The organism is Lederbergia graminis (assembly GCF_042655485.1).
Taxonomy (GTDB): domain Bacteria; phylum Bacillota; class Bacilli; order Bacillales; family Bacillaceae_C; genus Lederbergia; species Lederbergia graminis.
In genome coordinates, this window is sequence record NZ_JBHSMC010000021.1 from 1 (window position 1) to 57671 (window position 57671).

Consider the following 57671-nt stretch of genomic DNA (forward strand, 5'->3'; position numbering starts at 1 on the left):
ATTCACGATTGACAAAGGTCAAACGGAAATAACGAAAGTGATTGCTGGCAATGAATTAACAACTGGTTCTGTAGAATTAATTAAAATTGACAAAGACAATAATGAGATCTTGCTTGAAGGCGCAGAATTTGAACTTCAAGATGCCGAAGGTAATGTGCTGCAAAAGGATTTAGTAACAAATGCCGAAGGTAAACTTGTCGTAAACGACTTAAAACCAGGTGTTTACCAGTTTGTTGAAACGAAAGCTCCATTTGGTTACAACCTAGATGCAACACCAATCGTCTTTACGATTGAAAAAGGTCAAATCGAAATGGTAGTGAAGCAAGTAGAAAATGAATTAACGCAGGGATCAGTTGAACTGAAGAAGGTTGACAAGGACAATAATGAGATTGTTTTAGCCGGCGCAGTTTTTGAATTGCAATCAGCAGACGGCAAAACTATTGAAGAAGGATTATCAACAAACTCTGAAGGCAAGCTAATAGTTGAAAACTTGAAGCCAGGTACTTATCAATTTGTTGAGACAAAGGCACCAGAACATTACAAATTAGACGAAACACCAATCGTCTTTACGATTGAAAAAGGCCAAGAGATTACTCTTACTGTGAAAGCGGAGAATGAATTAATTACAGGTTCTGTTGAACTTACAAAACTAGACAACGATGATGATACGCCATTAGCTGGAGCTGTGTTTGAATTACGAGATGAAGCTGGGGAAATTATCCTTGAAGGTTTAGAAACAAATACAGAAGGCAAGCTTGTAGTTTCTAATCTAAAACCGGGTGATTACCAATTTATAGAAACAAAGGCACCGTTTGGCTATGACTTAGACCCAACGCCAATTAATTTTGTAATTGATAAAAGTCAGCTAGAATTTACGAAAGTCACTATTTATAATCAACTATCTACTGGTTCAGTTGAACTGGTTAAAGTAGATGCTGAGAATAAGAAACATAGACTTCAAGGTGCTGAGTTTAACCTTCTTGATGAGAAGGGGAATCTGCTCCTGGAAGGATTATTAACCGATATAACTGGTATATTATTTATTGGAGATTTGAAGCCAGGTAACTACCTATTTGTTGAAACAAAAGCACCAGAAGGTTTCAATCTGGACCCAACTCCAATTTCATTTACAATTGAAAAAGCGCAGAAAGACACGCTTGTAGTTGAGTTTGCGAACAAGGCAACGGAAATTGAACAGCCAGAAAAGCCAGAGCAGCCACAGGAACCCGAAACGCCTGAAATGCCAGGTGATGATGATCTTAGTAAACTTCCGCAAACAGGAGAACAGCATTTGATGTATATGATGATCATGGGCATCTTATTTTTAGCAACTAGTGGAGTATTACTGTTGGGTAGGAAAAGAAGAGTAGAACGATAGAGAGGTGGATGTCTTGTGAAAAATAAAAGGTTAATATTCGGTATTATATTTTTAGTAGCAGGACTAACATTAATCTCCGTTCCACTATATTACGAAATTCAGCATGATAAAGAGGTGAGGGCTTTAGAGGAAGCCCTCTCTCTTATTTCCAAAAGTAATGGAGATTCAGTAGACCTATCCGTTATTGAAAATCTTTCTTTTTCTGAGGAGGAAATAACGCAGATAATGGAGTTGGAAATTCCGTCTATTAATCTAAAACAAAAAATCTTAGGTGAAACAACTGAAGACAACTTAAAAGTAGCTTTAACGCAATTAAAAAAAGACCAGACTCCAGGAACTGGAAATTTCACAATTGCGGGCCATAGGGGATATCGTGGTGATAGGCACTTTAGCCGTTTGCCTCAAGTATCTATAGGAGATGAAGTTTTTCTTCATACAGGTAAGCAAACATTTATCTATCAAATTACAAAAACAAAAGTTATCGAGCCTACTTTTGTTGAAATATTAGATAATCATCAAGAGAAAAATGAAATCACTATGATTACATGTACTATATCAGGATTAGATAGAATTGCAGTTGTTGGTGAACTAATTGAAATAATAGATTAATAACAAAACATCTACTCACGTATTCTATTTGAGTAGATGTTTTGATTGTGTTTTAATAGTTATAGGGAAAATTTGGTTATCAATTACGATATTGATAATTCTAGTGTTTTGGTGGAGGGAAAGTTTCATGAAAACGATTCTTATAGACGATGAACCATTAGCACTCGCTTATTTAGAGAAACTTCTAGAGGGAATTCCAGGTATCACTATTGTTGGTAAGTATAGTAATCCAAGAAAAGCTTTAGAATCATTAAAGATGGTTACACCAAATCTTGTATTTCTAGATATCGAAATGCCTGAGACTAATGGCATAGAACTAGCAGAATATATCCAGGAAGAACTTTCAGATGTGAAGATTGTATTTATAACTGCATATGACGCATTTGCAGTGAAGGCATTTGAGCTTAATGCGGTAGATTATATTATGAAACCTGTAAAACGTGATCGTTTAATTGAAACTATCCGTCGTCTACCTAACATTGAAACGAAAATCACCGAACAATCGGATTCTATAATGGTTTGTTGTTTCCAACAATTGAGTTTTTGCATGAATAGAGATGATGAGTTACAACCTTTAGATGTTCATTGGAGGACGTTTAAGGCACGGGAACTGTTTGCATTTCTCATACAACATCGAAACCAACCTATACGGAAAGACATCATTCTAGATTTATTCTGGCCCGAAATGGATTGGAAGAAGGGGTTTTCACAGCTTTATGCAACGATTTATCAAATTCGTAAAACCTTACGGACCCTTAATATTAATATTACGATTTCTAGCGTAGAAAACAGTTATAAGCTAACTCTAAACGAAGTATTACTAGATGTAGATGTTTGGGAAAACGAATTAAATGAGTTATCCACTATATCAAATGAAACATTACCAAAATATCAAAAACTAATTGATCTTTATATTGGAGATTATTTAGCGCTAGATGATTATATATGGGCAGAAGGAGAGCGTGAAAGATTAAGGGGGATGTGGCTTCAATTAATGAAAAAAGTTACTGATTACTTAGTATTTAGAGGTAATTATTCTGGAGCAATCTCACTGTATCATCGAATCCAAGCCCTCCATCCTTATTATGAAGACAGCTATTTAATGTTAATGATATTATATGAATCGCTAGGTGATCGCCCTTCAATTGAACAACAATATAGTAATTATACCAAAATGTTCATGAATGAATATGGATTAAAGCCTACAGGCAAGATTAAAGATTGGTATGATAAATGGAAAATGGAAAATAAGTAAGAAGATGGACAATGATTTTATTTCATGTACATATTTTTATTGTAGAATGCTATAGCATTTTAAAAGATAGGCATTTTAATTGTAATAGTTGTTCCTTGATTAATTGTACTATCAATACGAATCTCATACAGAAATACTTTATAAATGATTATTGGTTTTACTTAAATTGATTTCTCCTATTTTTACCTGATCAGAAAGTAATAGCTGAATTAGGCTCATGGGAAAGACATTCCGAAGAAGAAATCCATAAAATTACAACTTTGAAAAAGTAAATTGAACAAGACAAACTGTAATATATTATTAAAAATCAAAACCACCAGTGTGAACTGGTGGTTTGCTCTGCAGCTGAAAGCCTCTATTACCGGCCACAGCCTATAAGGCTCATTGAAAGGGTTTCCCTTCTGCACCACATTCACATACCAATTCGAAAGAATTTCTTTATTTCTTCTGATTTTTCTCTCCGGTAATTGGATCAAATTCTTCGAACAACGTTAACTGATCATGCATATAGTCTTCTTATAGCTGATTTCTAAAATATTCTTGTATTTGTTTCTTATTTTTGCCCACTGTATCGACGTAGAAACCTCGAAATCAGAATTTCCGATTTCCATATCGATATTTCAAATTTGCACATCGATCAAATATCATCAGGCTACTTTTCCCTTTGAGGTAACCCATAAATTAAGATACACTTACTTAATTTGGGTGGGATACTAACTAACATGTGAATATGATCAGAACAGTTATTTGCTTCATGAATGATTACACCTTTTCTTTCATATAAATTGGTGGGTCAACACTATACTGTACATATTTTGTAAGGAATACATAACCTTTTACAGCGTCTAAAATTTTAGCGCTCAGTTTTAAAAAAGTGCGTGTTATTTGTCACTTGACCCGGAGCCTCTGGGGGCAAGAGAATGAGCCAGGCGAGGACAAATTGTAAAATGAATAGCGGCTTGTCTGATAAATCACCTTCAGATACAGTAGAAAACTTTTACAAACATGCTATTGAAGGAGAATATTCAAAAATGAATACCTTTCTCCCGAATTAATAACATGGGCTGAAAAGAAATGTGCAAGCTTACGTGAGCTTGGAGAAGAGGCTATTCAAATCAAACATTACATAAACTCAGGTAATCCAATTACTGTAAAAGAGATTCGTGAAATAAACTCAGCAAAGCGAAATCATAAATGCATACTATCGAGTTTTATTACAACCTCAGGCTATACAAACGATGCGTTAAAACAGGCAGATGTTTACAAGATGAATTGTTATGGATTGGATTGGGTGAAAAATAAAATTGTTAAGTGGCAAGAACAGGAACAGAGGAAATTCGTGTGAAACAGCAGTAAGAATTTTTTGCTATCAATGGTAGAAAGAAATGTGGTTTTTTACAAAAAACTAAAATTAACTGAATGACCTCTAGTATTATACTGGAGGTTTATACCACTTTTTCTAATTGAATAACCCAATTATAGAAATAAGACAAACTCTGAAATTCCCCAATCATATAGGAATCTCAGAGTCTGTCTATTCTATTTTAGTCGGGGTGTTACGTCAAAATGTTGGAAATCCCCAATAATACAAGATTAATCTAAATAACCATCTAGAAATTTACTTGCCTCACTATTAAACTTCCACATTATCCCGAATTTATCGATTAACATTCCAAAGCTTGCTGACCATGGTGTAGATGATATTGGCATGATGACAGTACCACCATCTGAAAGTCCATCAAAACATTTTTTATTCATTTCTGGATCAGCATCAATAATACTGATGAGGACGGTATTCCCATTTGTGATTTCGCCTGTTGTAGCTTGCATAAAAGGTGGCACGTCAGAAATCATTAAAATATTCCCTGAAAACTCAATACGAGATTCCATAATCATGTTTTGTTCCTCATCCTTTAATGGGGCATTTGGGTCTTGGCCAAAATCACCAAATCTCACCATTTTTACACTAGTTGCTGATAATGCCTTTTCATAAAAGGCCAACGCTTCTTCTGCTCCTCCATTAAATTGTAGATACGTTATTGCTTTCATAATCTATTCCTCCTTTTTATATTGGTAGTATAATAGGGCATAGGCGACATATGTATGTCGTATATAGGAGGGAAATATGAAAAAAATTGAGCGACTTATCTCGATAGTGATGATATTGTTACAAAAAGAAGTAGTTTCGGCATCAGAATTCAGCCGGCTTTTTCATGTAACGAAACGAACGATTCAACGTGATATGGAAACATTAAATTATGCAAACATCCCCATTTATGCGGAATATGGTTCTGAAGGTGGATATGCGCTAATGGAAGAGTATAAATTCGATAAACGATTACTAAATCACAAGGATATTGAAAATATACTTATCGCTTTAGGTGGCTTTGAGGAACTGATTACCAATCAAGAGATTCAAACGACTATGAAAAAAATCAAAGGAATGACCAGCGCAGATATTTCTCCAACACTTGATTTAACTTTCTATGATTGGCCGGGGAGAAGACAACTCAACGAAGAAGTTTTATTTATCAGGCAAGCAATTGAGAACAATTGGTTATTAAAATTGGAATATGTGGATCAAATAGGAAACAAAACATACAGACTAGTAGAACCCTATAAGGTTCATTTTAGGGAGATGCAATGGTATCTTTTTGCTTATAGTTTAGAACGGAAAGACTATCGAACATTTAAGGTGACGAGGATATTAAATATCCAAAAAGACGGTTATTTTGTTCCAAGGACGAATGAGGAATTTCAACACGAAAAACAATACAAAGAACAAGAAAAATTGGTTCATGTACATCTATCGATAGATGTTGCTGTAAGGGATCAATTTATCGAAAGGTACGGGAAAGATGCCGTTATAAAAGAAACTGCTAGAAGTTACCTGGCAACAATTGAATTGCCTGAGAATCAATATGCATATCAATTTTTAGCCGGATTTGGTAATAAAGTAAAGATTCTAAAACCAAAAAGTTTTATTGAAAAATATGTAAGCTTTTTGGAAGGAGCAGTGCAACTTTACAAATAAAGTGTTCATAGGTGTCACTTATACAAGCTATAGAGATTGTCCAAGGAATGAACGCATCTGGAAAGCGAAATGTACGTGATGACTCAGCTGTGGACTTTATCTCAAAGCATTGGTATGTCAACACTAAATCATACAACTTTTTTAAGGGATGAAATTCTATATTCTACTGGACTTAGATAGCCAAGTGAACTGTGCATATGGATATTGTTGTACCAATTTACATAATCAAAAAGTTCAAGAGATAGTTGTTCAATGGTTTGAAAATGTCTTCCGTTAATTAATTCAGTTTTCAATATCTTAAATGTAGCTTCTGCTACCGCGTTATCATAGGGATTACCTTTATTGCTTAGTTTAACTAAAAGTATATCAAAATAGCGTTTATCTTTATCTGGAATCATCCATTTCTAAATTTGATATACAAGTAAATAAGGGTATCGTCATCAAGTTCTTCTTTTCAGAATGAAAAGTGATCTATTATGCTACCTCATAATGAAAAAACCTATTCCTTCAAGAAATAGGTTTTTTCCATGTTCGTCGTGGCAACCGACGAAAAAAGTAAGAGTTCATACCCAAAGGAAAGAGGGATAACCCTTTTTCCCTACCTTTTTTATTATAATTGATTTTGTTCCTAAATATAACCCTTTTTGTGTTCTACTTTACCCCCTAAAAGCCAGAACTCGGCTTTTTATCATCGAATGTGTTCATTCCTCCAACTATGGGATGGACTAACTCTAGTCAAAATTCCTTGTTGACAGACTATACGTTATGTGTTTTAATTCAGGTGAATAAAAAAAAAAATATTCACCTGAAGGATTGAGGGTAATGGAAGTAAAGTCCAAGATTTACGAATGCGCCAAGGATTTGTTCAGTACAAAAGGATTTAAAGAAACTAAAATTAAAGAAATAGCCGAGCATGCTGGCATAGGTGTTGGAACCTTTTACAATTACTATACTTCAAAAGAAGAATTGTTTATTGAGATTTATAAGCAGGAGAATAAAAAACTCAAGAATCAGCTGACCGAATCGTTGGATTTGACTCAGGAACCGGTGCAGCTTATCAGCCAGCTACTTAAGGAGAATCAGGAGGCTATCCATGCTAATCCTATTTTAAAAGAATGGTATAACCAAGATTTTTATAAGGAACTTGAGAGACATTACAGAGATGAAGACAGTCAAAGCATGGATTCCGTTCGTAATTTTTATTTGAGTCTGATGCGGAACTGGAAGCAACAAGGACTAATCAGGGAGGATATCAGTGAGGAGCTGTTGCCCGTTTTCTTTGATTCATTGGTCTGTATCGATATGCATAAAGATGAAATTGGCATTGAGCATTTTCCAAAAGCGATGCAATATTTAATTGAGTTTATTATAAAAGGGCTCATCAAGGAGCAGTAAAACTAATGCCCTTTTTTTTACAGTGATATGAATGAATAAAAAAATATTCATTCTAGATACTCTACCTAATCTAAAGAAGGTATTGAAGTTGCAAAATATAAGGGTGAAAAATCAAAAGATGAGGAGTTACATTGAATGAGAAGAAAGAATGTTAGTGTCTTTATTAGTGTTTTTGTCGCAATGTTAGGCGTTATGATTCTCGCCCCAATCACTCCCTCATTGATCCGCGAATTGGGACTGCAAGAAATCCATTCGGGTATCTTGATTTCAAGTGGATCAATTATGACGGCAGTAATGGCACCAGTATGGGGAAGTATTAGTGACAGGAGAGGAAGGAAACGAGTTGTTGTCATCGGATTGATTGGCTTGGCCATCAGCACCGTATTATTGACTATCATATTCAATATCGGTCTTAATCACTGGATCAGCGGCGGATGGTTGCTGTTCTTGATGATTTTGACGCGAAGCATGGTTGGTATGTTCATCCCAGCTATTCTGTCTGCATCCCAAGCACTAATGGGAGATGGATTAGGAGATCAAGATCAAGGCAGCGGTATGGCAGTCATCAGTGCGGCCAATGGAATGGGACTTATTTTCGGTCCGGCCATAGCCGGCATCTTTAGTCTGGTGGGATTGTTATGGCCATTATATTTTGGCATCGTCATCACAGCTGCTGCTTTAATAGTCACTTTGTTCCTCATGCCTGCAAGCAAGCCGAATGTCCAGCAAAAGACGAAGCGGAAACTCCAACCGTTTCAACGTGGTTTGCAACTTTATTTACTCGTAGCTTTCGTTACCATGCTTGGGCTTTTTACGATACAGGTAATTGGCGGTTTTTATTTGCAGGATCAACTTGGACTTCCGTCTGATCAACTAGCGTGGGCGGTTTCCTTTGGTTTGATGCTGACAGGCTTGGCTATGCTAATCGCCCAGATCCTTCAGAGCAAGTGGCTACATTTGGAACCAAAGAAGATGATACTATCCGGTTCCTTGTTTGTGGTGGTAAGTATGGTGATATTCCTTCTTGCCAAGCAGCTGCCAGGTTACTACATTGCGTTTTTTCTTCTAGGAGCAGGTGCAGGCTTTACGATGACCGGCTTTATGGTGGGGGCGTCTGTCTCCGTCACACGTGAACAGCAAGGTAGTGTAGCTGGACTGGTGACTGCCGTGCAAGGAATTTCGGCGATCTTTGCACCGATTGTAAGCACCTCGCTCTATCATGTAGATCTACGAATCCCCATGGCAGGGATTGCCCTGCTAAGTACAACGATGGGATTGATAATGCTAAGTATATGGAGAAAAAGACAAAAAAATCATCAAAAAAACGGAGGGTTTTCTTTATGAAACGTACAGTGGAAATTGCATTAAGTGTACTTGGAATCATTACAAGTTTTGTCATGGTCGCAACAGGTGTCGTGTTTTTATACTTAACGAAAAGCGATAAATTTATGCAATATTTGGAAGAAGGATGGAGTGAAAGCGAGAATGCATATACGTTGGAACAGTTGGGGCAAGCCGGAACAATGTTTATTATACCCGGATTGATTGGGATTGCCCTCGGCGTATGGGCAGCATGGTTGCTAAGAGGTAACCGCAATTCGTTCATTGCAGGCTGGGGATTGATCATCGTATCTGTAGTGACTTGTTTCTTATCATTATTTGCAGGGATACCTGGTTTGTTCTATATTGCTGCGGGTATTATCGCATTGGTAAGAAAGCCACAACATAAGACGTTGAGATGAACCTGGTATGTAATAGACAGATTGAATAAGGAAGTGATCAAAAATGCAGAAGGATGAATGGGTTGACAATTTTGAAACCTATGCGACAAAGATAATAAATGATTTTCATCTGCCCGGTGTCGCCGTCGGGCTGGCGAGCCATGGGCAGGTTTATTATGAGAAGAGTTTTGGTTATCGTGATGTTGAACAACAGTTGCAAGTTACAAGCGACACTGTGTTTGCAATCGGATCGATTACGAAGACTTTCACATGTGCTGCGATTCTGCAATTGCAGGAGAGAGGAAAAATTCATGTGCATGATCCGATTAGTAACTATTTACCTGAATTTCGTCATAGTAAAGACAGCTTTGCCAATCGTGTGACTATACATCATTTGATGACCCACACCAGCGGGATTCCTGATCTTCAGACGTTCCCGATGGTGGTGTATGACAGCTTGACGGAAGATGATTTCAAGTATGATCCGACGATAAGTGGCGAAAAGAAATCGATTCAACCGCTTCGAACTACGGATGAATATCTGCAGTATCTTTCGCAATTAGATTTCCAATTGCTAAGTAATCCTGGTGAGCGATGGCATTATAGTAATGATGGATATGGTTTGCTAGGTATCATAATCGAGCGTGTAAGCGGGCAAACATATGAGAAGTATTTGCATGAAAACATACTCGAGCCTTCTCGAATGAAACACACTTCTTTTTTTCTAGATCAATATCGTGATGAGAATGTTACGAAACTTTATGTTTTGCGTGAAGAAGAAGGGAATTCCAGAGTCGTAGCCTCTCCCAACTGGTGGGATGCTCCAGTTATGCGATCTGCAGGCTTTCTGAAATCCACCATTTCTGACATGCTGAAATTTGCAGAAATCTTCCGTACGGACGGAATAGCGGTGGGAGGCGAGCGTATTTTGGCAACGGATAGTATAAAACAGATGGCAAGGGTTCATACTTGGAAAAATCCAATCATCAGACAAGGCTACGGGTATGGCTTATGTGTCTTCCCAAACTATCATGGAACAACATTGCTGGAGCATGCAGGAGGAATCAAGGGCGGAGGAGCCCAAATGTTTATATTGCCTGAAAAAGGGTTATCCGGAATTATCTTGACCAATATTCTCAGCACAGCACCAACTTCACTGATGAATGGCATGTTGAATGGTTTGGACAACAGACAAGTGGAGTCGTCTCATGTTACGTATGAAAATGCACCGGCAGAGGAAGAATTGGTGACAGTTTATATCGGTCGCTATCAATCTGAGCACATGAATTTATCCGTCTCCATTAAATTAATAGACCATCAGCTTCAGATCCAAGTGTTCGACTCTCTAATTCGGTTGAAGACAATTCAAAAAGACACCTTTTTATTAGAAGGCACACTGGATTGCATTCAATTTAAAAGAAATAAGGAGAATCAGATTATAGCATTGGATTATAAAGGAATCATACTGAAGTTTGTCCAAGGAGGGGCAGCATGACAAGGAAAACAAGTATTGCCCTCGCCGGTGAGAAGCAAAAATTGTTGCTGACGGCTTGCCTTAGTCACTTGTATGCTGGTGACTTACGGAATGAGTTGCTAACCAATGCCGCCTCGCTGGGTTTGACCGACGGCGGAATGCTAATGAACTAAATACAGTAATCCTTTCTGAAGTAGAGTGGTTTAAAGGAATGAACGAATCTGGAAAACGAAAAGTACGATTACTAACCTGTGTACTTTATCTCAAAGCATTGGAAAAAACACTTATAAGAGGATGACGGTACAATCAATCGTCAATATGATGAAATGGTCGTTTTAACAGAACGAAGGGAATATGTTCTGGCTGGTGATGTATTCCATTGTGTGTAGTAGATAATACACACAAAATAGCATCATTTGTTTATATACTTAAAGGATGAGGCATTCATAAGGAATAGCCTCTATTTTGTGCACAAACTTAAGAAATTTGTAAGGAATATGTAAGGGAAATGTATTTTTTACTGTTTATTATGAAGATAATGGAGGGAGGGGCATCGATTTAATGAAATGGAGGGATGTTTTATGAAATCTAGTACTAAAAGTGTACGAGAAGGACATCACACTGTGACACCATACATCATCATTAAGGATGCAGCACGAGCGATAACTTTTTACAAAGAAGCGTTTGGAGCAATTGAATTGATGCGCTTAACGAACGACAACGGTAAGGTTCAGCATGCAGAAATTAAGATTGGAGATTCGCCAATTATGATTGTGGACGAATTTCCGGAATACCCGCTCATGCGGAGCCCGCAGTCATTGGGAGGAGTTGGGATGCATCTTTTCCTATATGTCGACGACGTGGATGCTCTTTTTGCACAAGCTATTGATGCAGGAGCTAAGGAACTGGAGGCTGTCAAAAACCATTCGGAAGGTGATCGGCGTGGGGGAGTGATGGATCCATTTGGGCATATTTGGTGGATCGCTACACATATGAAGGATGTTCCACTAGAGGAAATACAATAGCACTTTGCATTAAATTTTCAAAGAAGAATATTCGAATTAAAATCTCATGGGGCTTTGCGATTCATGCAGCAGCTCTAGTAAGCGGGGAGTAACGGAATAACATATAAGGAGTGGATCCGTATGAACGACAAACAAGATGTCTTAGATAGAGGTCCTTTTTTTCATGGTACGAAGGCGGAACTGAAAATTGGAGATTTATTAGAACCACAACACTTATCCAATTACCAAGATAAAAAGTCCAACCATATTTATTTTACAGCAACTTTAGATGCTGCTAAATGGGGCGCTGAATTAGCCACATCTGAAAAAAAGGAAAGAATTTATGTGGTGGAACCATTAGATGAATTTGAAAATGATCCGAACGTAACGGACAAAAGATTTCCTGGAAATCCAACACGTTCCTATAGATCAAAGTCTCCTTTGAAAATAGTAGCTGAACTCGCTTCATGGGAAAGGCATTCCGATAAAGATATAGATCATATGCTAACATCTTTAAAAAATGCAAAAGAACAAGGGAAATTAGTCATCTATGATTAATTTTTTATAAGTCCTTTTTAACTTTATCGTATGGATTTTTAGTGAAGAACAGGCGAGAGGTTTTGTTCGTAATTGTACCTAGCATGAGATTTACATCGTTGCCTATTCTTTAAACAACGTACCAAAATGGTAAATCGTATTCTTTATTCATGTACCAAAATCTCAAAGGAGGAACAATGAACATGCCTACATCTAAACCGGAATTTATGATTACCCGCACCGTAAATGCCCGTCGCGAGCGTGTTTGGCACACCTGGACGGAGGAAAAAGAACTCGCTACGTGGTTGCCTTCAACACCATTAGAGACCATTTGGTTCGATGTTCGTGAAGGCGGCCGTTACCACTACACAATGGTTAACAACGAGACGGGCGAGGAGTTTCCAACTGGAGGCGAGTTTTTGGAGGTCGTACCATTCGAACGGCTCGTTTTTACTTGGGGCTACCCTGATGCTCCCGTCGAGGATTCACCTGTTGTGACGCTTACTCTTATTGAAAATGGCGACCGCACCGAGATGAATTTCCATCTAAGCGGATTTGCAGGTCACCCTGGCGATCAATACGTGTATGACGGCTGGTCCGACACACTGGATAATCTGGTGGAAAAATTTAAGTAAATGGTTTTTTTCGCTGAATATGAGATGATATCGTCATGTTTTGTGCAGATCTACTAATATCTAGGAGTTCTCTGTATCCATTTTTATAGGACTGTATCATTTGAAAATATACTTAGCCCTCACTCGTGTGGGGGCATTCTTTATATACATAGCCGATGTATAGGGAAAACTTTTTACAATACTTCTGCTGTAGATTCCCGTTTAAGTGTTCTTCATTTTCAGTATAATGGAATTATGACATATCGGATTGGACGTGAAATGATGCAAAAGAAGATATTGCTAGTGGAAGACGATAAAGAAATCAGTGCGTTAGTCACAAGTAACTTAGAACAGGAAAATTATACGGTCATTACTGCTTTTGATGGGGAGCAGGCACTGGAAATATTTGAAAACGAATCTATACATTTAATTTTGCTAGATATTATGCTACCGAAGCTTAATGGAATAGAATTTTTGAAAAAAGTGAGAGAAACAAGCTTAGTCCCAGTGGTGATCATTTCCGCCAAAGGGAGTGACATTGATAAAACATTAGGTCTAGGGTTTGGTGCAGATGATTATGTCAGTAAACCATTTTCGATGCTAGAGCTAACGGCAAGAGTAAATGCAGCAATTCGAAGAGCTACACAGTATGTTCCCACTAATAACAATCCTATTTCCAATTCCATTCATTATCGAGAACTCACACTAAATTTAGCTACTTTCACAGCAAGCGTGAATGAGAAACAAGTACAGCTAACTTCAAAAGAATTTCAGATCCTAAAGTTATTTATGACGAACCAAACGAGAGTTTTTACAAAAGAACAAATCTACCAATTTATTTGGGAAGATGATTTTTATGGCAATGAGAATGTGATAAATGTTCATATACGTAGGCTCCGTGAAAAAATTGAAGCAGACCCATCGAACCCAAGTTATATTCAAACGGTTTGGGGGATTGGCTATAAATTAGGAGAATAATAAATGAGTATCATACCGTATATTATCATTCTTGTATTATTCATTGTGATAGGCTGGCAATATAAATCAAAGCGAAGATTACAAAGTGAACTCCATAAAATACATGATAAATTAACTCATATAGTAGAAAATAAAAAGACGGAAAAGATATTTTTGCAAACAAACGAACAAACTGTGCAAAATCTGCTAATACAAATGAACAGGCTTCTTAGTTATAACCAAAGTGTGATGGCTGATTATGCAAGAACAAAAGATAGCATGAGAAAGATGCTTTCTAATATGTCACATGATTTAAAAACACCGATGACGGTTATTTTAGGCTATGTGGAGAGATTACAACAGAAAGAAACATTAACGAAAGAGGAACAGGATGAAACAGTATTACGTCTCCATCACAAAACGTTAAGTGTTATTAACTTAATCAATCAGTTCTTTGCTCTTGTTAAAATCGATTCGGGTGATGAGGAATTTCCAATTAGCCGAATATCAATTAATGAAATATGCCGCAAAAACATATTGGAGTTCTACCATATGTTGCAATCAACATCCATAAAGGTGGAGATAGATATACCAGAAGAGAATTTGTATATTCTTGGAAATGAGGACGCTTTAAACCGAATACTCCATAATCTAATATCTAATGCTATTCGTTATGGGAGTGACGGTGGTGTTTTAGGGTTAACGGTACGAGAAAATCAAGAAATGGTTTCCATTGATATTTGGGATCGAGGGAAAGGTATTAAAGAGGTGCACCTTGACCGGGTGTTTGAGAGGCTCTATACACTAGATGATGCGAGGAACCCGGAATTTCAGGGAAGTGGACTTGGGTTAAGTATTACGAAACGTCTAGTAGAGACAATGGACGGTGAGATTCATTTATATAGTAAGCCTTTTGAGAAAACCGTCTTCACTTGCACCTTTAAACAAATGACATATTAACGGAGGTTGTCCATTGGGATGCAACCTCTTTTTTATATCACTTTTCAGTTTAAACTTAAGGAATTTGTAAGGATTACGAAAGAAAAAACACAAGACTTTTTATTATGATAAAAGTACTGAAGGAGGTGCGCGTATGGAATATATTATTCAAACGAATAACTTAACGAAAAAAGTGAAAGGCAAAGAATTAGTATCCAATATTAATATTCATATAAAAAAAGGTGAGATTTATGGGTTTTTGGGCCAGAATGGAGCAGGTAAAACAACGATTTTAAAAATGCTCACAGGGCTAACCTCACCAACAACTGGGGAAATTTTATTGTTTCAAGATCGACTCACAAATAAATCAAGGTCAGCCTTAATTAGAGTCGGAAGTATCATTGAATATCCCGTATTTTTCGAGCATTTAACTGCAATGGAGAATTTGAAATTACATTGTGAGTATCTCGGTTATTATGATGAAAATGACATGAAACAAGCGCTACAATTAGTGAAACTACAAGATGCCGAAGGTGAAATCGTAAAAAACTTTTCACTTGGAATGAAGCAGCGACTTGGAATTGCGCGCGCGATTATTACAAAACCGGAAGTCATCATTTTAGATGAACCAACGAACGGGTTAGATCCTATTGGGATAAAAGATATACGGCAATTAATTCGTATGTTGAATAAGGAGTATGGAATAACCTTTCTTCTTTCTAGTCACATCTTAGGAGAGTTGGAACAGATTGTTGATCGAGTTGGGATCATTCATCATGGAAAATTATTGAAGGAAGTAACATTAGCTGAAATACGAAAAGAACGGTCTGATTATATCGAGATTGTGCCATCTGATATACGGAAGTCTGTTTATTTATTAGAAAATGAGCTTCATATTATGAATATGAAAATAATAGATGACCACAAAATTCGCATATATGATCTATCCTATACCCAAAGTGAGATAGCGAAAATGCTGATGATGCATGATGTAGGTATTGAAGAAATGCAGAAGCATTCTCATTCGTTGGAGGACTATTTTTATGAGCAAATTAATGGCGGTGGACAGCTTGACTAATTTAATAAAGCTAGAATGGAAAAAGTTAAATCAAAAATCAGTCATAGGGGAGTTAATGTTCTATCCACTTATATTAATGTTTTTACCTGTATTTTTTATAAAAGGGGTTAGTGCAGATTTCGGTAAAGACTATGCAACATTTATTGAATTGAACAATTTGCTGCAAATGGGATATACACTTTTTGGTGCCTCTTTAATTAATCATGTTTTCATTGAGGAATATAAAAACAAGACGATTTCACTATCGTTTCGATATCCCATTAGTCGCCAAAAACTATTTGCTGCAAAGATATTATTTATCAGTCTGTTTGTATTTCTGCTTACGATGTCTTCTTATTTATTAACAGGTGTCGTCACATTTGTAGTGGATCAGGTGCATCCAATCGTAAATGGTGATCCTTCGTCATCAGACTTGCTTAACTTTTTTATACAAATGTTTTTTCGTTCCTTTGTCATCACGTTGCTGAGTTTTATCCCACTTTTTTATTTTGGCATTTGGAAAAGAGCAACCATTCCAACTGTATTATGTGGAATTTTCGTCATGCAATCTCATCTTGTAAGTATCATTGATCTTAATTTCAATATCGTTCTTTCGATACTTACGATTCTAGGTGGAATTAGCATTTTCCTGTCTATAACAACCGCTGACAAATTTGGAGAGATGTAAATCTTTGAAAAGGAGAATGATCCATGAGTATTACGATCGTACTAAAAGGGATTTTAATATTTATGTTTGTCATGTTAGGAATTCAGAAAATAGTAGGTCATCCTATGCAAGTAGAGATCTTTAATAACCTGAAGCTACCCCAATGGTTTCGAATCGTTACAGGATGGGTGCAGTTAGTAGGGGTATTATTACTGGTTATCGGCTTTTGGATAAATTGGATGAATGTTTTTGCAGGGATTTGGTTAGGTATCACAATGTTTGGCGCCTTTTTATCCCATCTGCGAATAAAAGACCCAATCGGAAAATCCATGCCCGCCTTCGTTTTCTGTATTATTTCCTTTGTACTTGTGTTTGTGAGTTATTAGGAAATTTAATGAAGTGTATTGGTAAAGGGACACTTGCTTTAACGAATAGAAGTGTCCTTTTTTGTATTTTTAGTGATAATGGTTAGGGATTTCTTTAATAGAATCACTACTTACACTGTTTCACCTTCAATTATTTCATGGCTAATCTGGATTCTTTTCGGTATTTCGTTTCCTTCAATTTTATCAACTAAGGAGTTTACTAATTGAATTCCGATATCTTCTATAGAAAAACCAACTGTAGCTAATGAGGGAGTAACGTATTGAATCGTATCAATATTATCAAATCCCATTAGCCCCATTTCTGTAGGTATATGAATTCCCTTGTTTTTTGCATATTTTAGAATATCGAGAGCATAAATGTCACTAGAGCAAAGAAATGCAACTTTTTCATTACCTAGGTTGCTTATGTTATCAATCGTGTCAATGTAATTCATATCTGTAATAACTATAGATTCCATATTTTTATGCAACTTCATCGCTTTATTAAAACCTTTTAACCTCTGTTCAGGACCATATATATTATTAGAGGGATTGGATTCTCTTAATGCAGGTGTTATATATATCAATTTTTCATAGTTTTTAGAAGCTAGATATTGTACGGCATCTATAATTGCTTTTTCATCATTAATCCAAATAAATGGAAACTCATCTGATATTTTATTACCAAACGTAACAATAGGTACTTTTAGATTTCTTAAATATTTTTCAAACTCTTGTCCTTTATTTACGGACATTAAAATGATTCCATCGACTTTTCGATCTACTAAATACCGAATATATTCTTTTTCTAGCTCAGGTTTTTTATGTGTAAGTGTTAAATAAACAAAATAGCCAAGTTCTCTCGCTCTCGTTTCAATCGCATTGGCAATTTGCGAAAATATACGATTATTTATATCAAATACAACAATGGCAATGGTCATTGTTTTTTTTGTAACTAAACTTTTAGCAATAAAATTGGGTCTATATCCGACTTCTTCGGCCACTTTTAATATTTTCCTTTTCGTTTCAGGACTAATACCTGGGCGGTTATTTAACGCACGATCGACAGTACCTCTAGATACTCCGCAAAGACGCGCTATTTCTTTCGTATTAACCATTTATAATCATCCTTTTAAATTTACAGATAAGTTTACTAATTCTATTTACTTTGATTATTTATGATGATATTATAAAATCATTAAAATATCAACACAAAAACGTGCACGTGCACGGATATGGGCAATTTTATTGAGTTTGTATCTAATTTGGTGTTTTTTCATATTTTTTTGCTTTAAGTTGTGCACGTGCACGATAAATTTTATGGAATCAAAAATTGTGTTGATAAAGACAGTGAAAGGAGGAGGTACTTTAATTTCTGTTTTTTTTATGAATAAAATTGTGCACGTGCACGTTACGGAGAGATTAAGTAATAATCATTAGAAATACGTTCTTAAAGGATGAGGAAGCTTGGTTAAAATAACAGAGGGTTTAGGAGAAAACAAACCATTTTCACATAATGAATTATTTGAATCCGGTTACATTCGGCAGTATGGAAAAGATGCAACAGCTACAGCATTTCTTTTAGGTGGAATTGGTACGGGTAATGTATCTCTAGGTAGTAGAGGAGAGTTTAGAGATTGGGAGATATTTAACCATCCAGGGAAAGGCGCCACATTACCTAATACGTATTTTTCTATTTGGGCACAAGCTGAGGGGAAAGAACCCGTTGCAAGAATACTAGAATCAAAAATAAATCCACCACATACACATGCTCATGGTTATTCGCCAGGAACAGCAGCGGGCTTACCTCGATTGGAAAATTCTAAACTAGTAGGTAAATATCCGTTTGTTCGTGTTGTATTTGAAGATAACAGTTTACCGGTGGATGTGGAATTAGAAGCATTTACACCTTTTATTCCATTAAATCCAATGGATTCTGGAATACCTGGGGCTTACTTGACCTACAAAGTAAAAAATACATCTAACGTACCTGTAGAGGTTACGATTGCTGGATCTATCATAAATCCAATCGGGGCTACCTTTGATCAGAAAGGGAATTTACAAACACAAAAATGCTCGCAGAATTGGAACCAATTTATTGAGGAAGAGGATTTTTCAGGCTTGTTTTTGCGGTCTTATAAATTTCCAGAAGTGCACAGAGAATTTGGAAATATTGCCTTAACTACTACGAATAAAAAGACAACATATAAAAGGTCATGGCTACGCGGACCTTGGTTTGATCACTTACATGAATTTTGGGATGACTTTTCAAAGAATGGTTTATTTACCGATTTAGAGTATACATCGCCAAGTAAAGACGGGAGTACTGATACTGGAACACTAGGCGTTCGTGAATCTATTTTACCAGGAGAGATAAAAGAATTTAGTTTCTTTTTAACTTGGTATTTTCCAAATCGTTTAAATGGTTGGAGTGATGCTTTCTCAGTAAAGGAAAAAGGACGTGAAACGGTAGAGAATTACTACACCAATCATTTTGATAGTGCTTGGTCCGTTGCAGAATATATGGTGAAGAACCGTAAGCGATTAATACAACAATCACGCACTTTTGAAGATGCATTGTTTAGTAGCTCTCTTCCTAGTTATGTCATTGATGCGATTGCAAGTAATATTACAGTACTTAGAAGTACCACTTGTTTTTGGTTGAAGGATGGTCGTTTTCTTGGCTATGAGGGATGTCATGATGATTGGGGATGCTGTGACGGAAATTGTACACATGTATGGAATTATGCGCAAACACTAGCATTCTTGTTTCCGACTTTAGAACAGAACATGAGAGAAACAGAGTTTTTGGAAGAGGTCGATCAGGATGGAAAGATGAATTTCCGTGCAGTGCAAATGTTTGATTGCGAATGGACATTTGGAGAAAATCCTGCGGAAGCCGCTGCTGATGGTCAAATGGGTGCAATTATGCGTGTGTATCGCGAATGGAAGCTTTCCGGAGACGATACATTTTTAAAAAAGTTATGGCCAGCAATGAAAAATGCACTTAAGTATGCATTGCTTCAATGGGATACGGATGAAGATTTAGTACTAGATGGCAAACAACATAATACGTACGATATCGAATTTTACGGCCCAAACCCACTAACTGGTGTTTTCTTCTTAGGTGCTTTACGAGTTGCGGAGGAAGTAGCTTCCTACTTTGGCGAATCAGATAACGCTAGTATGTACAGGGAAGTTTTTGAAAAAAGTTCAAAACGACTCGATGAGTTACTGTGGAATGGGGAGTATTACATTCAATTATTAGACGATGTGAATCAACATAAATATCAGCATGGAACAGGGTGTCTCTCGGATCAATTGCTTGGACAGCAATTAGCTCACCTATTTGATTTGGGGTATTTATTACCAGAGGATCATGTGAAAAAGGCTGTCTATTCCATTTATAAACATAATTTTAAAACTGATTTCAGTAATCACGCGAACCCTCAAAGAACTTATGTATTAAATGATGAAAAAGGTCTTCTCCTTTGCTCATGGCCAAATGGTGGTCGTCCAACATTTCCATTTGTTTATTCTGATGAAGTATGGACGGGAATTGAATATCAGGTTGCTACCCACCTAATATATGAAGGTTTTATCACAGAGGGCTTGTCGATTGTAAAAGCTATACGTGAACGCCATGACGGAATTCGTAGGAACCCTTGGAATGAAGTGGAATGTGGTCATCATTACGCACGTTCCATGGCAAGTTGGGGATTATTAATCGCTTTAAGTGGTTTTACTTTTGATATGACGAAAAATGAGCTTAGTTTTAAACCACGGATTAATGAGGAGGATTTCTCCACATTTTGGAGTACAGGGAAGGCTTGGGGGACATTCCAACAAAAGAAAAATACAGATACAGGTGAATGGGAAGTAAGTATTGATGTTCTTTATGGTGATGCTACAGGGTTAACAGTACATGCTTGCGATAAAAATTGGGAAGTAGTTTCTGCAGCTCGTTAGTTTTGCGGAATATTAAAATAAGGGGGATTATATATGCATAAAAAAATAAGTATTTTACTATTATTCACAGTTCTAATGTTGATGATGGCTGCCTGTTCGGATAAAAAAGAGAATACAAACTCGCAAGGAGAAAATAATGGTGATGATAAGGGAGGAATAGAGGGAATTAGCTATGTATATGACTCTAGTACTTCCGGTGAAATTACCTTTTGGACATATGACCCTTTATTTGCGGATGTCATCGTAGAATTTAATAAGGTATATCCAAATATAAAAGTGAATTTCACTCCATTTGAATATGGGGAGCACCATAGCCAGTTACAAACAACACTAAATGCAGGAAGTGGTGCACCTGATGTAGCACAGGTTTCAGCTGGTGAAATACCAAGGTATGAATCGGAAGGGCTTTTAGAGGATTTATTACAGCCACCTTTTGATGCAGGAAGATATAAAGAATATCAAGCAGAGTACAATTGGGAACGTTACATGTCTTTGGATGGTAAACGACTTTTAGGTATTCCATGGGATGTGCATCCAGGAGTATTTTTCTATCGACCTGATCTATATGAACAAGTGGGACTACCAACAGATCCTGAGGATTTAGGAGAGTTTTTGCAAGAACCTGAAAACGTTTTAGAGGCAGCGAAGTTATTAGCTGCAAATGATTTATATATGTATGAATGGAGAGATTCCCCAGCTGTTCATTATGGAGATGCATTAGGGTATTTTGATTCTAATCTAAACTATACACGTAACAATGAACGTATGATTGAAATGATAGATATCGTAAAGCAGGGGGTTCAATTGGGCTGGGCTCCGCAGATGGGTCTTTTTAGCGATGAAGGAAAACAACTTATCAAACAAGGGAAGGTGGCATCTTTCCCATTAGGAATAAGTGGGGCTAGACATATGGAAAATATGCTCCCAGATCAAGCAGGGAAGTGGAGAGTTACTAAAATGCCATTAGATTTAAATGTGGAATTAGGAGGTTCTACTTTCGTTATTCCAGCTCAAGGTAAGAATAAGGAAGCTGCATGGGCATTTGCAGAATGGATTGCGACATCTGAAGAAGCATGGAAAATATATGCAGAGTACGCAGTTCAGCCTGGATTTACACATATTGGACAGTTGCCGTGGTATCAAGAACATACAAATGATTTTTTAGGTGGACAGGAAGACTTTAAGCTTTATACAACCATTCCTGAGAATATACCAAAGCGAAAAATGACGATTTTAGACGGGCAAGCATGGCCAGTATTTATAGATTCCATTAACGAAGCGATAGACAAAAATATTGATTCTAGAAGTGTTTTACAGCAGATAGAGGATGATACATTAAAAAAACTTGCGCCAGATATCCAAAAACTGAAAGAGGAATTTGGTATTGACTAAGCTTAGATGGAGCTAGCCTGTTAAAGGGGTTAGCTCTTTCAAGAAGATTGTTAATTATTTCCTGGAGGGAATTCTAAATGAAACAAACAAAGGTCATTATTATCAGTGGATTTCTTGGAGCAGGGAAAACTAGTTTAATGGTTTCTGCAGCTGATCAATTGCGCGCAAAAGGATGGAAGGTTGCATGTATTACAAATGATCAAGGCGAGCAACTAGTGGATACAAAAATAGTGTATTCAAATGGCTTTCCAATCCAACAAGTACAAGGTGGTTGCTTTTGTTGTAAGTTTGATAACTTAGTAGACACAATAAATCACATTGTAAACCATAATGAAACAGATGTTATTTTTGCAGAAGCAGTGGGCAGTTGTACAGATATAATGGCAACTGTCAACAAACCTTTAGAGGCGTTTCATGGAGAATTACTTGATATACAGCCACTTACAGTTGTAGTAGATCCGCAACGATTTCGAGATATAAAAAAAGAGAACTCCATATATACGACTGAAATAGCATATTTGTTTGAAAAGCAAATAGAGGAGGCACAGTATTTACTTTTAAATAAGGCTGATGTAAATGAAAAAATGGAGATAGAAGAAATAAAAAATCAATTAGATAATATAATACCCTTTGCCAAAATATTCCCTACATCCGCTGTTAATGCGATGGGTGTGAACGAATGGTTGGACAATATTTTTGATAGTAACGATTTGAATGCCACTGTTCTTGATATTGATTATGATGTTTACGCTAAAGCAGAAGAACAACTAGGATGGTTGAATTCAAGTATTAGTGTATCTGGTTTACAAATTGATGTACTTGAATTTGCAAATGAATTATTGAATAAGTGGCTAGAAAAATTGGAGCAACGAGGTGCGGTTGTTGCACATCTGAAAATATGGGTAGAGGATGAGAATAGACATCTGAAGCTGAGTTCTGTTAGAAATAATGAGATTTATCCGTTAAATGATATAAAACATGGAATTTGGTTAAGTGATAAAGTTGATATTTGGATTAATGCCAGAATCAATATTGATTATCAAATGTTGAAAATCATACTAGAAGAAATAAAGCTGGAGTATAAGACACTAGACATTATAGTAAATCAATTGGATAACTTTGCTCCTAGTAGACCAGTACCGACACATAGGTTTGTATAAATGAAGGGAAAGGAAACTACTATATTGAATAGAAATAAGTTGCTTTTAGTAGGTATAGTAATCACTATCACATTTGTAACTGTAGGCATTTTACTTATACTAACCAACAAGAAGGTACAGACAGGAGGGGAGGATGGAAATCTAGTCACAACATCCTATACGAACCCTGTCTACTACCATGATGCAGCGGATCCATCGAGTGTATTAAAAGATGAGGATGGCTACTATTACATTGTGACAACACAGTCCAATTATACAGGTACAGTTAAGAGGCTACCGATTATTCGTTCTCTTGATTTGGTCAACTGGGAATTGGTCGGTGAGGTGTTTTCCAATACTAATCTACCAGACTGGACAAGTAAAACGAATATACACTTGTGGGCACCTGATTTAGTAAAGCATGAGGGGAAATATTATGTTTACTACTCGGCAAATGTGAATGATTCTGAAATCGAGATGGCAATTGGTGTGGCGGTTGCAGATTCCATCACAGGTCCCTATGTTGATAAAGGAGAACCGATCGTTACGGGTCCTCGCTTTACAACAATCGATCCATATATTTTTAAAGATGATGACGGAAAGAGATATATGTACTGGGGTTCAGGTCATGAACCACTAAAAGTGCAAGAGCTTTCAAATGATGGTATGTCTTTAGTGGGAGAAAGGAAACAAGTTCTTCGCCCTGATCCCCGTAGAGATTATGAAACTCTCATTGAGGCTCCATGGGTCATGAAACGAGGAGAATATTATTACTTGTTTTATTCTGGAAATCACGGGAAGAACTATGCAGCAATGGTCGCTAGATCAACATCTCCTTTTGGCCCTTTCGAAAAATATTGGGAAAAGGATGCATCTAAGAGACCTATCATTGAAATAAATGAACGGTATTATGAGCCCGGACATAATTCCGTCGTTACAGACGAGGCAGGGCAAGATTGGATAGTGTATCATGCGTATGATAATAATGCGCCTTATATGAATAGAATGATGATGATAGATAAGTTGGAGTGGATAGATAACTGGCCAGTAAGCAACGGGCCAACTTTCACATTGGTGGAGGATGGGCCAGTAACGAAGAAACCTATGAATCTAGAAAAAGAAGAATAGGCTATCGTATTCGTACATGTTAGGGGAAATTGGGGGAGTAAAATGGTTCGTTCAAAATGGATGATATTAGCCTGCAGTGTAGCAATAGTTTTTGTAGTAATGATAATGGTAATTTGGGGTGAAAGCATGCTTAAAAAAACTGATTTGATAGATAAAGATAATGAAAAACAAGTGGTGAATGTTAATCCTAATACATCCGAAGATGATAAAGGAAAAGCGGAGAAGGAAGCAGTAGAACTTCCACCAGTGCCTGACGGTATGCAACGAACAGCATATCAAAATCCTATTTTAAAGCGTGATGCTCCTGATCCTTCTGGTATTGTGAATGGTAACGATGGTTATTATTATATGATTACAACACAATCTCGCTATTATAGTTCGTTAAAAAAACTACCCATACTGCGCTCACAAAATTTAGTGGATTGGGAATATGCAGGTGAGGTGTTACCAGAAATTCCGAGCTGGCTCCATACTGACGAACTTAACGTATGGGCACCGGATTTTGTAGAACACGATGGGAAATATTATGTGTATTATTCAGGGAAATCACGACCGAATGATCGAAATGAGGATTTCGGCATTGGGGTAGCTGTAGCTGACCACCCGTTAGGTCCTTATGTTGATAAAGGTGAACCAATAGTAATCGGGCCTTCTTTCGCAACGATTGATCCGTTTATCTTTAAGGATGATGATGGTACACGGTATATGTATTGGGGATCAGCGGAGGAGCCAATTTTAGTGCAAAAACTATCGGAGGACGGTATGTCATTAGAAGGAGAGCCAGTAGAAGTGCTCGATGTAGAACGCTATAAACCGTATGAACGCTTATTAGAAGCGCCATGGGTAGTGAAACGTAATGATGCTTATTATTTGTTTGTTTCAGGCGATAATTGTTGTGGGGCGCATGCGAATTATGCTGTAATTGTAGCGAAATCCGATTCACCACTAGGCCCGTTCAAAAAGTACTGGGAAATCGATGAGGATTACACACCGCTATTAGAGGAAAATGAAGATTTTAACGCGCCGGGACATAACTCAATCATAACGGACGAATCCGGACAAGAATGGATACTATATCATGCGTTTGATAGAAATAACCCACATTTAGGTAGAACTCTAATGATAGATAAAGTGGAATGGGTAGATGGTTGGCCAGTAGTTAATAAAGGAAATGGTCCAACTGCCAATTTACAACAAGATGGTCCAATAACGAAATTACCGAAATCGACAGCTGAATAATGTAACACTCGGATATTGATCATGAGGGGGGAAACAATTGGTTTCAATCCGAGATGTTGCAAATTTAGCTGGAGTATCTATTGCCACTGTCTCACGAGTAATGAATAAAAGAGAGTATGTCAGTAAAAATACTGAAAAGAAAATCATACGTGCAATAGAGGAGCTAAACTACGTACCAAACCCGCTTGCAAGAGGCTTGGTCGGGAAAAAAATGTCCTCTATTGCGATGATAGTTCCTGATATTATGAACCCGTTTTATCCTGAGCTTGTTAGAGCAGTAGAGGATACATGCCATAAACAAGGCTATACTGTTATTTTATGTAATACAGATGATAAAAAGTATAAAGAGAAGTCTTATTTAAAGGTGCTTAAAGGTAGAGGGATAGATGGATTTATTGTAGCTTCCAGTATGCTAGATAAAGAGAATATTGCTACTTTAGAGAAGGAAAATACTCCGTGCGTATTCCTTGAACGATTACCATGCGATAAGCCAAGGAGTTTGATACAAGTTGATAACTTTAATGGTTCCATTCTTGCTGTTCAACATTTACTAGATGTGGGTTGTAATCGAATTGCTCATATTTATGGTCCACAAGAAGTACCGACATACCAAGAAAGAATGAATGGGTATGAAGAAGTTGTAAAATCCCTTCCTTGGTACACATCGAGTTATATGATTGCTGGAGACTCCCAAATGGAAGGCGGGTTTAAAGCAGTAGAAAAAATATTAGATAGGCATCCAGATATAGATGGTATTTTTGCAGGTAACGACTTGATGGCAATTGGTGCATTAAAAGCGCTTCAAAGGAGAAGTATCCGTGTTCCAGAGGATGTTGCGATATGTGGTTTTGATGGTATTGCGGTTACTATAATGACGGAACCGGAATTAACAACAGTAGCTCAACCTATTTATGAAATGGGAGAATTAGCTGCTTCAACTCTAATCGGAAAAATAAATGGTGATATAACAGATGAAGACAGCCTATATGTATTAGGAGTAGAACTAATTCATAGAAACTCTACTATGAAAATGAGAAAGACATAAATAATCGATTAAGATTAAGTTTAATCACAAATTAATGAGAACCAAATATACATGAGTTGTAAAGGGAGATAGATTTAAAATAAAACTCAAGTCAAAATCTGGTGACCTTGATTATAAAGAAAAGAAAATTTGTATGAGTTAAAGGTTCATAAGGAAGAGGATGAAATGTCTAGGTTAATGTCCCTAGAACTATTAACAGATAAGTAAAAAATTAATTCCAATGTATGAATAGGTAATTTTAGGACTTGTTATAACCTCCTAAATACGGAATTAACAGGAGCTGGTGAATAAGATTATTTTGTAACAGGGCAAATTACTCCTGAATGGACACTAAGCAGTCTTTGAATTAAGGTTGTTGGCGATGGAGCTAACTATGAACTAGAGATAGTAGATGTTGTAGCGTGGAATTTATATTAATTAAGTTTTGACTTATAATTCTTTCACTAAATTCTAGAAACTTCGACAAATAACCATAACACCTCCTGTATAATCATGCTTGTTTGCATGCAACGATACAGGAGCTTTTTCTTGTTTCTAGTATAATGACTCTCTTTTCCGCAAGTATTAGATCTTTCTCCGTAATACCTGGTTCGAATCTCCGCAAAAGTAACGTAATTCAACCGATTACTTAATTCATTTGGATGATAAACACATTAAGACAACATAGTATGTCCTTATGCAGGAATATGGAACTACAAAAGAGAAATAAAGATAATGATGAAATGATATTTATGGAAAATGATAATGGGATGAGGGATATACCCTAATGCCCACTAAACGGAGGTTACCATGCGTAAGGTCATTGTTGTAGATGATGAACCTAGACATAGGAAAGGTTTAGCCAATTTGTTGAGAATGTTAAGGCCGAGTTATGAGATTTTTGAAGCGAGAAATGGTGAAGAAGCATTAGGCATAATAGAGGTACAACAGGTGAGCATCGTTATTACGGATATTCGAATGCCGGTTATGGATGGTTTGAAGCTTTTGCAAAAGATTGGGAATGAGAAAAATTTAAAAGTAGTAATTCTAAGTGCTTATGGTTATTTTGATTATGCCCAACAGGCAATCAAACTAGGTGCATGTGATTATATTTTGAAGCCTGTCGATGAAGATAAAATGGTAGAAGTATTACATCGGGTAGAGGAAAAAATGGAAAAGGAAGAAATGGAAAGAGAGTTAAAAAACCGAGAATATTTATTAAGGCAGTTATTAAAGGGGGTATTGACGGTTACAGAACAATCGGCACTAAAAAGTATATATAAGGATAACGCTCAGCCAGGGATACTCCTTCTTTTTGAATTTATACAGCTGGATAGTGAAGGTATGAAAATAGAGATAGAAGTATATTTGCAGAAATTTGGAGCAACCATGTCCTTCTTTTTAGATGAAACTAGCAATATTTTAGTAGTAATTATAAGTAAGGTAGAATCGAATATTTTAACCGATGCTGCATTTGTTGACATGTTACATCAACTGATAACGAAATGTGACATAACAATTAGTACTAGCAAATATTATCGTAATATTCAAAATAACATCCAACGAGCATTCGAACAAGCGCATACTGCATTACAGTATAAATTTTACCTCGGTACTGGAAAAGTGTTTTTTTATAATGAAAATAGTTGGTTTGAAGATAGATTAGTAATCCATTCACATAAAGAAGATGAACTAGTGAGAGCCTTACAAAATATAGATAAAAAAGGTGCTGTCTATATTGTAAATGAAATATTTCAAAATCTAATAAAGGGAACTTACTATCAACCAGAAATTTTAATTGAAAATACCATGCGTACAGTTATTAATGTCATTTCTAGGTTTGAAAATATTATAACGGAGAGTCAATATTATCAGCTTGTCACCTTTGTGCAAACAGATATGCGTTCCAGTGACCATATTACGCTTCTTCAGAACAACGTGCATAAAGTTTTAATGAACACGATGGAACTTTTAGAAGAACGATTTAATAAGAAAACAGAAATCCTGATGAAGGAATGTAAAGCATATATCGACCAAAATTATATGGAGGACCTTAGTCTAGAAGCGGTAGCTAACAAATTTTATTATAATTCATCATATTTCAGTCAATTTTTTAAAAAATACTATGGAATGACTTTTTCTAAATACTTGTTGAACAAGAGAATGAGTGTTGCTAAGAACTTACTGCTAGAAACGAATAAGAAAGTGTATAAAATTGCGCAGCAAAGCGGATATAAAGATTCGAAGTACTTCAATCGAATATTTAAAAAAGAAGTAGGGTTGAGCCCGGAGCAATATCGGAAACTCCATATTCATTCAAATAGAGGGAAAATATAATGAAAAAAGGCATTGGTATTCGAAGTAAGCTGTTGATTTCCTATCTAATCATCAGTTTTTTTCCAATTTTAATTCTTGCTACCCAATATTACGATACTAGTAAAGAAGAGCTATCCAATTTAGCTAGGAAAAATGTGTATGAAATCATCAAGAAAAATAATGATTTGATTGATTCTGTTTTAGGCGGTGTAGAAGACAGTACATTATCGATAACAGTTGATGATGATTTATTCAAAATATTTAATAATCTTAATCCAGAAAATAATATCCAACTATTAATAGCGGATCGAGATCTTAGAAAAATAAGTAGTCAATATGTATTAAAGTGGTCAGGTGTTGATTCTGTCCAATATGTAACTAGTTATTTTACATTTGGGGATAATACGCCATTGATAAGATTCAGAGATACCGATTATTACAATTCAGCTTTAGAGGGAAAAGGGAAACTACAGTGGATACCTACTTATAATATTAAAGAATTGCTAAATGATGAGAATCTATTTGAAGATGACTATATTTTTTCTGCAGCTAGATTGTTAAATATCTCCTATGTGAGAAATGGTGTAATTTCCAATCTCCCTATGAGTGTTGAACGGCCAGTGTTGTTTATTCATTTTAAAGCAGATTTTTATGACCAATATATTAAAGATAGTATCCCAATCAAAGGCTCCGACTATATGGTTATCACGAAAGAAGGGCAAGTTATTAGTCATAAAAATCAGTCGCTAATTGGTACGAATTATGATGCAGACTGGGTTGAAAGCATCGTGGAGGAGCAGAGTGGTACAAAGCTTGTAAAAATAAATGGTAAGAACACAATTATCTGTTTTGATACATCTGACGTCACAGGCTGGATTTCAATTGGGATGATTACAGAAGGTGATTTAGTCGATGAGATTGTACATTCAATCAAATTCAATATGTTCACTTTTGCAATTATTCTTGTGTTCATCTCTCTATTATTAGCTTTTATTTTTTCCGGTAGAATTACAAAGCCAATTAAGAAGCTGCTGTTTGCGATTAGGAAAATGGGACAGGGTTCATTTGATACAAAGGTGGAAGTTACGAATAATGATGAGTTTGGTCACCTTATCCGAAACTTCAATACGATGAATGAACAAATTCGATTGCTTATTCAAGAAAATTATGAAGTTAAATTAAAAGAAAAAGAAACAGAAATTATGGCATTGAATGTCCAATTGAATCCCCATTTCTTGTACAACACATTAAATACAATGAACTGGATTGCGATTGAAAACGGCCAAAAAGAACTTAGTAAAATGCTCATTAGTATATCAAAAATGCTTCATTATACAACCAACATAACAAGTGAAACTGGATTGGTGAAAGAAGAACTAGAATGGCTAAAAAGTTATACACACATCATGTCGAGTCGTTTTGAAGGCGTGTTTACCGTTGAATTTGACATCGATCCAAGTTTGGTTGATTGGAAAATTCCAAGACTCATGCTTCAACCTTTTATAGAAAATGCAATTATTCATGGATTTGAATTAATCGAGGAAGGTGGTTTTATCCGCATTACTGGTATTGTAGAATCTGACACGATTATATTCTGTATAGAGGATAACGGAAAAGGGATGGATAAAAGGAAAATAAAGGAAGTCATCGAGGGAAGTAGCGACTCTGTTGGAATTTACAACGTCGATAAACGAATTAAGTTACTGTATGGAGAAAACTATGGAGTAAAGCTGGACTCCGTACAAGGTAGTTGGACGAAGGTGGAGATTATTTTACCCAAAAATAGTCCACCAATACAAAAACATTAGAATACTCGTACTATTCGTCGGTTGATACACTAGTATTATCCTAGACTTTAAAATTAAGGGGGAAAGAAAGATGAAATTGAAAGTGCTTACAAGTATTGTGGCGGTTGTATTTCTCTTAGCAGCTTGTAACTCGAACACTAGTGGTGATACCGACGATTCAGGCGCAGTAAGAATAAGTGCGACTGCGTGGGGAGATCCGAAACAGCAAAAGGTTTTTGAAAAGTCGATTGAAAAGTTTAATAAAGATCGTAAAGGTGAAATTAACGTTGATTTACAAGTAATTCCAGCAGATTATGATACAAAATTGACCACGATGGTTGCTGGGAATGAAACACCGGATGTTGCACAAATGGAATCTGCAACTCTAGCATATCCGCTTGCAGAGGAAGGGAAATTTCTAGATTTAAATACGTTTCTAGAAAAAGACCCAGAATTATCGATTGATGACCTTGCTCCACAATTTGGCTATTACTCCGACGATGGAGAATTAATTGGCGTATGTCCTGAGCGAGAAACATTCATGTTGTTTTACAACGAGGATATGTTTGAAGAAGCAGGGGCTGAACTACCCCCAGTGAATGCTGCAGACGCATGGGATTGGAATGAGTTTGTAGAAGTAGCGAAAAAATTAACGATTGATCAAAATGGGAACAATGCATTGTCGCCAAACTTTAACCCAAAAAACATTAAGCAATTTGGTATTGATTTCGGAAAATGGTGGGGGAACTGGGGGAACTTCATCTATTCCAATGGTGGAGATTTTATTTCGGACGATGGAGAGAAATTTGGTTTAACGGAACCAAAAGCAGTAGAAGCACTGCAAAAATTAGCAGATTTGATTAATGTTCATCATGTCGCACCATCACCGATTCAATCGAAATCTCTTCCTGGTGGCGCAACTTCCTTACAAACAAAGAAAGTGGCAATGATGATTGATGGTCAGTGGTTGAATTATAACTTAGGAAATTCTGGTGTTAAATATAATGTTGGTGTATTGCCGAAGATGGATAAGCCAGTAACGATGGTAGTTTGTGGAATGTTCTCTATTTTCTCCAATACGGATCATCCAGAGGAATCTTGGGATACATTGAAAGCACTTATTAATCCAGAGTCTGCTTTCGATATGATCAACGAAGGGCTATGGTTACCAACGTTAAAAGATTGGTACACAGATCCTGATATAGTTTCTAGATGGACCAATAATAAATTTCATCCTTCTGGTTTCAGTGGAGCGATTGATGCAATTCTGAATTACTCGGTACCATCCCCAACTGGTTATGTGAGGAATTTTAATAAAATACTAGAGTTTGTCGATCCGGCACTTGACCAAGTGTGGCTTGGAGAGAAAACCGCAGAGGATGCGTTGAAGGAAATCGAGAAAGACGTTGAAAAAGTATTAGAGGGTAGAAGAGATATTAAGTAAATATAAATACTATTTTAAACAGGCATTAGTTATTAATGCCTGTTTAAAATAAGGGAGGATATTATGAAGGCTGAACTTACAGTGAAAGATCCGAAACCAGTCAAAAAAAGATATGTATGGAAAAATACAGCCCAAGTGAATGGGCTACTTTTTGCCATGCCTGCCATCCTTGGTTTTTTAATATTTGTGTTTGGTCCTATGATCGCGAGTTTGATTTATAGTTTAACAGATTATAGTGTTTTTAGTGATAATACGTCCTTTGTAGGATTGAATAACTATATTAATATGTTTTCTGGTGAGGATCCATTTTTTTATAAATCTATTAGTGTAACATTTTATTACGTCTTTTTATCCGTCCCGCTTGGAATCATCTTTGCCTTTTTATTAGCGATTTTATTGAATACGGATATTAAAGGAAAGGCAATTTTTCGAACTATCTTTTACTTGCCTTCCATCGTTCCAGTAGTTGCTTCCGCGATGATTTGGTTGTGGTTGTTTAATCCGGATTTAGGGCTAATCAATAATATGCTTACCTCAGTAGGATTACCGACGAGTTTATGGTTATTTTCGGAGGGAACCGTTATTCCATCTATTGTCATCATGGGACTTTGGGGCGTAGGTGGGAATATGATCATTTTCTTAGCAGGTTTAAATGGTATTCCGGATCATTATTATGAGGCGATTGAGGTAGATGGAGGAAATACGCTGCATAAGTTTTGGCATATTACGATTCCAATGATGACTCCGACTATTTTTTTTACAACGGTTATGGGGTTCATCAGCGGGTTTCAAGTATTTACGGAGGCCTATATTTTAACAGGAGGCGGGCCAAACAATTCAAGTTTGTTCTATGTTTTCTATATATGGAGAGAAGCATTTAGTAATTCTAATATGGGATATGCATCTGCTCTAGCATGGGTATTATTTATCATCATTATGTTCTTTACAGCGTTTATTTTTAAATCATCGAAATGGGTGTACTATGAAGGGGGGAAACAATAGCAAATGAAGACAAAGCGAAGGATAAAATTAGCTATTGTATACGTAATCGTGATACTCCTGTCTGCGAGCTTCCTGTTACCATTGTTATGGATGGTTCGCAGTTCCTTTATGGAATTAACTCAAATATTTGAACTTCCTCCTAGAATAATTCCAGAACCATTTCAGTTTCAAAATTATGCAGATGCGATGTCTTTTGCACCATTTGATAGATACTTTATTAATACATTTACGATTGTGATTTTAAATATAATTGGAGTTTTATTAACGAGTTCGCTCGCTGCATTTAGTTTCTCAAGAATTAAATGGAAGGGAAGGGACATCATCTTTGGCATCCTGCTAACGGCGATGATGTTACCTGGCGCGGTGATGATTATTCCGACTTTTCTAGGTTGGCAGGCGTTAGGATTCTATAACACATATGCACCATTGATTGTACCAGCATTTTTCGGTGGTGGTGCCTTTAATATCTTTTTGCTACGTCAGTTTTTTATGACGATTCCACAAGAATTGGATGAGGCTGCAAGAGTAGATGGTGCTAGTTATCTTAAAATCTACCTACACATTATTTTGCCATTAAGTCGCTCTGCACTTATCGTAGTTGGACTTTTCTCATTCCTAGCTTCATGGAACGACTTTTTCGGGCCACTTATTTATTTGAATGATGAAAACCTTTATACACTTGCATTGGGTTTGCAACATTTCCAAGGGTCCTACAATGCGGAATGGAGCTTACTAATGGCAGCCTCAGCAGTTGTAATTCTACCATGTATTATTGTTTTCATGGTTTGTCAGAAATACTTTATAAAGGGAATTACATTGACTGGTTTGAAAGGTTAAAATTAATGGGTCATTGGGATGGAACCGTGCGCGATTTATAAATCAAATGTCCCTGTATTAATATAAAAAATATAAAATTGGTGGTGTGTTTGTGATGACAATGGAAAGTAATTCTCAATCGCTCGCTAGTTGGCCCGTTTTAAAATGTTATGATCAAGAGTATATTCGGAAAATTGCAATGCCGATAGGTGGGATTGGTACGGGAACTGTTTCGCTTGGTGGACGTGGGAACTTGCAAGACTTTGAAGTTTTTAGTCACCCCGCTAAAGGCTTTACACCGAATAACACATTTTTCGCTTTGTATACGAAGCAGGAAAATAAGGAGCCAGTAACGAGGGTGTTGGAAGGAGTTATTGATCCTCTGGATTATGAAGGTGGATATGGTTGTCAAGTTCGCAACCATGGACTTCCTAGATTTCGTAACTGTTCCTTCTCTGCTGCATATCCATTTGGGCAAGTGAAATTATCTGATGAAGATATGCCTGTCGATGTTCGCATCGGAGTGTTTAATCCTCTAATTCCAGGAGATGCGGATGCTAGTGGCATTCCTGTAGCAATTATGAAATTCGAGTTAACGAATAATACGGATGAGCATGTATCCGCTTCGATTGCTGGTTGTATGGAAAATTTTATCGGAATAAATGAGCTAAACGGTAAGCGGAATACGTTTAAACAAGAAAAAGATGGTTTGAAAGGGATATATTTGTGTGCTGACGATATGGATCCGTTGGCGGAGCAATTTGGAACAATGTCTTTAACTACAACTGCACAAGATGTTACGTATAGTAATGCATGGAAAGGTTGGAATATAAAACATAGCTGGGGAGAAAAGTTGGTGAATTTTTGGAATGATTTTAGCTTGGATGGAAGGCTGGAAGCACATAATGATATAAATGCCCATGCCCCTGTTGCTTCCCTTACGGCAGGGGTTGAACTTGCACCACATGCAACGAAAGTGGTGACATTCCTAATAACATGGCATTTTTCTAATCGCAAATCGTGGGATATTTTAATAAAACCAAAAGTGGAACGGCCAGATACTGCTTGTTGTGGTGGAGGAGTTTGTACATGTGAGTCTGTGCAGCATGTTGGAAATTATTACTGTACGCAATATAAAGATGCATGGGATGTTGCAGTAAAAACAATTGCTAGATTAGAAGAATTAGAGAAAAAAACAATGCAATTTGTTCATAGTTTTATTGAAAGCGATTTACCAATGATCGTCAAAGAAGCAGCATTAAATAACATAACTACATTACGCTCACAAACTTGTTTTCGAACAGAAGATGGCCGATTGTATGGCTGGGAAGGTTGTGGGGATACGCACGGAAGCTGCCAAGGTTCTTGTTCCCATGTATGGAATTATGAGTTAGTGACAAGTTTTCTATTTGGTGATTTAGCTCGTGGAATGCGAGAAGTAGAGTTTCAATATGCAGTTAATGATCAAGGATTATTGAATCATCGGATAAATTTGCCATTAGATCGTGCGCAGACATTTGGTGTTACTGCGGCAGATGGTCAATTAGGTACGATGATGCGCTTATATCGTGATTGGAAATTATCTGGGGATCAAGTGATGTTAGAAAGATTGTGGCCAAATGCTCGGAAAGCTCTTGAGTTTTGTTGGATTCAAGGAGGCTGGGATGCCGATCAAGATGGTGTCATGGAAGGGCAGCAACATGTCACATATGATATTGAATTTTATGGACCCAATCCACTAGTTTCTGGTTGGTACCTTGGAGCATTACGTGCCATAGAAGAGTTAGCCACACAAATGGGAGAAATTCAATTTTCAAAAAAGTGCCGTCATTTGTTTGAACAAGGAAGTAAATGGGTGGATGAGCACCTTTTTAATGGTGAGTATTATGAGCAGGACGTACGACCATTTGATCCAGAGAAAATTGCACCTGGATTAACAACTGGGGAGGGAGCGGTCAATTGTGAAAATCCTGAAGTGCAGCTTGGAAAAGGTTGTTTAGCAGATCAGTTAGTTGGACAATTGATGTCTCATGTTTGTGGATTAGGTTATCTTTTAGACAAAAGTCATGTGGAACAGACATTGGAGAGCATCATGAAATATAATGATAAATCCAATATGTACGGTCATTTTAATCACATGCGGTCGTTTGTAATGAATGAAGAACCCGGACTCATCGCCTGCACGTATCCTCTTGGAGGACAACCTGAATATTCATTCCCATATTTTAGTGAAGTGTGGAATGGTTTGGAATATGTAGTGGCGAATCATTTATTTTACGAGGGAAAAATAGAGGAAGGTATTAAAATCATTAAAAATATTCGTACAAGATATGATGGGAGAAAGCGAAATCCATTTAACGAACCAGAATGTGGTCATCATTACGTTCGATCGATGGCAAGCTGGGGAGCGGTACTTGCACTAACAGGATTTCAATATTCAGCAATTGATCAATCGATTACTTTTAAAAATAAAGATACTAATGTGTTCTGGTCAAACGGCTATGCATGGGGGACATGCACGCTAACATCGGATGATAAATGGATGGAAGTGGAACTGAAAGTATTATCAGGTTCATTAACAATTAGAAAAATAAGCTTGATAGATTTTGGAACAGTAGAATGGAAAGATGCAGTTACGGTTGGTGCAGGTGAGCAGATTTTTAAGAGGATAAGGAATGATATTTATGCTTAAAGGGATACCAGCTATTTTATCACCTGACTTATTTAAAGTATTATTAGAAATGGGGCATGGAGATGAGATTGTTTTAGGAGATGGTAACTTTCCGGCGGCCAGTTGCGCCCAGCGATTATTACGTTGTGATGGGCATAACATTCCAGAACTACTTGAGGCAATTTTACGATTCTTCCCACTCGATACACATGTTGCCCATTGCGCCAGCTTAATGGAAAATGATTCTGATGATTTAAATGACTTACCATCCATATGGGAAGATTACAGGACAATCATACAAACGGAAAACCAAAATGTTGTGGAATTTGAATATGTAGATAGAAAGGCATTTTACGAAAGAGCTAAAAACGCCTATGCAGTTGTTACTACAAGCGAAAAAGCATTGTATGCGAATGTTATTTTGAGAAAAGGTATTGTGGAAAATTAATATAATTAAGGCAATTATGAGTCGCGGGGTTAGTAAACCATTTCACTCTAGGAATTCTTCATGGAGTCTACAATTTATGAATATTACAAGCGTGTCAGTATGGTGCAACTTCCTTATTTGCAGTTGATAATCTAAATCAACAGTACATTTATTGTCTGTTGATAATGATAGAAACAATAGACGGTTCTGTGGTCTCTTAATAAACCTATAAGGGATTTTGAGGACATAGCATTCTAGGAAGCTATGTCCTTTTTGACAGTTTTATTGGTAGTGGTTAAGCTAGTCACATCATGTATAGGTATCATTTCCCATTTGACGTATATTGGAGCTTTCTAATGGCTGATGGGCTAGAGAGGTTCGGCTTATCATAAATAAAGGAGCACATTTTGGTCGGATTAATAAGGCTCTTCCATCCTCGAATCATTTTACCTTTGGAGGAACATTAATCTGTTGTGCTATATTATGGAGTAGTAATTCTTTGTTACCTCAAATTACTTTTTTAGAATAGTCCAATTTGTGTCTCTAGGAGGCTAGCTTTATGAAGATAAACATATTTGTTGTGGAAGATGATGATGCTATGTTTGCAGCGTTGAAGAAAGGCCTAGAAGCTTGGTCATTCCGGGTCACGAGGCCAGATGATTTTGAAGGTGTGATGCATTCATTTCTTGAACAACAGCCTCAGCTCGTCATCATGGATGTCACACTCCCGAAATTTGACGGTTTTCATTGGTGTCGCGAGATTCGCGCTGTATCCAAAGTACCCATTGTTTTCCTTTCCTCTCGTGATCACCCAATGGATATGGTCATGGCGCTGAACATGGGGGCGGATGACTTCATCCAGAAGCCGTTTCATACAGACGTGCTTTATGCAAAAATTCAAGCCCTTCTCCGGAGGACATATGCTTATGGCGAAGAGCAATCCGATATTCTTGAATGGAATGGCGCTTTGATTGATTTGAACCGAGGTGTAATTCGAAACGCTGGGAAAGAAGTGGATTTAACAAAAAATGAATTTTTTATACTAATCACGCTCGTGAAATCGAACAATGTCATTATCTCGCGCCACGACTTGATACGAAGGCTGTGGGAGGACGAGCAGTTCGTGAACGACAATACCCTTACGGCGAATATAACCCGTTTGCGGCAAAAGCTGGAGACCATCGATTTGGCAGACGCTATTGTGACAAAAAAAGGGATGGGTTATATGGCCATCACTTTATAGAGATTATGAACTTCAACTGATAGGGGGAAACCGTGCCATGTTTATCCATTACGTTGATGCAAGGAAAAGCTGGATTTTACTGTTTGCGGGCTTGCTAGGCTTAGCCAATGCACTGATCCTGCTTGATCAAGGCATCCAGGTCTCATCTACTTCTATCCTTTATTTTAACGCCTCGTTTATTCTGTCCTTTCTCCTGTTTTTTATATGGCGCTTCAAAAGAGAGACAAAATATGTCGCAGCATTGGCTGCTCTACAGGAAGACAAGGTTTTAGACTGGATCGAGACAATTCCTGAACCTGATAACGGGCTAGATCAGTTGACCAACGAAATCATACGGGAGGCTACCATTCAGTTCAAACAACAGCTTTCTAACTATAAAGAAAATCAACTGATTGAGAATGAATTCACGGCCTCATGGATCCATGAGGTGAAGACTCCTCTCACCGTTATGAAGCTAATGCTGGAATCCCTGCCAAGTGATCCGGAAATACGTAAAATTGAAGCGGAATGGTTGCGGGTGTATTTGTTAGTGGACCGTCAGTTGCATATGACACGTCTGCCCGCAATCGAATCAGATTATGTTCTTGAATTGGCTTCCATACAGCGCCTTGCCGCGGAAGAAGTGCGGGAGCTGGCACCATGGTGTATGGAAAAAAATCTGGCGGTCTTAATCGAAGGAACAGATGTAAAGGCTATTACAGACCAAAAATGGTGCCGCTTCATCCTTCGGCAACTGTTGACGAATGCCGTGAAATATAGTCCTGCGAATACGGCAATTATGATTGTGACGGATGTAACAGAGACAGGTCAAGTCTTTTTAGATGTAATCGATGAAGGACCGGGAATACAGTCGCACGAATTGCCGCGTATCTTTGACAAAGGCTTCACGGGTGAAAATGGCAGGATTCAAAACGCTGCGACTGGACTAGGGCTCTATCTTGCAAAAACCGTTGCAGATAAATTAGGAATTACTATCAAAGCGCTGCCGGGTAAAATGAAAGGTACAGTGATGCGAATAACTTTTGTCAATCCCAACGCATTCGAAGCTGTCCGAAGAGAGGCGGGCATGTAATATCTTGCTATGAAGCAGTCAGGATTGCGCCTGGCTGTTTTTGTTACTTAGGAAACTATAAAATTCTTTGACTTGTGGATAACTATTAGATTTTGTTTATCTACGTCTAGCTCCAGCGTCAAGCCCCTCGAGGTCAAATAACCTTCAACCAATGAAGTCAAAATTCGGACTTCCTTGGTTGAAGAACATTTGCTTGTCGTGGCTGTTCAAGGCGCTTGCGCTTTTGTTCTGTGGAATAGTGAACCTCACAATATTGTCACGTTGGCTTGCCAGATTGTCATGTAAAACGTACGACAAGCGAAAAATCCAACCGTATAATTTAGCTATCATCAAGCAACAATTATAATTTGGAGGTACGTTATGGATCAGTTGAATGTAGGAGAAACTGTTTTACATGCAAGAAATGTCCACAAAACATATGGTACCAGAGGAAATACACAGCATGTATTAAAAGGAATAGATTTACGCGTCACCCGCAGTGAATTTGTCGGTATTATGGGCCCTTCAGGCTCAGGAAAGACGACATTGCTTAACGTCTTAGCCACGATTGATTATACAACGGACGGAACGATTTTAATCGATGACAAAGATATCTCTAAGCTGAGTAATACGGAGCTTTCTGCCTTTCGTCGCAATAAGCTGGGATTCATCTTCCAGGATTACAATTTACTGGATACGTTGACAGTGAAGGAAAATATACTACTGCCCATCTCTCTTAGCAAAATGAGCAAGCGGAAAGTGGAAAGCGAGTTCACAGCCATCGCAGATGTGTTTGATATTAAAGCACTGGCTCACAAATATCCACATGAATTATCAGGAGGCCAGAAACAACGGACAGCTGCCGGGCGTGCTCTGATTCACCAGCCTTCGATTGTGTTTGCGGACGAACCAACCGGTGCATTGGATTCCAAATCCGCTTCCTCGTTATTGGACGTGATGGAGAAGGTAAATCAGCAGCGAGGCGTCACCGTTGTCATGGTGACCCATGATCCAGTAGCATCCAGCTATTGCAGCCGTGTTGTGTTTCTAAGAGACGGGAAGATTTATTCCGAACTGTACCGCGGCGATAAAACAAGACATGCCTTCTTTAATGAAATTTTGGACGTGCAAGCTGTACTGGGGGGCGACCATATTGACAGTGTTTGAATTAGCACTTCGCAGCATGCGACAAAATGTGAAGCACTATTATTTGTACTTCTTTGCGCTAATCTTTAGTATGAGCCTGTATTTTGTCTTCACCTCACTCCAGCACGATCAGGCTGTCCAGAATATGACAAATACGAGCGTTGTCTTCTTTCAAATTGCGGGAGTCATGCTGATTGTGATTGTTGGAATCTTTACCGTCTCAGCAAACAGTATTTTCCTGCGTCGGCGCAGTCGAGAAATCGGACTATATCAGCTGATTGGTCTTTCCAAAGGCTGGGTAGCCCGATATCTAATAATCGAGAATATACTGCTTGGCTTAGGTGCACTACTTGCTGCGATCATTTGCGGCGCGTTGATTTCAAGGCTGTTCGTCCTGATTTTGCTGAATCTGCTCGGCTTAGAAGGGATTGTCGGCATAAGCTTCTCCGTAACAGCGGCATTTAAAACGGTGATGGTCTATCTTCTCATCATCGTCATCACTTCCATTCAGATGATGCTGACGGTTTATCGCAGCACCCTTCTGGATCTGTTTCAAGCAGACAAGCGACCTGACCTCGCTAAGCCGCCAAAAGCGGTGGCATCTGCTATTTTCGCCCTGCTCGGTTTGGCGCTGATTGGATACGGATATGAATTATCGGGTCATATCGATAAAGAGTTATTCCCCAACGCACTATTGATGCTCGGATCTATCGTTACAGGGACTTACTTATTGTTTCGCGTTACGATCAGATGGTGCTTTTACTGGTTCCGTAGACGTAAAGATGGACACCTAGGCTTAAAAAACAGCCTATCGATAGCTCCGCTTATGCACTATACGAAAGCAAATGCCAACTCACTTGCCTTGATTACGTTGTTGTCGGCCATGACCATCACGCTGATTTCCATGGCTTACTCCTTCTACTACTCCGTAGAGCATGAGACCCGCCGTGATCTCCCTTATGATTTTATGTTTAAAAACGATCAGCAGGAGGCGCTGTCGTTCCAGATGGAGCTGGAGAAGGAAGGCATCGATGTTAATCACCATGTCGTTGAAGCAGTTCTGACGATGGGCATCATCCTTGATCCGAATGACGAATCCTACAACTTTGAAGAAAGTTTGTTATGGCTTCCAGCTGAACAGCTTAAACAAACAGGTGCAGACCTCAACGTACCGCCAGATGGTGAAGCTATTTTGTACGATGCTGGGGCCTCACTTGCCGGGGACTTAGATGAGCAGTCGAAGCGATATCCAACCGAAATAGAGCTGGATCAGCATGGACAGACCGTTATGTATACATTGAGGACATTGATGGAAAGGAACATCATGAATTTAAATGCACCCGGCAGTCAGTTGCTAGTGTCAGAAGCGATGATGGACAAAATCTCAGAACAAATGGCCGGTACGCCTGATTATGAAAAAATTCACTTTGATACGTATCAAGTTCCGGACAAGGAAGAGCTCGCCATAGCTTCCTCAATATACGAAAAATACGACAATGATGAACCATTAAAGTATGATTACTATACACAGTACAAAAAGGTGCTGGAGATGACAGGCCTGCTTATTTTCATCGCAGCTTTCCTTGGACTTGTCTTTTTGATTTCAACCGGCAGCATCTTGTACTTCAAGCAAATGACCGAAGCTGAGCAGGAAAAGCAGAGCTTTAAGACGTTGCGTCAGCTCGGATTTGACGTGAATATGATCATGAAAGGCATTATACGAAAGCAGGCCATCGTGTTCCTTCTCCCTCTATCGATCGGTATGCTGCATTCGATCTTTGCTATCAAGGCGGCTTCATTTATGATCCGGTCGGACACCACGTTTCCGGCATCCATCGCCATGGCGATTTACACGGTTATCTATCTTGTATTCGCTCTGTTTACCATAGGCTACTACCGCAACATTGTAAAAAACGCTATGTCATAACCATCCCTTAAAAGGGGATAAGCTATATGGGGTACCGTCAACATTTCGGATATTTTGTATACTAAGCATACTTCTAACCTGAAAAATCGATTCCTTATCGTAAATGGAATCGGTTTTTTTGTTTTACAATTGCACTCGTGATATAGAGATTGCTTAATAAAATATATTTCCGCTTACTTATTCAATAAAATCTCTGTTTCAGAGATAAGATCTTGAAGCATATCAAGTCCTTGTCTTGTGCTTTCTATATCTGGAGAAAGCAATGTGATCAGTTTATCTATTCTTTTCTTGTAGTCCTGAGGCTTTCTATCAAAACTTTCAATCATTCGAACTGCTTTTTTCTCGTTGATGCAATAATCTTCATTTAGAGCAAATAACACTTGATTCAGGCATGAGATGGTTCGATAACAATGACCTGTAACGTATGAAATATCATCTTTATCTACATTACCTCTAGCAAACATGAACGAAAAGGAAGCTTCGAACATAAAGTAGCCAATCATTGCATCTTTTAAAGGTTTTGGATAAGGAATGGTTTTAGATTTTAGTTTGGCAATTCGCTTCGTTTTGTCATCCAATATTTTGCAGATGGAGATTTCACCCATATACATAGCATTTAGATAAGCATGTGGGTGTCCAGCATGGTAATGAGTAGAAATTTTACCTAATAAGCATTCATCCATAACTTGTTCCACTCGATTGATATCACGAAATATGAAATCAACGTGATAACCTTGAACAATAAGCCAGCCACCACCATTAACCCAAGCACCCCATTCGCCTAGTGATGTAATTAAATTATCTCTATGTTCATCATCCAGTTTGGTAGCAACCTTGCTAACATCGTTGACATTAAAACCTGCTGATTCGTCATAGTATATTCCAATGTCAATATCAGAAGTAGCGTGATTGTTCCCTCTAGCTCTTGATCCACCTAAAACTATCCCTACAATGCCAGGTATATCGTTCAGTTCCTTCACTATATCATTTAAAATATTTTGTACAGTCATATATTTTCCAACTCCTATAAATTAAATATGATGTATACGTTACTTATCCATTGCTTCGTCCTCCATTTCATTCAATCCCGCACTGTTGATTTCTTATTTTATATTATAAAATTTAATTCCTCATTCATAAAGTCGATTGCGGTGATAGCGGAGGTGATGTATTCGAAACTATTTTTAGTAGGAGAATCTGAAGGAATTCAAGTTCAATATGAAACTTCTATAATACACAAGGTTATTCCATTTCTTTGATAGATGTTACAATTGTAAAAAACGGGGGAATCTTATGAAAAAATGGATCGTTACTTCTAGCATCATTATAGGAGCAATCGTATTTTCTGCAGCTGCAGTATTTATAACATTTATAGTATTAGAAGATAAAGAACAACCAAAAGAGAGTAAAGAAATGGCGCAAGTAGAGGCCAGAGAAGAATTTAAAGAACAAACAAAGTATATGGGTGGAGAGGTTACATTATCTATTTCGGAAGTTTCAGATAAGAATTCGATTATGGAAGATATGCATAAAATGACTCATCAAAAGGTTAAGTCAGATGAAAAATGGGGAGCGATTGAGATGAGTCAAGCCAATATTGATAAATTGATCGAGATCCTTAAATTAAAACAATTTGAAGGTGTAGATAGATTAAAGGAAATAGCGATGGAATGGAAAGCAGGGGATTTTAGCAAGGTCGTGAACCATCATAATCATATTTGGAGAACGCAGGGAGGAACGATCGGAGTAGCCTATGGGATCATGTCTCCAGAAGAGGAAGAAGAGTTTGTTAAAAATAATTTTAGAGAACAAGAGTAGTTCATACGACCATACATAATAACAGGCGCAGGGGAACTCCATGCGCCTGATCTTCCTATTACTGAATAATCCCTTTTCTTCTTAACATATATTTTAGAAGTATAATAATCTCCTTTAGTGCAAAGAACAACCAAATTAGTTTTCTTACAAATAAAACAAGAGAATACTGGAGAGAATTAATGTACGTTTTAAAGGTGTAGATGGATAAAGGAAAAGAATACCGTAAGAGCGCCCAGTCTTTTATGGATGGGCGCTTTTTTGTAAAAGTTAATTATTGATAATTTGAATCATTTCCACCTGAATGGTATTGTTCGGTATTTGTTCCACTTTGTACATTACTAGCTGATTGTAGATTGTCTTGGTTAATACTATTTTGTAAATTGCTAGCCAATTGTTGAATGCCTTGGTTAAAGCTATTTTGTCCATTACTAGCTGATTGTTGATTATTTTGGTTATTCATACTTTGTAGGTTTGTTGCTAATTGTTGCATATCTTGGCTGTTTGTTATGTCTTTTATAGGTTGCATAAATTGCTTAACTTGTGAATTATTCATTGCATTTGAAATGTTTTGTTGCCAACGTTGGAATGATCCGTTTTGAATTCCTTTTGAAATACCATAAACAACTGCCCCTGTTGCTCCTACAGCAAGTAAAGAAGACATTACGCCTCTACCTTTATTCATCCATATCAACACCTTTGTATTATTTTAGCCACATAGATATCTTTAATAAATTCAATATATTTATACTGAAATATTTTCCCAACAAACGAGTATTCTTATAAGTTTAGGGTAACCTATTCACGAAAATGATATCAGTGAAGGGAGGACTCTGAATTGAAGAAAAAATATATTTTTGGACTACTATCAACGATTCTTTCTATGGGTTTATTATTTGGATGTGATGGTGTAGATGAAGATGAACCAGATCCATCAGAAGAACCATCAGAGCAGCGAGAGGATAACAGCCAGTAAAAGCGGAAGATGTAAAAAAAAGCCAATGGAGCGGACTTGTTCCATTGGTTTTAGCGTTGATTTCCTTTACTGGTGCTACTTTTTACTAAATTATCCCTTTTCTTTTTAAAATATATTTTACAAGGAAAATAATCCCCTTTATTGCTAGGAAAGCAGCGAAGAACAATAAAAACCCCCATAGGCTAATGACGGCATCCGCAAAATCCATTTCGCCTCTTCCTGTGATTTTTTGTTGTATCTCCACTGCGAAAACAAGAATAAACATCACGGTAAATGTATAGATGAAAGAAATGGCAGTAATGCTTAGTTTTGCAAGTTTAGTAAAGATTAAATGGGTGATGAGAAAGAACGTAATTCCTACTATACCGAACACCCATAAATGCAAGTCTTTGTCTGTTAGATTAAGGCCAGTTTGTTTAGCCATTGCGTTTAAAAGGTCATGAATACCATTTACTATGTCTGCTATGATTAATATGAATTCCTTCAAAGTTGCACCCTCTATTCCCTAAAATACTCTCGTTATTATATATGAATCTATTGATTAACTCTAGGATGTAGTTAATGGAAGAAATTAATTTTTGATATTTCGAAATAGAGTAGATAGAGCTTACGTATGCGGTATGTATAATATAGGAGTTTTTTCTTATAAAATGTGAAAAGACACCCATGAAGGTGCCTTTTAATCTATGTATTCAACTGTATCCTCTAAAACTTCAATTGATTCTATTAACCATTCATCGTTTACGTTCACTAGTGAATATTCATGTACAGCTACGTTATTTCTGTACGAGTGACCTTCTTCCACACGAGTGGCTCTACTTCTTATTTTTAATTGGACTACTCCATACGTATCAGAAACTTCTACAAACTTCGGTTCCTCTAAAATATCGATGTCTATGTTGAAATTTTTAAATCTCTCTTGAATCTCACTCTTTGTTTTTTCGTAATCTTCATCGGATACAAATATTGTGTGCATGTATGGTTCTACGTGCTTATCCCTCTCATACAACTGGTTAAAACTGATCACGTCAAGCATTTTTCTACGTATTTCGAGTTCTTCCTCAGAAGGTGGGTCGTTTTCTACCAATTGTTCTTCTTCCTCAGAAGCTGATTCATTCTCTACTTCTGGTTTTTCTTCAGTTTCCACTTCTGAATTTACACTCTCGTTTACTTCTGAATCCTTTGGAGTTTCATCTGCTTTCTCTTACGTCATCTGATTTAGAGCAACCTACCAACAAAATTAATGTTAAAATACATAACCCTATCCATTTGTACGCCTTCATTAGTCTCCTCCAGCAACATCTAGTAATAATATTTTCTGAAAATACTAATCTTTATTTTATCCTATATAGGTAAATTTATCTAGCGAGGGACATGGGGTCAGGAGGGACATGGGGTCAGGAACGGTGTCCCCGTTTAACAGAGTGAGAGGGACATGGGGTCAGAAACGGTGTCCCCGTTTTACAGAGTGAGAGGGACATGGGGTCAGGAACGGTGTCCCCGTTTAACAGAGTGAGAGGGACATGGGGTCAGAAACATTGTCCCGGTTTAACAGCGGGACGAGGAAACTGACCCCATGTCCCAGAAAATTTTGACATATAAATTATTCCTTTCATTATTTAATACACTGTGTTATTATCTTTTTAACACAGTGTGCTATTTGGTTTTAAAAGGAGTGACTATTTATTGTTTGAAACGATTGAAGCGATGATGCCCTCATCAACATTGGACATATCTGCTGTTTTAATGATCATTTTCGTTTGTGCATTAATTGATATATTAAGTCCTGGTGTTCTTGCTGTTACCGGCTATTTATTACTTACACAACCAAAACAGTTATCATCTCGGCTCATTGTATTCTTGCTTGTTATTCAGTTAGGTTATTTCATCATTGGTTTATTACTGTACTTTGGTGGAGATAGACTATTGAAGTTGATTGAAGATCTTTCTGAATTTGATTTTATCAATTGGTTTTATACTGTAGCTGGAACACTTCTTGTTTTAGTTAGTTTTATAAAACCTAAAGAGAGCACAAAAGAACGTCTCACGTCATGGATTCCAAGACAAACATCCATTAAAGGGATAGTTATTTTAGGGGTTATTGTGTTTCTTGTTGAATTTGTAACGGCATTGCCTTACTTCTATTCGATTTTTTTGTTGAATCATGTAGCGGTTCATTCACTTTCTTCTATATTTGTAATAATTGGATACAATCTTGTGATGGTACTTCCTTCCTTATTATTGTTAGGAATTAATAAAGTGTTTAAAGATCGACTGCAGCTTTTTCTAAATAAAATAAAGTCAAAGCTTAATGAAGCACCAATTTCTTCCCTATTAGTAGCTATTGGCCTAGTTGGTGCCGTCTTTTTCAATATTGGTATTAGAGGAATTTTAAATTAAAAAATTTTAAAGAGGTGTATATGCATGAAAGATATAATTAGTGGTCTAAGTTTGCTACTCCTAATCCAAGGCGTTGGAGGTTTAATCAATCATTTAACAAATGGTGGGAAAAGTTGGTATTTGGTAAATTATATTGATCTATTTCAAGGATGGGAAATAGGGATGGACATTATATTGATTGTCCTTGGAGGAATTATTGGTTTACTTACAAGGAAAACAGCCAGTCCATCTAGATAAATAGAGCGGGACATGGGGTCAGGAAAGCTGTCCCAGTGTAACAGTGGGACGAGGAAACTGAGGCGACGTCTGCGCTGCGATTAGAAAAGCGTGTTGGGAATCAGGACGATGAAATAAAAAGTCAGATTCAACACAAGGTAATATTATCGAAGTATTTACTGCGAGGTGTCTAGTATGAAGATAGAAAAAAGTGAATTTCAAGATCAGTTAGAGAGTTTTCCGGGTAGATGGCTAGGGGGACTTTCGTTAATCATAGCACCGGTCTTATTAGTAATTTCTGCTCTGCTACGTATACAATTTAACTTCTTTTTCCCTGATCAGTTAGCAGCATATGACACACATCCAACCCTAATGCTCACATCCTATAGTTTATTTTTGATTGGGACGATTTTATTATTTCCAGCAACTTTAATACTTGTTCAACTAATTAGTGTTAAAAAACCACGTTTAGGCTTATGGGGAGGATTGCTAGTAATCATTGGTTTATTCGCAAGAGCGTTCCACTCAGGAGTAGATCATTTTGCCTTTCAAATAGTAAAAAGCGAAAATGTGGAAGTTGCAACAAATCTAGTAGGCGATTTTTATGGGATGTTTCATGTGGTTAATATACTTAATTTTTCTATCCTTTGTGGGTGGATTGTTTTAGCGTTAGGAGCTTATTTATCAAAGGTTTTTGGATGGTTCCGTTCCATTGCATTGGGGATAATGTTCGCCATGGCATTAGGGATACTAAAAGGAACAAATATGACAACAATTATATCTTTAACTGGACTCTCTATCGCACTCATCCCGTTAGGAGTGCAAGTTGTGAGAAGTGGAAATAAACCAAAGTTGAAAACAGTCCTATTTTACATCATTCTAATTGTATTAGTGCTCGGTTCCTGGTTATTCATGAGTGAAATGGAAAGGCCAAATTAATGGGGACGTAGGGTCAGGAACGTTGTCCCAAAGCTGAATGGGACGAGGAAACTGACCCCATGTCCCAGACCCCTCTAAGAATATTTAAAGTTTCAGCGTGCAACATAGTAATATGATATTTCATATTACTGCGGAGGATGTATGACAAATCAGATTAGTATTTCCCAGTTTTGTATCATTATCGTACTAACTACTGGAATCAAAAATCTTGTGCAAATTGTTCCACTTATACTTGCAAGTGCAGGACGTGATGCGTGGATTAGTGTGATTGTTGGTTATTTGCTGATTTTGCCATTTTTATTTATATGGACATTTGCTAATAAGAAGTTAGTTGGAATTTCAATTTTTGACTGGATAGAAATGAATTATAGTAAAGTATTTCGGCAAATAGTTGTACTGTTGTTTGTTGCATTTTTACTAGTTGAAGGATTTACGACGGTAATGGAAACTACCTCATGGACAAATAATACATATTTGATACATACACCAAAACTAGTAGTAGCGCTTGCAGTTCTTGGTTCATCGTTGTATATCTCGTATGGAAAGTTAAAGGTGGTTGCGATTTGTGGTGGTGTACTTATCCCATTTGTCATTGTACTGCAAATATTTGTAGCAATTGGCACGATAAAGGATAGTAATTATTTGCTACTATTGCCAATACTCATTGAAAATAGATGGCTGGATGTGTTCCAGGGAGCCCTTTTTGTTTTTGCTTCCATGGCAGAAATCATTATCTTGCTGATGATGCTCCAGCACCAAATCATAAAAAAAGTTACATTCAAGCATTTGTTTTTTCTTTCTTTCGTTATTTTTATCGTTACGATTGTACCGGTCATTGATACGATAGCCATTTTTGGAGCGGAAGAAGCTTTACGCATCAAATATCCCGTCTTTCTCATATGGAGGATACTAGGTATAGGTGAGTATTTTAATCATTTAGATTTTTTATCGATTTATCAGTGGTTAGCAGGTACCTTTATTCGTTTGGCGTTAATATTGTATTTGATTACAAATGCATTCAATATGAAAAAGCCACTCATCATTCAAATGCTAATTTGTATCTTCTATCTCTTTTTAATAATAGCTCCAATTTCTGATATGCAAATCTTTTCCTTTTTACAGCATTACTATTATCTTTCGTACTCAATTTTTGCTGTTGCAGTAACAATACTTTTGTTTCTTCTCATCAAATTAAAGAATAGGATGTCAGCGAGTGATAGGTAAGAAAAGTGATGTAAGTCAGGAGTATTTTCATAATCTCTTCCAACGTACAGCAGATATTAAAGTGGAGAGAATTGAATTTACACTTAAGCACAAAACGGAAAGTTTCGTACTCGTATATTGTGAGGGTTTGATCAATAGTGACTTATTAATAGATAGTATTTTACCTGAAATTCAAAAATCTGCTGCTATGAACGGTATGAAAGCATTGAAAAATGTAAATAGCTCAGCAACGATGAAGTGGGTAAAATATGATCCCGAGATAGATAAGGAGATACAGGAGAAGGTATTTGATGGTTATACTGTTATTGTCTTCCAAGATGTTTTATATTTTTTCAATACGAGTGAGCCGCCGAAAAGGTCACCGGAGGAATCGACGACAGAGGTATCTGTAAAAGGGCCGAGAGATGGATTTGTGGAGGATATTAGCACAAATATCGCATTAGTGCGAAAAAGATTAAAGACCAACTCGATGGTGACGAAATCTTTTACGATCGGCAGAAGAAGTAAGACAAAGGTGAGCATTGCTTATATAACTGATATTCATAATAAAGAAATGATCAATGAAGTTGTAAAACGTGTAGAAGCAATTGATATCGATATATTAAGCAGCGATTCTCATTTAATTCAATTGATTTCTGATTCACGCTATTCACTCTTTCCTTTACTGGAAAGTGTTTCTCGTCCAGATGGTGTAGTAAGGGACCTTGCCATGGGGCGTTTTGCTATCTTTATTGATAATATCCCAAATGTAGTGATAGGTCCGGGTAACTTCCTATTCTTATTAAATACGTCGGAGGATCAGCATCTGCCCTTTTTTTATACCTCCTTTGAAATGCTTTTGCGTATTACGGGGTTATTCTTGGCTATTTTTCTACCATCGTTTTGGTTAGCCTTGTCCGCCTATAATGTCGATCAGATTCCTTTTTCATTGCTTGCGACAATTGGTGCTTCGCGGTTAGGGATTCCGTTTAATACCACGTTTGAGATGTTGTTAATGATCACTCTTTTTGAACTGTTTCGTGAAGCAGGTGTGCGCTTACCTAAGGCAGTTGGACAAACAGTCGCAGTCGTAGGCGGATTAATTGTAGGAGATGCTGCAATTCGTGCAGGCTTAACCTCTCCGACTATGTTGGTCGTATCGGCCATCACAGCAGTAGCTACTTTTACATTAGGGAATCAATCTTTATTTGGAACTGTTACGCTTATCAGGATATTTTCAATCCTTTGCGCGAGTGTGCTTGGCATGTACGGTTTTTTCCTTAGCTTATTTATGCTAATCGCTTATTTGGCCAAGCTTGAGTCTTTTAAGATTCCTTATTTAAGTCCTATTTCACCATTTGTAAAAAGAGATTTCATGAAGGCAATCATAAATCTTCCGGAAACGCTGGAAAATGAGCGTCCACATATTATGAAAACTCAGGATAGTGACAGGCAGGGGGATAAGTAAGGTGAAACGTTGTAAAGCACTATGTATATGGGTTGTATTATCATTAATATTAAGTGGGTGCTGGGATGAAACACAAATAGCAGAGGCGAATTATGCCACTGCAATTGGGGTTGATTATGTAGATGACAACTATGTACTATATGTCCAGATGCTCGATTTTTCCAATGTAGCAAAACAGGATAATAATAAACAATCAGATGATCCACCGCTATTTATAGGGAAAAGTTCTGGTCGTACGTTCCATGAAGCGATTAATAATCTATATAAAACTTCACAAGAGCCATTTCATTGGGGACAAATCGGAGCAATTATTTATTCGGAAGCAGTATTGGAAAATGGAATTGATAAGGTGCAACAAGCAATTCAAAGAAATGGTGAGTTCCGTTATACACCTTGGATGTTCGGGACAAAGGAGTCGATTCGTAAAGTGCTAGGTGTTTCGGGCTTTTTCCACTTACCACCAATATACACCATTTTGTATTCACCAAAAGATTCGTATAATGTCCATTCTTTTATAAGACCATTGCGCATGCATAAATTTATCTCCATTAATAATGATCCCGGTGGCTCAGTAACCCTTCCTTCTATTGCAATAGATGACAGTTCATGGAAGGAGCTAGCAAATGGTGAAAAACCAAAAGATACGTTAAAAATCAATGGAGGATTTCATATTTCCGAGAGTACTTATGTAGGCTGGATGTCTTTCGATGATTTACAAGGACTGAGATGGATAGAATCCAGCACTCAGGTGACACCAGTTAAAATTATAGAGGATGGAAAAAATCTAGGGATTATCGAGATAAATAACCCGAGCATAAATATTCAACAAATAGGAAAAGGGACAGAGGTGACCTTTCATTTGAAAATTAGGGCTAAAGGAAAATTGGCAGGTTTAACAACAGATCTTCCACAAGCAAAAATTGAAAAACTAGCTGAAAAGCAAATTAAAGAAGACATACTAATGACATACGAAAAAGCCCTAAACAAACAAATCGATATATATAATCTCAAAAACAAATTATTCCGTAACGGAATGAAGCCTGAACATATCAAAAAATACGAACTAACGACAGAAAGCATCAGTAAAGTAGAAGTTACCGTCCACTTAGATAGCAAAGGAATGTATAAGTAGGTTGCATGTAGTGGCAATGTGTGGATGTCTGTGGTCAAGCTTTTTAAAAGTGGACGTTCCATCATTGTGTATAAAACTGCTGAGGTTGGGTATTGATAACCTAGCATTTTTTGATAATGGAGAGTAATGTCTAATCGTATCTTAGCATTCGTGATTAATTTTTTTATCGCTAGCGTGTTCTTTTTACAGGATAAGATGGCAGAAAAGCTGTAAAGAAAAGAAGAAGTAGCAAAAAGGCTAAAGTATTAACCTTGAGAGGTCATGCTTTAGCCTTTCTTCGTTTAATGATGGGAATGCTCGCCATTAGGAATGTTTGGTGTGTCTTGCTGCTGATTGTACTTTTCTAGTTCGTTCAGTTGTTCTTTTGTGGCGGTTCCAACGATAAAAGCTTTTGTTGGCATAATGTGCGTGCCGCGAGCGGTAATATGCGTTTGCACGTAGTAAAGACCTTCGTCTGCAAAGCTAATATGGATAGCATATTTCCCGTCTTTGCTGTGTTTGGCTGTGATTAGTTCACTGTCGTCGGAGTTCGCCGTCCAAATTTCAAATTGCACGTCATTTGCATCATCTACTGCCGTGGAACCTTGGACTACTTTTACACTTAATTCCGTTTCAGTGTTAACATCTATTCTGCTCGGAATCATTATTTCTGCAGCAACTTCTGCGTCAGCATCGGATTTTTCAGCAGAACAAGCGGATAGAAGTAGAGCCACAGTAAACATAGCAATTATGGATATTCGTATATTTTTCATCGTGTGTTTGTCCCTCCAGTCCTAGCCAATCCATTGTTTTAACTTAGGAATTCTTTTGATAATGAGCCAATCTAGTGCAAAAACGAATATGAGCGAAAGACCGACTAACGGGAAGAAGATACTGAGCGCAAGTACGATGACTGCCACTCCTTTTAGTAGCTTTCTGTGCTCTTGTTTTGGTGGTGCGCCGAATTTGCCTCGAGGTCTCCGCTTCCACCACATGATAAAGCCTGTCACAGCAATCAGGATTATTCCAATTACTAAGGCGAGGATGAAAAGCTGACTGATGAAGCCAAATTCACCTTGGTGAAAGGCGATTCCAAGGGTTACGATTTTTCCAAGAGTGCCATAGTCTTTCCAACCTAAATTGGCTAAAATGTCGCCATTATACTGGTCAATATGTAATGTTCGTTGTGATGAAGGCAGCGGACGATTTGGGTATACATTCGCTGGATCTAAAAACACAGTATAAACTCCCGTTTTGCTTTGCGGGAAGACGATTTTATATCCCGGATGAACATGCTCGTTTTTTACCGTTTCTACCACTTTTTCAATGGAAATAGGTGTTACACCGTCACTAGATTTTGGGACAGGTAGATTTTCTGCAGCCCATGGGACATCTGCAATATCTTTTGTTGGGATCGTGGATTCTGGAAATGCATGTGACTCCCAAGGCTCCATACCAGCTGGACTACCAGCACCTGTTTTTGCGACGAATTTATTGGCCATGTTGCCCCAGACACCTGACCACATGAGGCCGGATATCAATTGAATGATGATAAAGATAGATAACCAAAATGCAGTTACAGCATGTATATCGCGCCAAAACATTCGTTTTCCTTTTAAAAAACGGATGCGGGGAATGATTGTCCCGAAAATTGATTTTTTATGACGTGGCCACCATAAGTAAATGCCGCTTATTACTAAGATGACGGCCCAACAAGCAGCAAGCTCGACCAGTCGGTTTCCGAATGTTCCACCCCATAATTCGCCGTTATGCATGTCATTCACGAATGCCATAAAGCGGTCCTTCTCATATAATGTCCCGATAATGTCTCCGTTGTATGGGTTGACGTATACGGATACATTTTCACCGTAATCTTTCATCTCAACTACCGCAGAACGATCTGCTTCAAATGAAGGGGTGAAGCTTGTGATGACTGCATTCGGATATTGTTTTTTTACTTCCAATATTTGATCAGTTGTTGCTATTTTTTCTTCGTTTTCTTGAACATAAAAGAGATTATGATACATATAATTTTCTAGTTGAGGCTTAAAAAGATACACTGCCCCCGTAATCGCTAAAAAGATAATAAGTGGTGCAAATAAAATCCCTGCATAGAAATGCCAGCGCCAGATGGTCATATAGATGTTTTTTTGTGTCGCTGGTTGTTTCAGTTTGCTAGTGGCAGTTTGCATGTTTGTATTTATATTCATTCTTCCATCCCCATTTATCGATGTTTGCCACAATCTGTAGCATGACCTTGCATTTTGTCGTACACAATATCCATTGCTTCTTCGAACGGATGAACTTTGCCGCCAAAACCAAGTACAAATTTTTCTGCATGATCACGACGTTCAAATGTTAAAATTTGTGGCTGACAACAGGAAAGAGGCAGTGACGTGTCCATGACGTACCAAGTCGTCGGGGCGCTGATCGTCGTATGTAGGAGAAAGTCATGGCAGAGCGCATGTGAAACTTCCTCTCTAAGCTGACGATGTCTAAGCAGTCCACAATGAGCACAACACGCCGTCTCAATTTTGTCGTTTGCTAAGATTAACTGATAATTCATTTTTGATTTCGTTGGTTTATGGCAGTAAGCACATTGGTTTTGAGTTGAGATAGAAGGATTGCTTTTTTCCACAAGCGTAATACCACCAAAGGTTTTCGTAATAAATCCTTCCTCTACTAAAGGCTTAATATCGCGATAGATGGTCATTTCAGAAACCTGGAACTGTTCACTTAAATCGGATATTTTTAATGTCTTTTTCTCTTGGATCAAGCTTCTGATTTGTTGTTGCCGTTCAATAGGTAACATAAAAATCACCTTTCTGTTAAACTATGTTACTTTTTAATATAAAACAACAAAGGGTAACATAGTAGGTCAAGGACACACAAAACTATGAAAGATTTGTGTCGGGAGGGACGAGGGGGTCAGGAACGGTGTCCCGAATTGTATCTGGGACGAGGAAACTGGGGTGGGACGTGGGGTCAGGAACATTGTCCCGGTTTGTATCTGGGACGAGGAAACTGACCCCATGTCCCAGTTGTGCGGGTGCCTGGCACCGACACAATTCAAATTTTTATTGCAAATCGGAATGATTCCTATTATGATAGTAAATGTTATAAATCGTAATGGTTACGATTTAGGAGATGAAGAGGAGTGATACAAAATGTTAAAGAAGGTTTTTCCGTTTATTATGATTGTGGCTTTTAGTGTGCTATTAGTAGCTTGTAATGGTGAAAACACGACGAAAGACAAGGGAGATACTGAGGGTAAGGTAACCATTTTTACTACAATATACCCGCTTCAATATTTTACAGAACGAATTGGAGGGGACTTGGTTGAAGTTGAGAATATTATTCCGCCAGGTGCTGATGCGCATACGTTTGAGATTACGATGAAGAAGATGATGGATATTGCAGATAGTCATGCATTTATTCGCACAGGAACGAGCTTAGAAGGCTTTGCGGATTCCGTCGCTGCATCATTAAAAAATGAGGATGTTTTAATCGTGGAAGCAACGGAGAATGTTCGTTTTATAACCCCTGGTGAACATGGGCATCATGACCATGAGGAAGACGAAGAAGTTCATGCACACAGTGAGGATGAGGAACATGATCACGATAGCCATGAAGAAGGCCAAGGCGAGCATGAACACCATGAAGAGGATGCGGATCATCATCACCATCATGGAGACGTAGATCCTCATGTTTGGATAGATCCGATTCGATCTATTACTATCGCAGAAAATATTAAGAATGTGCTCATAGAATTAGACCCTAATAATCAATCAGTCTTTGAAAGTAATTTTTTAATTTTAAAAGAGGAATTAGAGGAGTTACATGCGGAGTTTGAGGAGATGGTGAAGGCAGCCGAGAATAAAACGTTTGTTGTCTCCCATTCAGCTTATGGATATTGGGAAGATACATATGGGCTGAAACAGATTGGTATTAGTGGGTTATCGCCTACAAATGAGCCGTCGCAAAAACAATTGATGGAGCTTATTGACCGTATTAAAGACAATGATATTCAATACATTTTTTTCGATCAAAACTCCACAAACAAACTTGCAGAAATTGTTGTAAGTGAAACAGGTACTACCGCATTGACGCTTCACAACCTGGAGTCCATGACAGAGGATGATTTGAAAAATAAAGACGATTATTTTTCCATAATGAGGAGGAACATAGAGGCTTTGGAAAAGGAGTTTAAGTAATATACCATGCCTAGCGGTGTTATGAATCTTCTAAGTTAGTAGTACGAGTCTAGAATAAAAAGTACGAGCATAAACATGAATCATCACCATTTTTTGGGAGGTATGTGTTTGCGTGCTTCAAGTTTCTTGACCCGTAAGCGGATAATTTTAGTGTTGATTATTGGATTTGTGATGATGTTTATAATTGGAATTCGATTAGGATATATTCAATTCGTTCAAGGAAATTGGTTGACGGGAAGGGCGCTAGAGTTAGCCGGTCGCGACATTCCTTTTGAAGGGAAACGAGGGGAGATTATGGATCGGAATGGGGTGCCGCTTGTCCAAAATATGAGTGCCCCAACTGTGTATGTCATCCCTCGCCAAATAAAAGATCCTGTAACAGCGGCTGAAGAGTTGTCATCGATACTGGAAGGTGACAAAGAAGACATTTATAAACAAGTGACGAAAAAGGAATCGATTGTTAGAATTCAACCATATGGTAGGAAAATTTCGAATGAGAAGGCGAATCAAATCAAAAAATTGAACATTCCCGGTGTGTTAATTGGCGAGGATAGTAAACGCATCTACCCATTTGAAAATAGTCTTTCTCATGTGCTCGGGTT

54 protein-coding genes and 2 pseudogenes (1 of these 56 running past the window's edge) are annotated in these 57671 nt (G+C 37.5%); 45 read left to right on the forward strand and 11 right to left on the reverse strand.

Features of this window, described 5'->3' with window-relative positions:
• From ACFPM4_RS15655 to ACFPM4_RS15665, 3 genes are all read left to right on the forward strand, one after another.
• On the forward strand, positions 1-1378 hold a 1378-nt coding region (locus ACFPM4_RS15655), incomplete at its 5' end, for a SpaA isopeptide-forming pilin-related protein (protein ID WP_382353733.1).
• Between the two features lie 15 nt (positions 1379-1393).
• Complete coding sequence (locus ACFPM4_RS15660) at positions 1394-1987, forward strand: class D sortase (RefSeq protein WP_382353736.1); 594 nt, start codon at positions 1394-1396, stop codon at positions 1985-1987.
• 127 nt (positions 1988-2114) lie between these two features.
• On the forward strand, positions 2115-3242 hold the full coding sequence (locus ACFPM4_RS15665; protein WP_382353739.1) for a response regulator: 1128 nt from the start codon (positions 2115-2117) through the stop codon (positions 3240-3242).
• A 438-nt stretch (positions 3243-3680) separates the two neighbouring features.
• Here ACFPM4_RS15665 and tnpA read toward each other — a convergent pair.
• A pseudogene (tnpA, locus tag ACFPM4_RS15670) lies at positions 3681-4026 on the reverse strand (IS200/IS605 family transposase); the annotation flags it as partial.
• Between the two features lie 375 nt (positions 4027-4401).
• Between tnpA and ACFPM4_RS15675 the strand changes: the two are divergent.
• Positions 4402-4587 (forward strand): hypothetical protein, encoded by a 186-nt coding sequence (locus tag ACFPM4_RS15675; RefSeq protein ID WP_382353895.1) that lies wholly within the window; start codon positions 4402-4404, stop codon positions 4585-4587.
• Positions 4588-4835: 248 nt separating this feature from the next.
• Here the strand turns inward: ACFPM4_RS15675 and ACFPM4_RS15680 are convergent, their stop codons facing one another.
• Complete coding sequence (locus tag ACFPM4_RS15680) at positions 4836-5291, reverse strand: VOC family protein (protein WP_382353742.1); 456 nt, start codon at positions 5289-5291, stop codon at positions 4836-4838.
• Between the two features lie 76 nt (positions 5292-5367).
• Between ACFPM4_RS15680 and ACFPM4_RS15685 the strand changes: the two genes are divergently transcribed.
• The gene (locus tag ACFPM4_RS15685) at positions 5368-6276 is read left to right on the forward strand and encodes a helix-turn-helix transcriptional regulator (RefSeq protein WP_382353745.1); all 909 of its coding nucleotides are present in this window, start codon (positions 5368-5370) and stop codon (positions 6274-6276) included.
• Between the two features lie 128 nt (positions 6277-6404).
• Here the strand turns inward: ACFPM4_RS15685 and ACFPM4_RS15690 are convergent.
• Positions 6405-6626, reverse strand: a pseudogene (locus ACFPM4_RS15690) (IS3 family transposase); the annotation flags it as partial.
• A gap of 472 nt (positions 6627-7098) precedes the next feature.
• Between ACFPM4_RS15690 and ACFPM4_RS15695 the strand changes: the two are divergent.
• The 13 genes from ACFPM4_RS15695 to ACFPM4_RS15755 all read left to right on the forward strand — a co-directional run bounded on the left by ACFPM4_RS15695 (position 7099) and on the right by ACFPM4_RS15755 (position 17027).
• The gene (locus ACFPM4_RS15695; RefSeq protein ID WP_382353747.1) at positions 7099-7671 is read left to right on the forward strand and encodes a TetR/AcrR family transcriptional regulator; all 573 of its coding nucleotides are present in this window, start codon (positions 7099-7101) and stop codon (positions 7669-7671) included.
• 135 nt (positions 7672-7806) lie between these two features.
• The gene (locus tag ACFPM4_RS15700; protein ID WP_382353750.1) at positions 7807-9015 is read left to right on the forward strand and encodes an MFS transporter; all 1209 of its coding nucleotides are present in this window, start codon (positions 7807-7809) and stop codon (positions 9013-9015) included.
• Positions 9012-9413 (forward strand): DUF4064 domain-containing protein, encoded by a 402-nt coding sequence (locus ACFPM4_RS15705; protein ID WP_382353753.1) that lies wholly within the window; start codon positions 9012-9014, stop codon positions 9411-9413. The genes ACFPM4_RS15700 and ACFPM4_RS15705 overlap by 4 nt, the downstream gene beginning before the upstream one ends.
• Positions 9414-9456: 43 nt before the next feature.
• A complete protein-coding gene (locus ACFPM4_RS15710; protein ID WP_382353756.1) occupies positions 9457-10887 on the forward strand; it encodes a serine hydrolase domain-containing protein in 1431 nt (476 codons plus the stop codon).
• Entirely contained in the window at positions 10884-11039 is a 156-nt protein-coding gene (locus ACFPM4_RS15715; RefSeq protein ID WP_382353759.1) for a hypothetical protein, read from the forward strand. Before ACFPM4_RS15710 ends, ACFPM4_RS15715 begins: the two co-directional genes overlap by 4 nt.
• 408 nt (positions 11040-11447) lie before the next feature.
• Positions 11448-11891, forward strand: a complete 444-nt coding sequence (locus tag ACFPM4_RS15720) for a VOC family protein (RefSeq protein ID WP_382353761.1) — start codon at positions 11448-11450, stop codon at positions 11889-11891.
• Positions 11892-12011: 120 nt separating this feature from the next.
• The gene (gene arr, locus ACFPM4_RS15725; protein ID WP_382353764.1) at positions 12012-12428 is read left to right on the forward strand and encodes an NAD(+)--rifampin ADP-ribosyltransferase; all 417 of its coding nucleotides are present in this window, start codon (positions 12012-12014) and stop codon (positions 12426-12428) included.
• 182 nt (positions 12429-12610) lie between these two features.
• Entirely contained in the window at positions 12611-13042 is a 432-nt protein-coding gene (locus ACFPM4_RS15730) for an SRPBCC family protein (RefSeq protein WP_382353767.1), read from the forward strand.
• Between the two features lie 261 nt (positions 13043-13303).
• The gene (locus ACFPM4_RS15735; RefSeq protein WP_382353770.1) at positions 13304-13999 is read left to right on the forward strand and encodes a response regulator transcription factor; all 696 of its coding nucleotides are present in this window, start codon (positions 13304-13306) and stop codon (positions 13997-13999) included.
• 3 nt (positions 14000-14002) lie between these two features.
• The gene (locus ACFPM4_RS15740) at positions 14003-14938 is read left to right on the forward strand and encodes a sensor histidine kinase (protein WP_382353773.1); all 936 of its coding nucleotides are present in this window, start codon (positions 14003-14005) and stop codon (positions 14936-14938) included.
• Between the two features lie 133 nt (positions 14939-15071).
• Entirely contained in the window at positions 15072-15995 is a 924-nt protein-coding gene (locus ACFPM4_RS15745) for an ABC transporter ATP-binding protein (protein WP_382353776.1), read from the forward strand.
• The gene (locus ACFPM4_RS15750) at positions 15961-16662 is read left to right on the forward strand and encodes an ABC transporter permease (protein ID WP_382353779.1); all 702 of its coding nucleotides are present in this window, start codon (positions 15961-15963) and stop codon (positions 16660-16662) included. Before ACFPM4_RS15745 ends, ACFPM4_RS15750 begins: the two co-directional genes overlap by 35 nt.
• A 23-nt stretch (positions 16663-16685) precedes the next feature.
• Positions 16686-17027 carry a DoxX family protein gene (locus ACFPM4_RS15755; protein WP_382353782.1) on the forward strand — a complete coding sequence of 114 codons (342 nt, stop codon included), beginning with the start codon at positions 16686-16688 and terminating at the stop codon, positions 17025-17027.
• Positions 17028-17137: 110 nt separating this feature from the next.
• On the opposite strand, the gene ACFPM4_RS15760 is transcribed toward ACFPM4_RS15755, so the two are convergent.
• The gene (locus ACFPM4_RS15760; RefSeq protein ID WP_382353785.1) at positions 17138-18124 is read right to left on the reverse strand and encodes a LacI family DNA-binding transcriptional regulator; all 987 of its coding nucleotides are present in this window, start codon (positions 18122-18124) and stop codon (positions 17138-17140) included.
• A 349-nt stretch (positions 18125-18473) separates the two neighbouring features.
• Between ACFPM4_RS15760 and ACFPM4_RS15765 the strand changes: the two genes are divergently transcribed.
• The 17 genes from ACFPM4_RS15765 to ACFPM4_RS15845 all read left to right on the forward strand — a co-directional run bounded on the left by ACFPM4_RS15765 (position 18474) and on the right by ACFPM4_RS15845 (position 42727).
• Positions 18474-20975, forward strand: a complete 2502-nt coding sequence (locus ACFPM4_RS15765) for a GH116 family glycosyl-hydrolase (protein ID WP_382353788.1) — start codon at positions 18474-18476, stop codon at positions 20973-20975.
• A gap of 33 nt (positions 20976-21008) precedes the next feature.
• The gene (locus ACFPM4_RS15770; RefSeq protein WP_382353791.1) at positions 21009-22367 is read left to right on the forward strand and encodes an ABC transporter substrate-binding protein; all 1359 of its coding nucleotides are present in this window, start codon (positions 21009-21011) and stop codon (positions 22365-22367) included.
• A gap of 77 nt (positions 22368-22444) precedes the next feature.
• Positions 22445-23527, forward strand: a complete 1083-nt coding sequence (locus tag ACFPM4_RS15775) for a GTP-binding protein (protein WP_382353794.1) — start codon at positions 22445-22447, stop codon at positions 23525-23527.
• 24 nt (positions 23528-23551) lie between these two features.
• A complete protein-coding gene (locus tag ACFPM4_RS15780) occupies positions 23552-24634 on the forward strand; it encodes a glycoside hydrolase family 43 protein (RefSeq protein ID WP_382353797.1) in 1083 nt (360 codons plus the stop codon).
• Positions 24635-24676: 42 nt separating this feature from the next.
• The gene (locus ACFPM4_RS15785) at positions 24677-25873 is read left to right on the forward strand and encodes a glycoside hydrolase family 43 protein (RefSeq protein ID WP_382353800.1); all 1197 of its coding nucleotides are present in this window, start codon (positions 24677-24679) and stop codon (positions 25871-25873) included.
• A gap of 37 nt (positions 25874-25910) precedes the next feature.
• Entirely contained in the window at positions 25911-26918 is a 1008-nt protein-coding gene (locus tag ACFPM4_RS15790; protein WP_382353803.1) for a LacI family DNA-binding transcriptional regulator, read from the forward strand.
• Positions 26919-27707: 789 nt separating this feature from the next.
• Positions 27708-29234, forward strand: coding sequence for a response regulator transcription factor (locus ACFPM4_RS15795; protein WP_382353806.1), 1527 nt, complete (start codon positions 27708-27710; stop codon positions 29232-29234).
• The gene (locus tag ACFPM4_RS15800) at positions 29234-31021 is read left to right on the forward strand and encodes a sensor histidine kinase (RefSeq protein WP_382353809.1); all 1788 of its coding nucleotides are present in this window, start codon (positions 29234-29236) and stop codon (positions 31019-31021) included. The genes ACFPM4_RS15795 and ACFPM4_RS15800 overlap by 1 nt, the downstream gene beginning before the upstream one ends.
• 70 nt (positions 31022-31091) lie before the next feature.
• On the forward strand, positions 31092-32444 hold the full coding sequence (locus tag ACFPM4_RS15805) for an ABC transporter substrate-binding protein (RefSeq protein WP_382353812.1): 1353 nt from the start codon (positions 31092-31094) through the stop codon (positions 32442-32444).
• Positions 32445-32600: 156 nt separating this feature from the next.
• Entirely contained in the window at positions 32601-33446 is an 846-nt protein-coding gene (locus ACFPM4_RS15810) for a carbohydrate ABC transporter permease (protein ID WP_382353898.1), read from the forward strand.
• Between the two features lie 3 nt (positions 33447-33449).
• Positions 33450-34283, forward strand: coding sequence for a carbohydrate ABC transporter permease (locus ACFPM4_RS15815; protein ID WP_382353815.1), 834 nt, complete (start codon positions 33450-33452; stop codon positions 34281-34283).
• A 94-nt stretch (positions 34284-34377) separates the two neighbouring features.
• Entirely contained in the window at positions 34378-36954 is a 2577-nt protein-coding gene (locus ACFPM4_RS15820; RefSeq protein WP_382353901.1) for a GH116 family glycosyl-hydrolase, read from the forward strand.
• A complete protein-coding gene (locus tag ACFPM4_RS15825; RefSeq protein ID WP_382353904.1) occupies positions 36947-37381 on the forward strand; it encodes an RbsD/FucU family protein in 435 nt (144 codons plus the stop codon). The genes ACFPM4_RS15820 and ACFPM4_RS15825 overlap by 8 nt, the downstream gene beginning before the upstream one ends.
• Positions 37382-37919: 538 nt before the next feature.
• The gene (locus tag ACFPM4_RS15830; protein ID WP_382353818.1) at positions 37920-38603 is read left to right on the forward strand and encodes a response regulator transcription factor; all 684 of its coding nucleotides are present in this window, start codon (positions 37920-37922) and stop codon (positions 38601-38603) included.
• Positions 38604-38640: 37 nt separating this feature from the next.
• Positions 38641-39675 carry a sensor histidine kinase gene (locus ACFPM4_RS15835; protein ID WP_382353821.1) on the forward strand — a complete coding sequence of 345 codons (1035 nt, stop codon included), beginning with the start codon at positions 38641-38643 and terminating at the stop codon, positions 39673-39675.
• 360 nt (positions 39676-40035) lie between these two features.
• Entirely contained in the window at positions 40036-40821 is a 786-nt protein-coding gene (locus tag ACFPM4_RS15840) for an ABC transporter ATP-binding protein (RefSeq protein ID WP_382353824.1), read from the forward strand.
• Positions 40814-42727, forward strand: a complete 1914-nt coding sequence (locus ACFPM4_RS15845) for an ABC transporter permease (protein WP_382353907.1) — start codon at positions 40814-40816, stop codon at positions 42725-42727. The genes ACFPM4_RS15840 and ACFPM4_RS15845 overlap by 8 nt, the downstream gene beginning before the upstream one ends.
• A gap of 173 nt (positions 42728-42900) precedes the next feature.
• On the opposite strand, the gene ACFPM4_RS15850 is transcribed toward ACFPM4_RS15845, so the two are convergent.
• Entirely contained in the window at positions 42901-43737 is an 837-nt protein-coding gene (locus tag ACFPM4_RS15850; protein WP_382353827.1) for a nucleotidyltransferase domain-containing protein, read from the reverse strand.
• Positions 43738-44020: 283 nt separating this feature from the next.
• On the opposite strand from ACFPM4_RS15850, the gene ACFPM4_RS15855 reads away from it, so the two are divergent.
• Positions 44021-44545 (forward strand): DUF6241 domain-containing protein, encoded by a 525-nt coding sequence (locus tag ACFPM4_RS15855; RefSeq protein WP_382353830.1) that lies wholly within the window; start codon positions 44021-44023, stop codon positions 44543-44545.
• Between the two features lie 271 nt (positions 44546-44816).
• Here ACFPM4_RS15855 and ACFPM4_RS15860 read toward each other — a convergent pair whose 3' ends face one another.
• Positions 44817-45227 carry a hypothetical protein gene (locus ACFPM4_RS15860; RefSeq protein ID WP_382353833.1) on the reverse strand — a complete coding sequence of 137 codons (411 nt, stop codon included), beginning with the start codon at positions 45225-45227 and terminating at the stop codon, positions 44817-44819.
• 153 nt (positions 45228-45380) lie between these two features.
• Between ACFPM4_RS15860 and ACFPM4_RS15865 the strand changes: the two genes are divergently transcribed.
• Positions 45381-45518, forward strand: a complete 138-nt coding sequence (locus tag ACFPM4_RS15865; protein ID WP_382353836.1) for a hypothetical protein — start codon at positions 45381-45383, stop codon at positions 45516-45518.
• A gap of 85 nt (positions 45519-45603) precedes the next feature.
• On the opposite strand, the gene ACFPM4_RS15870 is transcribed toward ACFPM4_RS15865, so the two are convergent.
• Together ACFPM4_RS15870 and ACFPM4_RS15875 are read right to left on the reverse strand one after the other, a co-directional pair.
• The gene (locus ACFPM4_RS15870; protein WP_144925275.1) at positions 45604-46005 is read right to left on the reverse strand and encodes a hypothetical protein; all 402 of its coding nucleotides are present in this window, start codon (positions 46003-46005) and stop codon (positions 45604-45606) included.
• Positions 46006-46197: 192 nt separating this feature from the next.
• The gene (locus ACFPM4_RS15875; RefSeq protein ID WP_382353839.1) at positions 46198-46665 is read right to left on the reverse strand and encodes a hypothetical protein; all 468 of its coding nucleotides are present in this window, start codon (positions 46663-46665) and stop codon (positions 46198-46200) included.
• 539 nt (positions 46666-47204) lie between these two features.
• On the opposite strand from ACFPM4_RS15875, the gene ACFPM4_RS15880 reads away from it, so the two are divergent.
• The 6 genes from ACFPM4_RS15880 to ACFPM4_RS15905 all read left to right on the forward strand — a co-directional run bounded on the left by ACFPM4_RS15880 (position 47205) and on the right by ACFPM4_RS15905 (position 52876).
• Positions 47205-47918, forward strand: a complete 714-nt coding sequence (locus ACFPM4_RS15880; RefSeq protein WP_382353842.1) for a GAP family protein — start codon at positions 47205-47207, stop codon at positions 47916-47918.
• A gap of 24 nt (positions 47919-47942) precedes the next feature.
• Positions 47943-48155: a hypothetical protein gene (locus ACFPM4_RS15885; RefSeq protein WP_382353845.1), complete on the forward strand. Its 213-nt coding sequence runs from the start codon at positions 47943-47945 to the stop codon at positions 48153-48155.
• 174 nt (positions 48156-48329) lie between these two features.
• Complete coding sequence (locus ACFPM4_RS15890; protein ID WP_382353848.1) at positions 48330-49073, forward strand: hypothetical protein; 744 nt, start codon at positions 48330-48332, stop codon at positions 49071-49073.
• 141 nt (positions 49074-49214) lie between these two features.
• The gene (locus ACFPM4_RS15895) at positions 49215-50297 is read left to right on the forward strand and encodes a GerAB/ArcD/ProY family transporter (RefSeq protein ID WP_382353851.1); all 1083 of its coding nucleotides are present in this window, start codon (positions 49215-49217) and stop codon (positions 50295-50297) included.
• Entirely contained in the window at positions 50287-51744 is a 1458-nt protein-coding gene (locus ACFPM4_RS15900; protein ID WP_382353854.1) for a spore germination protein, read from the forward strand. The genes ACFPM4_RS15895 and ACFPM4_RS15900 overlap by 11 nt, the downstream gene beginning before the upstream one ends.
• Position 51745: 1 nt before the next feature.
• Positions 51746-52876, forward strand: a complete 1131-nt coding sequence (locus ACFPM4_RS15905; RefSeq protein WP_382353857.1) for a Ger(x)C family spore germination protein — start codon at positions 51746-51748, stop codon at positions 52874-52876.
• 281 nt (positions 52877-53157) lie between these two features.
• Here the strand turns inward: ACFPM4_RS15905 and ACFPM4_RS15910 are convergent, their stop codons facing one another.
• From ACFPM4_RS15910 to ACFPM4_RS15920, 3 genes are read right to left on the reverse strand one after another with little or no spacing between them, the layout of a single operon-like run.
• Positions 53158-53628, reverse strand: a complete 471-nt coding sequence (locus ACFPM4_RS15910; protein ID WP_382353860.1) for a FixH family protein — start codon at positions 53626-53628, stop codon at positions 53158-53160.
• Positions 53629-53649: 21 nt separating this feature from the next.
• Positions 53650-55065 carry a PepSY-associated TM helix domain-containing protein gene (locus ACFPM4_RS15915; RefSeq protein WP_382353863.1) on the reverse strand — a complete coding sequence of 472 codons (1416 nt, stop codon included), beginning with the start codon at positions 55063-55065 and terminating at the stop codon, positions 53650-53652.
• 14 nt (positions 55066-55079) lie between these two features.
• Positions 55080-55667: a DeoR family transcriptional regulator gene (locus tag ACFPM4_RS15920; RefSeq protein ID WP_382353866.1), complete on the reverse strand. Its 588-nt coding sequence runs from the start codon at positions 55665-55667 to the stop codon at positions 55080-55082.
• A gap of 355 nt (positions 55668-56022) precedes the next feature.
• On the opposite strand from ACFPM4_RS15920, the gene ACFPM4_RS15925 reads away from it, so the two are divergent.
• Together ACFPM4_RS15925 and ACFPM4_RS15930 are read left to right on the forward strand one after the other, a co-directional pair.
• Positions 56023-57069, forward strand: coding sequence for a metal ABC transporter solute-binding protein, Zn/Mn family (locus tag ACFPM4_RS15925; RefSeq protein ID WP_382353869.1), 1047 nt, complete (start codon positions 56023-56025; stop codon positions 57067-57069).
• 108 nt (positions 57070-57177) lie between these two features.
• Positions 57178-57671, forward strand: the 5' end (the start) of a protein-coding gene (locus ACFPM4_RS15930; RefSeq protein WP_382353872.1) for a stage V sporulation protein D. It continues 1426 nt past the right edge of the window; the window shows 494 of its 1920 coding nt (coding positions 1-494); its start codon is at positions 57178-57180; the stop codon falls past the right edge of the window.

Bases quoted from the DNA above. Each gene is read 5' to 3' on its own strand.
- ACFPM4_RS15705 (WP_382353753.1), top strand. From the start codon at position 9,012: ATGAAACGTACAGTGGAAATTGCATTAAGTGTACTTGGAATCATTACA.
- ACFPM4_RS15830 (WP_382353818.1), top strand. From the start codon at position 37,920: ATGAAGATAAACATATTTGTTGTGGAAGATGATGATGCTATGTTTGCA.
- arr (WP_382353764.1), top strand. From the start codon at position 12,012: ATGAACGACAAACAAGATGTCTTAGATAGAGGTCCTTTTTTTCATGGT.
- ACFPM4_RS15890 (WP_382353848.1), top strand. From the start codon at position 48,330: ATGAAGATAGAAAAAAGTGAATTTCAAGATCAGTTAGAGAGTTTTCCG.
- ACFPM4_RS15740 (WP_382353773.1), top strand. From the start codon at position 14,003: ATGAGTATCATACCGTATATTATCATTCTTGTATTATTCATTGTGATA.
- ACFPM4_RS15925 (WP_382353869.1), top strand. From the start codon at position 56,023: ATGTTAAAGAAGGTTTTTCCGTTTATTATGATTGTGGCTTTTAGTGTG.
- ACFPM4_RS15835 (WP_382353821.1), top strand. From the start codon at position 38,641: ATGTTTATCCATTACGTTGATGCAAGGAAAAGCTGGATTTTACTGTTT.
- ACFPM4_RS15770 (WP_382353791.1), top strand. From the start codon at position 21,009: ATGCATAAAAAAATAAGTATTTTACTATTATTCACAGTTCTAATGTTG.
- ACFPM4_RS15825 (WP_382353904.1), top strand. From the start codon at position 36,947: ATGCTTAAAGGGATACCAGCTATTTTATCACCTGACTTATTTAAAGTA.
- ACFPM4_RS15920 (WP_382353866.1), bottom strand. From the start codon at position 55,667: ATGTTACCTATTGAACGGCAACAACAAATCAGAAGCTTGATCCAAGAG.
- ACFPM4_RS15915 (WP_382353863.1), bottom strand. From the start codon at position 55,065: ATGAATATAAATACAAACATGCAAACTGCCACTAGCAAACTGAAACAA.
- ACFPM4_RS15805 (WP_382353812.1), top strand. From the start codon at position 31,092: ATGAAATTGAAAGTGCTTACAAGTATTGTGGCGGTTGTATTTCTCTTA.
- ACFPM4_RS15885 (WP_382353845.1), top strand. From the start codon at position 47,943: ATGAAAGATATAATTAGTGGTCTAAGTTTGCTACTCCTAATCCAAGGC.
- ACFPM4_RS15795 (WP_382353806.1), top strand. From the start codon at position 27,708: ATGCGTAAGGTCATTGTTGTAGATGATGAACCTAGACATAGGAAAGGT.
- ACFPM4_RS15810 (WP_382353898.1), top strand. From the start codon at position 32,601: ATGCCTGCCATCCTTGGTTTTTTAATATTTGTGTTTGGTCCTATGATC.
- ACFPM4_RS15860 (WP_382353833.1), bottom strand. From the start codon at position 45,227: ATGAATAAAGGTAGAGGCGTAATGTCTTCTTTACTTGCTGTAGGAGCA.
- ACFPM4_RS15840 (WP_382353824.1), top strand. From the start codon at position 40,036: ATGGATCAGTTGAATGTAGGAGAAACTGTTTTACATGCAAGAAATGTC.
- ACFPM4_RS15820 (WP_382353901.1), top strand. From the start codon at position 34,378: ATGACAATGGAAAGTAATTCTCAATCGCTCGCTAGTTGGCCCGTTTTA.
- ACFPM4_RS15775 (WP_382353794.1), top strand. From the start codon at position 22,445: ATGAAACAAACAAAGGTCATTATTATCAGTGGATTTCTTGGAGCAGGG.
- ACFPM4_RS15855 (WP_382353830.1), top strand. From the start codon at position 44,021: ATGAAAAAATGGATCGTTACTTCTAGCATCATTATAGGAGCAATCGTA.
- ACFPM4_RS15755 (WP_382353782.1), top strand. From the start codon at position 16,686: ATGAGTATTACGATCGTACTAAAAGGGATTTTAATATTTATGTTTGTC.
- ACFPM4_RS15800 (WP_382353809.1), top strand. From the start codon at position 29,234: ATGAAAAAAGGCATTGGTATTCGAAGTAAGCTGTTGATTTCCTATCTA.
- ACFPM4_RS15730 (WP_382353767.1), top strand. From the start codon at position 12,611: ATGCCTACATCTAAACCGGAATTTATGATTACCCGCACCGTAAATGCC.
- ACFPM4_RS15760 (WP_382353785.1), bottom strand. From the start codon at position 18,124: ATGGTTAATACGAAAGAAATAGCGCGTCTTTGCGGAGTATCTAGAGGT.
- ACFPM4_RS15715 (WP_382353759.1), top strand. From the start codon at position 10,884: ATGACAAGGAAAACAAGTATTGCCCTCGCCGGTGAGAAGCAAAAATTG.
- ACFPM4_RS15750 (WP_382353779.1), top strand. From the start codon at position 15,961: ATGAGCAAATTAATGGCGGTGGACAGCTTGACTAATTTAATAAAGCTA.
- ACFPM4_RS15745 (WP_382353776.1), top strand. From the start codon at position 15,072: ATGGAATATATTATTCAAACGAATAACTTAACGAAAAAAGTGAAAGGC.
- ACFPM4_RS15720 (WP_382353761.1), top strand. From the start codon at position 11,448: ATGAAATCTAGTACTAAAAGTGTACGAGAAGGACATCACACTGTGACA.
- ACFPM4_RS15850 (WP_382353827.1), bottom strand. From the start codon at position 43,737: ATGACTGTACAAAATATTTTAAATGATATAGTGAAGGAACTGAACGAT.
- ACFPM4_RS15815 (WP_382353815.1), top strand. From the start codon at position 33,450: ATGAAGACAAAGCGAAGGATAAAATTAGCTATTGTATACGTAATCGTG.
- ACFPM4_RS15735 (WP_382353770.1), top strand. From the start codon at position 13,304: ATGCAAAAGAAGATATTGCTAGTGGAAGACGATAAAGAAATCAGTGCG.
- ACFPM4_RS15910 (WP_382353860.1), bottom strand. From the start codon at position 53,628: ATGAAAAATATACGAATATCCATAATTGCTATGTTTACTGTGGCTCTA.
- ACFPM4_RS15895 (WP_382353851.1), top strand. From the start codon at position 49,215: ATGACAAATCAGATTAGTATTTCCCAGTTTTGTATCATTATCGTACTA.
- ACFPM4_RS15695 (WP_382353747.1), top strand. From the start codon at position 7,099: ATGGAAGTAAAGTCCAAGATTTACGAATGCGCCAAGGATTTGTTCAGT.
- ACFPM4_RS15665 (WP_382353739.1), top strand. From the start codon at position 2,115: ATGAAAACGATTCTTATAGACGATGAACCATTAGCACTCGCTTATTTA.
- ACFPM4_RS15700 (WP_382353750.1), top strand. From the start codon at position 7,807: ATGAGAAGAAAGAATGTTAGTGTCTTTATTAGTGTTTTTGTCGCAATG.
- ACFPM4_RS15785 (WP_382353800.1), top strand. From the start codon at position 24,677: ATGGTTCGTTCAAAATGGATGATATTAGCCTGCAGTGTAGCAATAGTT.
- ACFPM4_RS15680 (WP_382353742.1), bottom strand. From the start codon at position 5,291: ATGAAAGCAATAACGTATCTACAATTTAATGGAGGAGCAGAAGAAGCG.
- ACFPM4_RS15710 (WP_382353756.1), top strand. From the start codon at position 9,457: ATGCAGAAGGATGAATGGGTTGACAATTTTGAAACCTATGCGACAAAG.
- ACFPM4_RS15685 (WP_382353745.1), top strand. From the start codon at position 5,368: ATGAAAAAAATTGAGCGACTTATCTCGATAGTGATGATATTGTTACAA.